This window comes from Cedecea neteri NBRC 105707 = ATCC 33855 (assembly GCF_001571265.1).
In the GTDB taxonomy this organism is placed as follows: Bacteria; Pseudomonadota; Gammaproteobacteria; order Enterobacterales; family Enterobacteriaceae; genus Cedecea; species Cedecea neteri.
In genome coordinates this window covers 1-42,707 of record NZ_BCTL01000015.1, presented here as the reverse complement: position 1 = coordinate 42,707, position 42,707 = coordinate 1, and the positions used below count along the sequence as shown (strand labels likewise).

The following is a 42,707-nucleotide window of genomic DNA, read 5'->3' as shown; positions in this document are numbered from 1 at the left end:
CCTTAGCCGATCCAACACAGACCTTAGCCGATCCAACACAGACCATAACCGATCCAAACCGTATTCGCTGCTACAGCAACCCCCCCAGATTCACGTACTTAGTCTCCAGATACTCTTCCAGCCCGCAGTCAGAGCCCTCGCGGCCGAGACCCGACTCCTTCACGCCGCCGAAAGGCGCCACTTCCGTAGAAATTATGCCTTCGTTAACACCAACCATGCCGCTTTCCAACTGCTGGGTGACGCGGAAGGCGCGAGCCAGATCGCGGGTGTAGAGATAGGCCGCCAGGCCAAACGGCGTGGCGTTAGCGCGCTCAATCGCCTCCAGCTCACCGCTGAAGCGGAAGCAGGCCGCCAGCGGGCCGAAGGTTTCCTCGCGGGCCAGCAGCATGGCTTCGGTGGCGTCGGCCAGCACGGTAGGCTGGTAGAACGATGCGCCGAGAGCGTGACGCTCGCCGCCGCACAGCAGGCGTGCGCCATGCTCAAGGGCATCCTTCACGTGAGCTTCCACTTTCTCAACCGCTTTCTGGTGAATCAGCGGCCCCTGCTGGGCGCCCGGCGTCAGGCCTGGGGCAACTTTCAGCGCCCGTGCGGCGGCGGCAAGTTTCTCAACAAACTGCTCATACACGCCTGCCTGGATGTAGAAACGGTTAACGCACACGCAGGTTTGCCCGCTATTTCGGAACTTAGCCGCCATCGCGCCTTCCACGGCAGCATCAATGTCCGCATCGTCAAAGACGATAAACGGGGCGTTGCCGCCCAGCTCCAGCGACAGTTTTTTCACGGTATCCGCCGCCTGACGCATCAGCAGCTTGCCGGTTGGCGTGGAGCCGGTGAAGGAGATTTTACGTACCGTCGGGCTTGCCATCAGGGTGCTGCCGATCGCCACCGTGTTGCCGGTCACGGCATTGATTACGCCCGCCGGGACGCCAGCCTGTTCAGCCAGTACGATAAGCGCGAAGGCAGAGAGCGGCGTTTCGTTTGCCGGTTTAATCACGGCGGTACAGCCTGCCGCCAGCGCAGGGCCGAGTTTGCGGGTCAGCATCGCTAACGGGAAGTTCCACGGGGTGATCGCCGCCACGACGCCAACCGGCTCTTTAAAGGTGAGGATTTGGTTTCCGGTCTTCGGCGACGGAATGGTTTTGCCGTTGGCACGTTTGGCTTCTTCGGCAAACCATTCGATAAAGCTTGCGGCATAGGCCACTTCGCCTTTGGCTTCCGCCAGCACTTTGCCCTGTTCGGTCACCATCAGCTCCGCCAGCTCGGCCTGATGCTCCATGATCAGCGCGAACCAGCGCTGGAGGATTTGCGAGCGGGCTTTGGCCGTTAATGCGCGCCAGGCGGGCAGGGCGGCATGGGCGGCGGCAATCGCCGCCTCGGTTTCTTTTGCTCCGGCGTTTGCCACTTGGGCAACAACGTCATCGGTGGCCGGGTTCAAAACGGCGTAGCGCTCGGCGGTATCTCGCCATTCACCGTTGCAATACCAACCGGTGCGAACCAGGGCGTCAAAGTTGCTCATGCGATATTCCTTGTCGTTACGTTATCAATAAACAAGCCGCGTGCGGCACGGCCTTCTCGCGCGATGCGTTTGCCTGCGGTGTAGTCGTTGATGACGTCGCACGGCGTGTAGTTGCGCTCCAGCTCGTAGCGCTCGTCTTCAGCGAGCGAGGTGCCGAGAGCGGCAATGGCGCTGTCAATTTGCTGCACGGAATCTGCGCCAACCAGCATGCAGTCCACGCCTGGATGGTTCAGTACCCACGCCTGAGCAATTTGCGCCGGAGGCAGGCCGCGTAGCTGAGCGACATGGCTGACCGACTGGGCGACGTTGCGGGAGGTGGCATCCGCATACATTTCCTGGGTGAAGAAGTCGGTCTGATTGCGCACGGAGGTAAAGTCGCAGCTCAGCAGGCCGCGGGCGAGCGGGCTGAACACCGACACGCCAAGCCCCTGGTCGCGGCAGAAGGGGATCATTTCCCGCTCTTCTTCGCGGTAGGCGCAGTTCAGCTGCAGCTGCATGTTGATAGGTTTCGCGTAGCCGTTGCGCTCACAGCACCAAAGGATTTTCGCCAGTTGCCAGGTGTACATGGTGGAAACGCCGACGTAGCGCGCTTTACCGCTGCGCACGATGTCGTTCATCGCCGCCCAGGTCTCTTCGACAGGTGTATTCACGTCGAAGTAGTGCAGCATGTAGATATCGACGTAGTCGGTGCCGAGGCGCTTCAGGCTGCCGTCGATGCTTTCCATAATGTGCTTGCGCGAATGGCCCTGGTTGTTAAAGCCTGTGCCGATCGGGTAACCCACTTTGGTGGTGAGAACCAGGTCGTCGCGGCGGGCAATGCGTTTTAACACGTTGCCGACCACTTCTTCCCCGGCGCCGCTGGAGTAAAAGTCGGCGAGGTCGATAAAGTTAATGCCGGACTCCAGCGCGTGGCGGATCAGCGGCTCGCTTTGTGATTCGTCAAAAATCCACGGCTTCCACTGTTTGCTGCCCATGTTCATGGTGCCGAGGCACAGGCGAGAGACTTTCAGGCCGCTGTGGCCCAGGTTGACGTATTCCATTTCGCCTCCTCAGGCTTTTGGGGTGTAGAAAGGATTGCCGAGCTGCGGCAGGGCGTCAGCAATCTGGCTGCGCTGCGGCAATTTGCCCATCGCTGCGCGAATGGCCTGACGGCAGGCGCGGTAGTTGTTGTGGTAAACCTCGTCGATGTCGTTACAGCCGGGGTTCACCCAGTTAGCGGTGACGATGCACCATTCGTCTTCCGCTTCCGCCGGCAGCGTGCCGTCCAGCAGCGCTTCGGTTACCGCTTTGGCGATGGCGGCCTGGGACGCGCCCCAGGTCGCATTGCCGTGCAGCTCGCCGCTGATTTCCGCTTTGTTGACGTATAGCGTCATCGGTTTGGCCGGAACGTTAGGTTTGATCACCACCATAAACGGGCAGTGGCCCTGGCTTGGTGAAGCGAGGCTGCTGGAAAACGCCTGGCCGACGACGCCGCTGCGCGGGCCAATCATGATGTTGATGTGCGAGGCGTTAACGCCGTTACCTTCAAACCCTTCTCCGATATACATTTCCACGAGACTTCTCCTGTTAAGCGTGAGCGTTATTTAGCCGGTTCAGCGGCGGCATTGCCGTGGCGCTGGGCCGGGTCGTGAGCGGCATCAACCAGGGTTAGCCCTTTGGTTTCAGGCGCCCAGGCGAGAGAGACAATGGCACCGATGACGAGCACCAGCGCCAGCATGCCGGTGGTGGCCTGCATGCCGTAATTCAGAATGGCCAACGGCAGTAAGCCGGTGCCGATGGCAGAGCCCAGGCGGCTCATGGAGGTGGCAAAGCCGACGCCCATCGACCGCACTTCCGTCGGGAAGCTTTCGGCCGGGAAGACGCCCACCAGATTACTGACCGCCGACATCACCAGCGTGAAGGCGGCAAAGAACAGAATTAACCAGCCGGACTGGCTGACCGGAATAATGCTGAGCATCACCAGGCAGGCGGCGAGGAAGACAAAGGAACCGATCAGGAAGCCACGGCGTGAGCAGACCACGGTGAGCAGGATCCCGAGCAGCGCGCCGACGATCAGCAGGGCGTTCAGCAGCAGGTCGGTGGTGAAGTTATTGTTCAGCCCCATCACCTGCAGAATCGACGGCAGGAAGGTGTAGATGGCGAAGTAAGGGATCACCAGGCAGACAAAAAACAGACTGTTGAAGGCGGTGCGGCGGCGGTATTTCGGCCCGAACAGTGACATAAAGCGCTGCTTTGAGGCGACCGGGGCTTCGTCTACCAGCAGCACGTTAGGGCCGAAGTATTTATGGACGATAGCCATCGCCTGTTCTCGCCGTCCTTTGCCCATCAGCCAGCGCGGAGATTCCGGCGTGCCGATGCGCATCAGCAGAATAATCAGCGCGGGCAGGGCAGAAGAAGAAAGCAGCCAGCGCCAGGCATCCGGGCCAAGTGCCGTTAGGAAGTGCCCGGCGAAGCCCGCGGCCACGTAGCCAAAGGTCCAGATCACGCTGAATGAGCCGAGCAGCACGCCGCGATGTTTACGCGGAGAGAACTCCGCCAGCATGGTGTGGCCGACGGAGAAATCGCCGCCGAGGCCGATGCCGACCATTACCCGCAAGAAGAACAACTGTTCTGGCGTGGTCGCGAAGAACTGCAGCGCCGAGGCGAGCGTGATAACGACGAAGCTGAAGCAGAAGATCTTCTGGCGGCCAACGTAATCGGAAATCCAGCCGAGCACCAGGCTGCCGAGAAACAGGCCGATCAGCGCCGAGCTACCGAGCATTCCTTCCCAAAAGGGGGTCAGCCCCATTTGCGGTTTGATTTGGGCCAGCGCGAAGCCGATGACGCCGAGCACGTAGCCGTCGGTAAAGTGTGCCCCGAAGGTCAGGCCGGCGATTTTGATATGGAAACGGTTTAACGGCACGTCATCCATCCGGGTGTACTGTTGTGTCAGGTGGGACATAACGCCTCCTCCTGTGAGGGGATTTTTGTAGGGTATTTGTATTTTTTATGTTTCAGGTGCGTTAACAATGTGGCAGCAAAGTGCGCTGACAGGCGAGTGCGTTTTAGTCATACCCCCAGGCAAAAAACGCATGTGATCCTCCTCCTGTTTTGCAGAAATAGGTGCGCGAGGGGATGGCGTTCCAGGGCAGGTTAATAACATATTATTAACATGACAGGCGCTTGCCCGTGGATAACGACAATAATGAGAAAACTCCCGTCACTCAGTATGTTAAGGGTCTTTGAAGAGACCTGCCGGACGCTTAGCTTTAGTAAGGCAGCCCAGGCGCTGTGCATTACCCAGAGCGCGGCCAGCCGGCAAATCAAGCAGCTTGAAGCGTTTCTAGGCAAACTGCTGTTTGTGCGTACCCACAGCGGACTGGAGCTGACCCAGGACGCGATGCTGCTGTTGCCCGTGGTGCGCCAGTCGCTGGATATACTGGAAGAAGGGGTATGCCACGTTCAGCTGCGCAACCCTTTACAGCACCTGCGCCTGCAGGTGGCGCCGACCTTTGCCACCCGCTGGCTGGCACCACGACTGGTGGCGCTTCGCCAGCGCAACGGCCAGCTACAAATTGCCCTTATCAGCGAAACCCGGCAGAAATACAGCGATTTTGACTGCGCCATCCGCTTTGGCACCTTCCAGGAAAGCGAAGGGCGGGGGCAGTGGCTGTGCCATGAAAAACTGCTGCTGGTGGCCAGCCCGCTGCTGATGATTGACGGGGTTTTCCCGCCGCTGGCCTCGCAGCCGCAGCTGCATATTCTTAACGGCGATATCCGGCTGGATAACTGGTCGCGCTGGCTTGCGGCTACGGGAGAAAACGACAGTCTGCTTTCCGGCGGGCTGGAGTTCAGCACCGAGGATCAGGTGATCAACGCCTGTGTGACCGGCGCGGGCTATGCGGTGCTCGATCGGATGATGATCCGCAATGAGCTGCGTGGAGGGTTATTGTTACCGCTTGCGGAGCTGGAGCTTGAAAGTGGGAACGGCTACTGGCTGGAGATCCCACAGGGCAAGCGGGAACTGCCGAGGGTCGGCTATTTTTGTGACTGGGTTCAGGCTGAGATCGCCCGGTTTTGGGGTGAGGAGGAGTTGGTTATTCCTCAGGTAAACATTTTTCCTCCTTCCGAGGAGCCCATCGCCCTTTCTCACTAATTCATCAATCTAACAGCTAACATTTAATTATCATTTGCTGATGTTTTTCAACGTTGCGTAAGTGCACATCGCCACAACCCCCCGTAATGCCGTACTCATCCACAAGAAAGGGTGCGCTGGATCTCATTTCTATTTTTGCGAAAAAAAACAAATCTCAATATTGGTTGGTTGTTTTTCGGATTATTCTTGGTGATAATGCCTAAAAATCCTCCTTTTTATAAAACTACGCGCGGTGCTATGAACGCCTGGCGTTAAATACCAGTAATTAAATTGTTGTTATTTTGCTCTGTGTTCAATCTATTAATTCCCTAGCGGAATAATTTCATCTGGCACCTATTATGAGTTGGTTAACATGTCCGCAATTGAATTAAAAAGTGCTCCACTGGAAGATATTCGTGCTTTTCCTTTAGTGACTGAAAAAAAACAGGAAATTGATCTGCTCGAACTACTGGGGACGCTTTACGCAGCAAAAAAAACGGTTGCTTTCATCACGGTTGCTGCCGCGTTTTTTGGGGTGATGTTTAGTTTCCTGTTGCCTCAAAAATGGTCGAGCCAGGCCGTTGTTACCCTACCGGAATCGTCTCAACTGATTGAACTTCGCCGTGCTACGGTCCAACTGACCGTTCTGGACGTGCCTACCAATATTGATGCTGAGCATACTTATCAAAATTTCCTGAAGGATTTTGATTCCCAGGCATTGCGTGAAGAGTATTTGACTAACTCTGACTATGTTAAACAGCTCGTTGATGCAAAAAATGCGGGTAATAAAGCCATATTGCATCGTGCCATTCAGGAGACGGCTGCAAAATTTAAAGCGGTGAATAATGCGGATCCTAAGATCAGCAATGCGACATCCTATTCTTCATGGACTTTAAGCTTCACCGGGCCGAATGCAGAAGAATCCCGGGAGGTACTAAGCGGCTACATTGATTTTATTACTCAGCGTGTCAATCAAGATACGGTGCAAAACTTACGCTATGCCGTTGAATTGAAAAGTGCAGTGGAGAAAGACAAGCTGCAGCTGGATAAGGTAAAACTTGAGAATCAGCATAAAGTGAATATCCAGCGGCTGGGTTATTCGCTGGAAGTTGCCAACGCGGCTGGCATTAAAAAGCCGGTATACAGTAACGGGCAGGCGGTTAAGGACGATCCTGACTACTCGGTTGCGTTAGGCGCTGATGGCCTGGCCGAAAAATTGAAAATCGAGTCGTCGCTTAAAGATGTGGCGGAATTAAATGCCAGCGTTCAAAACCGTGAGTACTATTTGACTAAGCTGGCGCAGGTCAAAGTTAACGACGTAAACTTCCAGCCGTTCCGCTATCAGATGAACCCTTCTTTACCGATTAAAAAAGAAGGGCCGGGAAAATCCATCGTGGTTATTCTGGCTACTCTGATTGGCCTGATGGGAGCATGCGGTTTTGTCCTGCTGCGCAACCTCGTCGCCAGCAGAAAGGCCAGGCTGGACGTTGTTTAAACCCGATATGTCGTCGCCCTGAGCCTCCTGATGGAGGCTTTTTTATTCTCTGGATACGGGTTATAACCGGAGGGAAACAGCAAACAGGGGATAAGAATGAAAACGATTGGGCTGCTGGGCGGTATGAGCTGGGAATCTACGATTCCCTACTACCGGTTAATCAACGAAGGGATCAAACAGCGTCTGGGTGGGCTTCACTCGGCCAAAATTGTGCTGCACAGCGTCGATTTTCACGAGATTGAGGTCTGCCAGTCTGCCGGCGAGTGGGATAAAGCCGGTGAGATGCTGGCCGAGGCGGCTTTAGGGCTGCAAAAGGCCGGGGCCGAGGGCATTGTGCTGTGTACGAACACCATGCATAAAGTCGCAGAGCACATCGAGTCCCGATGCCCGCTGCCGTTTCTGCATATTGCCGACGCGACCGGGCGAGTGATTGCGGCTCATGGGGTAAGTCAGGTGGCACTATTGGGAACGCGCTACACCATGGAGCAGGACTTTTATCGTGGCCGCCTGCAGACGCAGTTCGGTATCCGCTCGATTATTCCTGACTCGTCACAGCGCCAGCGTATCAACCAGATAATCTTCGATGAGCTGTGCCTCGGGGTGATTAACCCTGAGTCGAAGCACTATTACCAGCAGGTGATTCAGGCGTTGCAGGCACAGGGAGCGGAAGGGGTTATTTTCGGCTGTACCGAAATTGGCTTGCTGCTCAGCCAGCAGGATTGCTCGCTGCCGGTGTTTGACACCGCTGCGATCCATGCCGACGATGCAGTTCGCTTTATGTGCGGTGAAGAGTAGGGTTTTTTCTTTTTATATCAATTGAATAAGTGAAATTGCTGTTTTGCCCCCACGACGGGCCGGGTCATGCCCGGCCGCTAATGTGTTATAAATTTGTTATGTAGCGCACATTATTCCAAAAAGCTACTCCTCTGAAATCCTCACACTACAGGCGATTGCGCCCAGCAATGGCTTTTCATCATGTCTGCAACCGGAGTTATACAATGCCTGTTTCATTACTGGCGCTGGCGATGAGCGCGTTTGCCATCGGCACGACTGAGTTCGTTATTATGGGGCTGTTGCCCGAGGTGGCGGGGGATCTTCAGGTCTCCATTCCCGTTGCCGGCTGGCTTATCAGCGGCTATGCGCTTGGGGTCGCCATCGGAGCACCCATCATGGCTTTGCTCACCGCTCGTTTGCCGCGCAAACTGTCGTTAATTTTGCTGATGGTGATTTTCATCGTCGGCAACCTGCTCTGTGCCCTGGCGCTTAGCTACAATTTCCTGATGTTGGCGCGCGTTATTACGGCACTGTGCCACGGGGCGTTCTTCGGGATTGGTGCCGTTGTGGCGGCAAGTCTTGTCCCGGCCGGACGCAAGGCCTCGGCGGTGGCGTTAATGTTCACCGGCTTAACGCTGGCGAACGTGCTGGGCGTGCCGATTGGCACCTGGTTCGGGCAGCTTTACGGCTGGCGAGCCACTTTCTGGGGCGTCGCCGTTATTGGGGTGATTGCGTTCCTGGCGCTGGTGGTTAGCCTGCCGTCGCAGAAGGATGAAGAGGCCACCGACTTAAAAAGCGAAATCAAAGCGCTGGCACACGGCAAGCTTTGGTTGTCCCTCAGTATGACGGTGTTCTTCTCGGCGGCGATGTTCGCGCTGTTCAGCTATGTGGCGCCGATGCTGCTGCAGGTCACCGGCATTACGCCGAGGGGCGTGAGCTGGACGCTGTTCCTGATTGGCGCGGGGCTGACGGTGGGGAACATTCTGGGCGGGCGCCTGGCGGACTGGCGGGTATCTTTCAGCCTGATCCTTAGCTTTAGCCTGATTGCCATCTTCTCGCTGCTTTTCCGCTGGACCAGCCACGGCGCATGGCTCGCAGAAATCACGCTGTTCCTGTGGGCGATGGCAGCGTTTGCCACCGTACCTGCGCTGCAAATCAACGTGGTGCTGCACGGCAAAGAGGCGCCTAATCTGGTGTCCACGCTGAATATTGCGGCCTTTAACGTGGGCAATGCACTCGGTGCCTGGGTCGGCGGTACGGTCATTGAACGTGGTTACGGCCTGACTGCGGTGCCGGTGGCCGCCGCCGGATTAGCGGTTGTCGGGCTAATTATTTGCCTGATTAACTTCAGCAATGGTTCCGGCCACCAGCAGCCGGTAACAGAGCAATAAGCTAGCGGTTGAGCAGCGCGTTGAGCGGGTCGCTATACAGATGCATGTTGTGCTGTAAGTGGTCGCTGAACGCGCTGACCAGCGCTGATGCCGGGCGGTGCAGGGGCCGAATCAGGCTGACGGTAAAAGGCACCGCCACGCTGAACGGACGTACCACCACGCCGCGTTCGTGGTAATCCAGCGCGGTTAACGGGTTGACGATAGACACGCCAGCCCCCGCCTGAACCATCGCGCAGACGGACGCGGCGCTGTGCGTTTCCACCACCATTCTTCGCTTTACGTCATGTTCCTGAAACAGCGAGTCCAGTAGCTGGCGGTAGCTGTCGGTCCGCGACAGGCTGATGTAATTCTCCCCGGCAAAATCCTGCGGCGTGAGCTCTGCTTTTGCGGCGAGTTTGTGCCCGGCGGGCAGCACGCAAACTTCATTCAGAGTGAGTAAGGTCTGGCGTTCCGTTCCGGCAGGCGTGGTGATGTTTTCCGTCAGCCCGAGATCGTGGCGCTGGGCTGACAGCCACTCTTCCAGCAGCGGGGATTCCTGCGGCACGATGTTCAGGCTGAGATCCGGGTAGCGTGCCAGAAACGGCTGCATCAGACGTGGCAAAAAGGACTGAGAAAACACCGGCAGACAGGCGATGGACAGCTCGCCCTGACGGAATTCGCGCAGGCTTTCGGCGGCATTAAGAATACGATCCAGCCCGTACCAGGAGCGCTGAACCTCTTCAAACAGCCGCAGCCCCTGCACGGTGGGGTAAAGACGGCCCCGGCTGCGCTCGAACAGCTGCAGGCCGATGAGCTTTTCAAAGCGCGCCAGCTCCCGGCTGACCGTGGGCTGGGAGGTGTGCAGCAGGCCAGCGGCTTCGGTGAGGTTGCCGGCGGTCATCACGGCGTGGAAGATTTCGATGTGGCGCAGATTGATGGCTGGCATGGTGTTGTTCCGCTGAGGGGGCATGCTTTAAACCATATCACATTTGAATAGACTCGCTAGAAAACGATATTTTTTATCACTCACGCTCTATGGCGTAATAGAGGCAAATGACAGTTATCCGGAGTTCACCATGCCTCGCTCGCTGCACGACACCACCACCGCGCTGAATGCGCAAAATCTGCTGACCCTGCCCGCCGAATTCGGCTGCCCGGTATGGGTTTATGACGCTGAAATCATCCGGCAGCAGATTGCCCAACTGCGCCAGTTCGATGTGATTCGCTTCGCCCAAAAGGCATGTTCGAATATTCATATCCTGAAACTAATGCGTGAGCAGGGTGTGAAGGTGGATTCGGTGTCGCAGGGTGAAATCGAGCGTGCGCTGGCGGCGGGCTATAAGCCGCTGGAAAATCCGGACGATATCGTATTTACCGCCGACGTGATTGATAACGCCACGCTGGCGCTGGTGGCTGAGCAGAAAATCCCGGTCAATATCGGATCTGTGGATATGCTGCATCAGCTCGGTGAAGTTTCTCCGGGACACCGCGTCTGGCTGCGTATCAACCCGGGCTTTGGTCACGGGCATAGCCAGAAAACCAACACCGGCGGTGAGAACAGTAAACACGGTATCTGGCTAAGCGATATGCCGAAAGCGCTGGAAGCAATGCAGCGCTACGGCATCCACCTGGTCGGTATTCATATGCACATTGGTTCCGGCGTGGATTATGGCCATCTTGAGCAGGTTTGCGGTGCAATGGTGCAGCAGGTTATCGACTTCGGCCAGGATCTTGAGGCGATTTCGGCCGGGGGCGGGCTGTCCATTCCTTACCGCGAGGGGGAGGAAACGATCAATACCGACCACTACTACGGCCTGTGGAATACCGCGCGCGAAAAAATTGCCGCTCATCTGGGGCACCCGGTGAAGCTGGAGATCGAGCCGGGGCGTTTTCTGGTGGCTGAAGCCGGGGTGCTGGTTTCACAGGTGCGCGCGGTGAAAGATATGGGATCCCGCCACTTTGTGCTGATCGATGCCGGTTTTAACGATCTTATGCGTCCGTCTATGTACGGCAGTTATCACCATATTTCTGCGCTGGCGGGCGACGGGCGAGATCTGTCTGCGCTGCAACCAAAAGAAACCGTTGTGGCGGGGCCGCTGTGCGAGTCCGGGGATGTGTTTACCCAGCAGGAAGGCGGCAAGGTAGAAACCCGCCTGCTGCCGCCGGTTAAACCAGGTGATTACCTGGTGCTGCACGATACCGGCGCATACGGGGCTTCTATGTCGTCCAACTACAATAGCCGCCCGCTGTTGCCGGAAGTGCTGTTTGATAACGGCAGCGCGCGCCTGATTCGCCGCCGCCAGACGATTCAGGAACTGCTGGCGCTTGAGCTACTTTGAGACTTTCCGTCCGGCCTCGAAAAAGGGGCCGGGTGCAACGGAATCTCTCAGTACCAGCGTCCCCACAAATGGCGGGATCGGTGCTAACGGCTCGCCGCTCGCCAGCTTGATGGCCTGATCGATAGCGGTGATGATCATGTTGTCGATGGGCAGATAGACGGATGACAGCGCCGGCTCGAGCCACTGTGCGCTTGGTGCGTCATCAAAACCAAACAGCGAGATATCCTGCGGAATGCGAATCCCGGCCTGGTGCAGCGCTTTGGAGGCGCCTAGCGCCATATCGTCGTTGCAGGAGAAAAGAGCGCTGAAGGTCACGCCGCTGGCCAGCAATTCCTGGCACAAATGGTGCCCTTCTGTCATGGTCGAATCCCCGTACTTTACCCGGTTTTCATCCCACACAATCCCATGTTTTTGCAGCGCTTTGCGGTAGCCCATCAGGCGCGCCTTGCCGGTTGGCGTGGAGATAGGCACGGTAATGCAGGCTATCTCTCTGTGCCCCTGCTGAATCAGATATTCGGTGGCCTGAAAGGCGGCATCCTGCTGTTCGAAGAAGACGCAGCGTTCACGGGCCTGGGTGACGTCCCGGTTAATGACCACCAGCGGCACCTGAATGGCATCCATCAGCGACATCAGCGCCCGCTCGCTCATAAAACGCGTGTAGAGAACGATAGCGTCACAGTGCCGGTCCGCCAGCATTTGTACGGCGTCCAGCTCTTTTTCCGGTGTGTCATGCCCGTCGGTGACGATCAGCTGTTTACCGTAGAATTCCGTGCGGCGTGAAGCCTGCTGTAGCAGGCGACCAAAATAAAAGCCATCAAAGGTGGAGACGACCAGCCCGATGCTGTTGCTGCTGCGGTTTGCCAGCGATCGTGCCAGAAAATTAGGCTTATAGCCCAGCTCTTCCATGGCCTTAAACACCTGTTCGCGGGTGCTTGCTTTAACCTGTCCGGTGCCGTTTAACACGCGAGATACCGTCGCTTTGGAAACCCCTGCGCGTAACGAGACATCTAACATTGTTACCATTGTTTCCTTCCCGATCTGGACGCTGTCGCGATTTTCCAGCAGTTTATCACAGGAGTTTCGCTCACAAGCGGCCTTGCCGTTTCGCCGTGCAAATTGTCGTACCAGATCACGCTTTCAGAATTTGGTGTGGTTTTTTAGGAGTATATCGTTGTGAAAATTGTCCCGTTGTACCAGGCCCCTCAGTACGCAGAACAGGTGACGGAGTGGCTTTGGCAGGCGTTTGGCAGTAAGGAAAGCCGAGGCTTTTTTGCGTCTGTTGTTGCCACCAGCCAGCGGGAAGGCGAAATGCCCTTGACATTTATTGCGCTGGACGGAGAAAAGATGGTGGGAACCGTCGGGCTGTGGCGCTGCGATCTGATTAGCCGGCAGGATCTCTGGCCCTGGCTAGCGGCGCTGTATATTGATGAAAGCCAGCGAGGGAAGGGGCTGGGCGAGCTTTTACAGCGGCACGTCGCAGAATATGCCCGTGGGCTGGGTTTTGGGTCGTTATATCTCTATTCGGCCTGTAAGGCCTATTATGAGCGGTTTGGCTGGCGTTACATTGGCGATGGGCTGGATTACCCCGACCAGCCCGTACATCTTTATCAACTTACGCTTTAACTGTTGTCGCCAGGAGAAACGACCGAGTGGCGTCGCACCAGCGTTGGGCTGAACATGTGGGTAATCTCCGGCAGCGGCAGGTTTTCGGCCAGCGCCAGCGCGAGTTCTGCTGCCTGAGTCGCCATGGTCACAATCGGGTAGCGAACCGTGGTCAGCTTCGGCCGCACGTAGCGTGAAATTAACACGTCATCAAAGCCAATCAGAGAAATCTCACCGGGAACATCAATCCCGTTGTCGTTCAGCACGCCCATCGCCCCGGCGGCCATTGAATCGTTGTAGCAGGCCACTGCGGTGAAGTTTTTACCGCGCCCCAGCAGCTCCGTCAGGGCCTGCTCGCCGCCGCTTTCATCGGGTTCGCCAAAGGTCACCAGGCGTTCGTTAATCGGAATATTGTGTTCGCGGAGCGCGTCGTAGTAGCCCTGAAGGCGGTCTTCTGCGTCCGATATCTGGTGGTTGGAGCAAATATAACCAATGCGGGTGTGCCCCTGCTGAATCAAATGGCGCGTAGCAAGCCAGGCACCGTAGCGGTCATCCAGCGCGACGCAGCGTTGCTCAAACCCTGGAACAATGCGGTTGATGAGCACCATGCCGGGGATTTGTTTCATCAGCGAAATGAGCTCCTCATCAGGGAGTTTTTTGGCGTGAACGACCAACGCCGCGCTGCGGTGGCGAATAAGCTGTTCGATGGCCTGACGCTCTTTTTGTTCGCTGTGGTAGCCGTTGCCGATCAGCAGGAAGTTGCCGGTACGGTAGGCCACTTGTTCAACGGCTTTGACCATCGCGCCAAAGAAAGGGTCGGAAACGTCCCCCACGATCAGGCCAATGGTTTCAGTGGCTTGTTGGGCGAGCGCTCGCGCATTCGCGTTGGGATGATAATTCAGCGCTTCCATAGCGCTATTCACCGCCTGCTTCGAGGCATCGCTGGCTTTTGGGGAGTGGTTGATGACGCGTGAAACCGTGGCGACAGACACACCAGCCAGCCGAGCCACATCCTTAATTGTCGCCATGAAAAGCCTTCCTGTTCGGGGTAATCGTTTACACTGCGTTTAGTTTTACGGAAATCCCTGATGACTGCAAGGCAACAACTGCTGGATATATCGCAAACTGGAACAAAATCAACGCGAAAGCGTGTAACGGTTACACCTGTCTCAGCAGGTTGCCTCTTTTTAGTGCATGTTGCGGATTTTTAAACGTTTCTGCTCAAATCTTTGCTTACATTTTGCAGTCGGCTGTTGCGATTTCAGCGTAGCTTAACGGAGGGCTCCGCTGCTACATTTGTGGTCCCAGAGGTATTGATAGGTGAAGTCAGCGATTATTTGCTGATCCTATGAATTACACCAACCTGCGCGGATGCGCAGGTTTTTTTTTGCCTGAATCCCACCGCCTGTAACAAGAATCGAGAATTTAAACACCTGGTTGCACTTGGGCTCATTCCCTTGCTTTTTGCCGCTGGTTTCACCGCGGGTGGCGCGAGACAATTCAGATCCCAGAGGTATTGATTGGTGAGAATTCCTGGTACTCTGCTGAGTACAATTCTTTTGCACCAACCTGCGCAGATGCGCAGGTTTTTTTTTGCCATTTTTTGAGCCCCCTCCCGCACTTAACGCAACTGGTGTACTCTGCGACTCTACACTTAATGCTTACCGACAGACGACAAAGAGAGTCGCTATGTTTTTTGCTTTTTTCCGCGCGCTATTTCGCATTCTGTTCCGGGTAACCCTTTCCGGCGATCCGCAGGTTCTTCATTTACAGCGGGTGCTGATTGTGCCGAACCACGTCTCGTTTCTGGACGGGATCCTGGTTGCACTCTTTCTGCCGGTGCGCCCGGTGTTTGCGGTCTATTCATCGATCAGCCAGCAGTGGTATATGCGCTGGCTTAAGCCGCTAATTGATTTTGTCCCGCTCGATCCCACCAAGCCGATGTCGATTAAGCACCTTGTTCGCCTGGTGGAGCAGGGGCGTCCGGTGGTGATTTTCCCGGAAGGGCGCATCAGTGTGACGGGCTCATTGATGAAAATCTACGATGGCGCCGGGTTTGTGGCGGCCAAAGCCCAGGCAACGGTTGTGCCTTTGCGCATCGACGGCGCGGAGCTGACCTTCTTTAGTCGCCTGAAAGGCCTGGTAAAACGCCGGGCTTTCCCGCGTATTAGCCTGCATCTTTTACCGCCAACCTCCATTGCTATGCCGGAAGCGCCACGGGCTCGCGATCGCCGCAAAATGGCCGGAGAGATGCTGCATCAGATAATGATGGAAGCGAGAATGGCGGTGCGCCCGCGCGAGACGCTTTTCGAGGCGCTGCTGGCGGCGAAGGATCGCTATGGTTCGCGTAAAAACTGTATTGAAGACATTAACTTCAAGCCAGATACCTACCGCTCTCTGCTGACAAAAACGCTTTTTGTCGGCCGAATTCTCGATAAATACAGCGAACAGGGTGAAACCATTGGTTTGATGCTGCCGAATGCGGCGATCAGCGCGGCGGTAATTTTTGGCGCTTCTTCACGCGGCCGCATTCCGGCGATGATGAACTACACGGCCGGGGTAAAAGGGCTGACCAGCTCGATTACCGCGGCGAAAATCAAGACGGTCTTCACCTCTCGCCAGTTCCTGGATAAGGGCAAGCTGTGGCATCTGCCGGAACAGTTGACGCAGGTGCGTTGGGTGTATCTGGAAGATTTGAAATCTACGGTTACCACGAAGGACAAAGTTTGGATCTTTGCCCATCTGCTTGCTCCGCGTCTGGCACAGGTGAAACAGCAGCCGGAAGATGCGGCGATGGTGCTGTTTACCTCCGGCTCGGAGGGCAATCCAAAGGGCGTGGTGCACAGCCATAAAAGCCTGTTGGCCAACGTAGAGCAGATTCGCACCATCGCGGATTTCACCGCCGATGACAGGTTTATGTCCGCGCTGCCGCTCTTCCACTCTTTTGGCCTCACGGTGGGTCTGTTCACGCCGTTGCTGACCGGGGCGGAAGTTTTCCTTTACCCAAGCCCGCTGCATTATCGCGTGGTGCCGGAGCTTATTTACGATCGCAATTGCACGGTGGTATTTGGTACTTCGACGTTCCTCGGCAACTATGCCCGCTTTGCTAATCCGTATGATTTCTTCCGCCTGCGCTATGTGGTCGCCGGGGCAGAAAAACTACAGGAAAGCACGAAGCAGCTGTGGCAGGACAAGTTCGGCCTGCGCATTCTGGAAGGCTACGGCGTGACCGAGTGCGCGCCGGTGGTGTCTATCAACGTGCCGATGGCGGCGAAGCCGGGCACCGTGGGCCGTATTCTTCCGGCAATGGATGCTCGCCTGCTGGCGGTGCCCGGCATTGAGCAAGGCGGAAGGCTGCAGCTTAAAGGGCCAAATATCATGAATGGCTATCTGCGGGTGGAAAATCCGGGCGTGCTGGAGAAACCTGAGGCTGAAAATGGCCTGGGTGAGATGGAGCCCGGCTGGTACGACACCGGTGATATCGTGACCTTTGACGAGCAGGGCTATTGCGTGATCCAGGGGCGTGCGAAGCGCTTTGCCAAGATCGCCGGGGAGATGGTGTCGCTTGAGATGGTTGAGCAGATGGCGATCGGTATTTCGCCTGACAAGCTGCATGCCACGGTGGTTAAGCACGATGCGGCCAAAGGCGAAGCTTTGGTGATGTTTACCACCGACAGCGAGCTTAACCGCGAAAAACTTCTGCACTATGCGCGTGAGCATGGTGTGCCCGAGCTGGCGGTGCCGCGCGATATTCGCTTCCTCAAACAGCTGCCGGTGTTAGGCAGTGGAAAACCAGATTTTGTCACGCTAAAAGCGCAGGTTGATGAAGCGGAGAAGGCCAATGGCTGAACAGGCTGGCAATAACGGTTCTTTGTGGTCCCGGGGCATGATGGCGGTGACCGCAGCGCAGTTTTTATCGGCTTTTGGTGATAACGCGCTGCTGTTCGCCACGCTCGCGGTGCTCAAGCAGCAGTTTTATCCGGACTGGAGCCAGCCGGTGCTGCAGATGGTGTTTGTTGGCGCTTATATCCTTTTCGCGCCGTTTGTGGGGCAGGTGGCCGATAGCTTCGCCAAAGGACGAGTGATGATGCTGGCGAACAGCATGAAGCTAATTGGTGCAGCGGTGATCGCGGTCGGGCTGAATCCCTTTGTCGGTTACACGCTTGTTGGCATTGGCGCTGCGGCTTATTCGCCGGCGAAATACGGCATTCTCGGCGAGTTAACTACCGGGGACAGGCTGGTGAAAGCCAACGGCCTGATGGAGTCCTCTACCATTGCCGCTATCTTGCTTGGGTCAGTGGCCGGTGGGGTGCTGGCGGACTGGAACCTGACGGCGGCGCTGGTGGTCTGTGCGCTGGTTTATGGCGGGGCGGTGATAGCCAACGTCTTTATCCCTAAACTTGCCGCCGCGCGGCCCGGGCAGTCATGGCGCTTTAAGCCGATGACGCACAGCTTCTTTTCCGCCTGCCGCAGCCTTTGGCGCAGCGGAGAAACGCGCTTTTCGCTGGTAGGCACCAGCCTGTTCTGGGGAGCTGGCGTGACGCTGCGCTTCCTGCTGGTGCTGTGGGTGCCGGTGGCCTTGGGGATCACGGATAACGCCACGCCAACCTATCTGAATGCGATGGTTGCGGTTGGGATTGTGGTGGGTGCCGGGGCTGCCGCGAAGATGGTGACGCTGGAAACCGTCGCCCGCTGTATGCCTGCCGGGATTTTAATCGGCGTTGGCGTGCTGATTTTTGCTCTCCAGCATTCTATGCTGCCTTCTTACGCTTTGCTGGTGTTGATTGGCCTGTTGGGCGGTTTCTTTGTGGTGCCGCTTAACGCGCTGCTTCAGGAGCGCGGCAAGCACACGGTCGGCGCAGGTAATGCGATTGCCGTGCAAAACTTGGGTGAAAACACGGCCATGCTTTTGATGCTGGGTCTGTTCTCGCTGGCGGTGAAAACCGGAGCGTCCATTGTGGGAATTGGCATTGGATTTGGGGCAGTGTTTGCGCTGGCGATTGGCGCGCTTTGGCTGTGGCAAATCAAGCAGAAATAGCAAAAAGGCCCTCTTTTGGAGGGCCTGACTTTCTTACGGAGCCGGATAAGTATAAATCCGATGCACCGCTTCAATCTCCTCAATCACCTCTTCGCTCAGCGTCAAATGTAGGCTTTCAAGGTTGGTTTTCAGCTGTTCCAGCGTAGTGGCACCGAGCAACGTGCTGGCGACAAACGGCTGACGGCGAACGAAGGCCAGTGCCATCTGCGCCGGATCGAGATTATGGCGTTTAGCTATCTCAACATAGGCCGCAACAGCTTTTTGCGACTGTTCACCGCTATAGCGGGTAAAGCGGCTAAAGAGCGTGTTGCGAGCGCCTTCGGGTTTGGCTCCATTAAGATACTTGCCCGACAGCACGCCGAAGGCGAGGCAGGAATAAGCGAGCAGCTCAACGCCTTCGTGCTGGCTAATCTCAGACAGGCCAACTTCAAAGCTGCGGTTTAACAGGCTGTAGGGGTTTTGAATAGTCACAATGCGCGGCAGATCGTGTTTTTCAGCAAGTTGCAGATAGCGCATTACGCCCCACGGCGTTTCGTTCGAGACGCCGATATAGCGAATTTTTCCGGCACGTTGGCATTCGGTCAACGCTTCGAGCGTTTCCAGAAGGGTTACCGGCAGTGAAGTTGTGTCGCTCCAGGTGTAGCCAAGTTTGCCAAACATATTGGTCTGGCGCTGCGGCCAGTGCACCTGATAGAGATCGAGATACTCGGTTTGCAGGCGTTGCAGGCTGGCATCCAGTGCTTCGCGGATGTTTTTCCTGTCGAGGATCTGGTTCGGGCGGATGCCCGCGTCGTTGTTGCGGGTTGGGCCAGTAACTTTGGAAGCAATGACCAGCTTTTCGCGGTTGCCGCGAGCTTTAAGCCAGCTACCGACATAGCTTTCCGTTAAGCCCTGAGTTTCCGGGCGCGGCGGCACCGGGTACATTTCCGCGACATCAATCAAATTAACGCCCTGACTGACGGCATAATCGAGCTGCTGGTGGGCATCGGCCTCGCTGTTTTGTTCACCAAAGGTCATGGTTCCCAGCCCCAGCGTGCTGACTTCAAGTGAACTGTGGGGGATACGGTGATAGTGCATAGCCGGCTTCCTGTTGTTCTTTTGACTCGTCAGGCATCGTTACCCGACAAAAGGTCTATAAACATGGCAGAGGCCGGAGCAAAGCGAAAGAGGGGAAAGTAAGAAAAATCCTCAGGCCAGCCGATGGGCTGACCCTGCGAGATTAGCGCTCAATAATCTGGGAGACGTCGTTGCGGTTGATCTGCATTTCATTCCCTTGCTGGTCACGATAGCTCACCAAACCGGTATCTTCATCGACCTTCGGTTTGCCTTCGGTCAAAATCATTCGTCCATCTTTCGTGGCCATTACATAGTCACTGCTGCAGCCTGAAACGGCAAAGGCAAAACCAATGGCGGAGATTGCTACTGCCCATTTAGTCATCGTTATGTTCCTCGTCAGGAAGGGATCTCGTTAATAAGTCTAGTAATAACCTGATGAACAGGGGAAGGAAAGCAGCAAATTCTTAATAGGGCGAGGGAAATGTAACATTCTCCGGCACTTGCTGACAGAAACCTGGATTCGCTTCTCTCTGCTTATTTTAAAGCGTAAAGTGCCGTGCGAGCAGGGCTGCGGTGAAGTTCTTCTTTAAATAGAAGCCGCGCGGTAGCGTGAGGATCGGCGAGCCATCGGCGCCAATGGCGTCCGTTAGCGCCCGGCTGTTGGCGGCTTTTGGCCTCAGCTGGAGCACTTCGCCGTGACGGGCGGTAATGCGCTCGACCTGGCCCAGCACAATCAGATCCATCAACTCTTCCCAGTCCAGACGCAGCTGCTGCTCTTCCTCTTCTGAAGGACTCCATAGCAGCGGAGAGCCGACGTGCCGCTCGGCAAGAGGGATCTGCCTTTCACCTTCTACCGGGATCCACAGCACGCGCTTGAGCTTATGCCGCACATGACTGGATTCCCAGACGACCCCGCTATTGCCGGTTAACGGCGCTACACAGACGAAAGTGGTTTCCAGCGGGCGGCCAAGGCTATCCACCGGGATCGTTTTCAGTTCGATCCCAAGTGCGGCAAAGTCTTGTTCGGGTTTGCTGCCCGCGCTGGCACCCAGCCACAGCTCCAGCAGCACACCAATCCAGCCTTTATCTCGCTTCAGGTCTTTTGGCGTCTGTAAGCCAGCCCTGGCTGCTAGTTCTCCCAGGGTATAACCTGCGACGCATTGTGCCTGCTGGAGAAGCTCGGCTTCACTGCGTGGGGGCGTGATGAGCGGACGTATTGGTTGCATAACTCTTTGATGTTTTTTGGTTAAAAAATGAACGCACTTTGTTCACAGCGAAAGCTTAGTTTAGTCGTCTGAGGATAAGATTAACAATATTCTGATTTATAATGAGTTTTTAAAGACAGCCGTTTCGTTGCTGCGGTATTAAAAAGGCTTTTCCAAATCTGGTCACTGACAATGAACAGGATCTTACACCATGTTATCCACAGAAAAGTGGGATAACTGGGAAAAAGCGCGACTACTGGTTCCATTTACAGCCTTGACGGGGCGCTATAAACCAATTTATCACCGATTTGTGACTAACTTGTTGGCACAATCTGTGGATAAAAACGACATTGTTCGATCTTTCATCAGCAGGCGATCTTCATATGTGACGATCATCACATTATGAAGCTCATGTGTCATTTTTATAGTATTATGATTATGAAATATAAAGGCTTTAATGTGTGCCCGGATTACTCCTGATTTTACTTGTCCCGAGTTGTCCCGATGTAATTCGGTAGTTCTTCACAGTTATATCCACAGAAAAAGTGAATAAAACCGCCGATTTTGACCGACCCCTGTTCATAACCCGGCTATCTTTTGTGAGTTATTCAAATGTTATTCCATGCAAACGCCGCCGAGAGAGTGGTTTACCGCCTGACACTTGTATGAAACAATCGATGCAATCTAAGTTTGTTTTGAGGTAGTCCGGTGATCGATGATGATGGCTACCGCCCCAACGTTGGGATCGTAATATGTAATCGGCAGGGACAGGTGATGTGGGCGCGGCGCTTTGGCCAACATTCCTGGCAATTTCCTCAGGGGGGCATCAATCCTGGCGAGTCCGCTGAACAGGCAATGTACCGGGAGCTTTTCGAAGAAGTCGGCCTACAGAGAAAAGATGTTCGCATTCTTGCCTCGACCCGAAACTGGTTGCGTTACAAATTACCTAAACGTTTGGTGCGTTGGGACACAAAGCCGGTTTGTATCGGCCAAAAACAAAAATGGTTTCTTTTGCAGTTGCTGAGCAGCGACGGTGAGATCAACATGCAAACCAGCAGCACGCCGGAATTTGATGGCTGGCGCTGGGTCAGTTATTGGTATCCGGTCCGTCAGGTTGTTTCTTTCAAACGCGATGTCTACCGCCGCGTGATGAAAGAATTTGCCAGCGTGGTGATGCCACTGCAGGAAGTTACGCCACCACGCAATAACTCGCCGGCATGGCGACGTAAAAGAGGTTAAGTCACGCGAAAAATGCTCACCCGTCTGCGAGAAATAGTCGAAAAGGTCGCTAGTGCCCCGCGCCTCAATGAGGCGCTGGACATTTTGGTGACTGACATCTGCCTTGCGATGGATACCGAGGTTTGCTCGGTTTATCTCGCCGATCATGAGCGCCGCTGTTTTTATCTTATGGCGACGCGTGGGTTAAAGAAACCGCGCGGTCGCACCGTCACGCTTGCCTTTGATGAAGGCATTGTTGGCCTGGTTGGGCGGCTTGCGGAGCCGATTAACCTTGCCGACGCGCAAAAACACCCCAGTTTTAAATATGTGCCCGCCGTAAAAGAGGAGCGTTTTCGCGCTTTCCTCGGCGTGCCTATTATCCAGCGCCGTCAACTTCTGGGGGTGCTGGTTGTCCAGCAGCGAGAACACCGGCAGTACGATGAGAGCGAAGAGTCTTTCCTCGTCACGCTGGCGACGCAGATGGCTGGGATATTATCGCAGTCTCAGTTAGCGGCTCTGTTTGGGCAATATCGTCAGACGCGCATTCGCGCGCTGCCTGCATCGCCTGGGGTGGCCATTGCTGAAGGTTGGATGGACACCACCGTCCCGCTGATGGAGCAGGTATTTGAGGCGTCGACTCTGGACACGGCACTCGAACGCGAGCGTTTGACCGCCGCGCTCGAAGAGGCTTCCGGGGAGTTCCGCCGCTACAGCAAGCGTTTTGCCGCCGGGGCTCAGAAAGAGACTGCGGCAATCTTCGATTTATACTCTCACCTGCTGACCGACGCGCGCCTTCGCCGTGAGCTTTTTGCAGAAGTGGATAAAGGCTTGGTAGCAGAATGGGCGGTGAAAACGGTGGTGGAGAAGTTCGCTGAGCAGTTTGCCAGCCTCTCAGACAGCTACCTGAAAGAGCGAGCGGGTGACCTCAGGGCGTTGGGGCAGCGGCTGCTTTTCCACCTCGACGACACGATTCAAAGTCCGAATACCTGGCCTGAGCGCTTTGTGCTGGTGGCCGATGAGCTTTCAGCAACCACGCTTGCCGAGCTGCCTCAGAACCGTCTGGCGGGCGTTGTCGTTCGCGATGGTGCTGCAAACTCTCATGCCGCCATTATGGTACGTGCGCTGGGCATTCCGACCGTTATGGGCGCGGATATTCAGCCTTCGGTGTTGCATCGTCGTATGCTGATCGTGGACGGCTATCGCGGTGAATTGCTGGTGGATCCTGAGCAGGTTCTGCTGCAGGAATACCAGCGGCTGGTGACCGAAGAGAACGAGCTCAGCCGCCTGGCGGAAGATGATGTAGAGCAGCCGGCGGCGCTAAAAAGCGGTGAGCGGGTGCAGGTGATGCTGAATGCCGGACTCAGCCCTGAGCATGAAGAGCAGCTTGGCAGCCGTATCGACGGCATCGGGCTGTATCGCACCGAAATCCCGTTTATGTTGCAAAGCGGTTTCCCGTCAGAAGAAGAGCAGGTAGCGCAGTACCAGGGCATGTTGCAGATGTTTAACGACAAGCCCGTGACTCTACGAACGCTGGACGTTGGGGCGGATAAACAGCTTCCATATATGCCAATCAGCGAAGAGAACCCGTGCCTTGGCTGGCGAGGTATCCGTATTACGCTGGATCAGCCTGAGATCTTTCTGATCCAGGTTCGCGCCATGCTGCGGGCGAATGCGGCCACGGGGAATTTGAGTATCCTGCTGCCGATGATCACCAGCATTGACGAGATCGATGATGCGCGCAGACTTATCGATCGCGCAGGCCGGGAAGTTGAAGAAGAGTTAGGCTATCAACTACCCAAGCTGAGGCTTGGGGTGATGGTTGAGGTACCTTCGATGGTGTTTATGCTGGGGCACCTGGCCGGGCGTATTGATTTTATTTCCGTTGGCACAAACGACCTGACTCAGTATCTGCTGGCGGTGGATCGTAACAATACGCGCGTAGCTAGCCTCTATGATAGCCTGCATCCGGCAATGCTGCGCACGCTGAACCTGATTGCGCGTGAGGCGGAGCGTTATGATATTGATCTTTGCCTGTGTGGTGAAATGGCCGGTGACCCGATGTGCGTCGCGATTCTGGTAGGGCTGGGGTACCGTCATCTCTCAATGAACGGCCGTTCCGTCGCACGTATTAAATACCTGTTACGCCATATTCAGCTTGAGGAGGCCGAAGTGCTCGCCCAGCGTACCCTTGAGGCTCAAATGGCGACGGAAGTGCGCCACCAGGTTGCGGCCTTTATGGAGCGGCGTGGCATGGGTGGCCTGATTCGCGGCGGGCGTTGATCCTTTCACAATGTCCCGTTATCACCGGGACATTATCCTCACCTGACAGCAAGGGATAAAACGTGGTTTTTCCCTTGCTGTGGTTTATCAGCCGAAAACCCTGAGGGGTTTTCCCCGTTTTTTTCTTTGATGCCTGTGGCGTTTTAATTTCCCACGGCAGTTGTGCCTTGTCTTAGGTGTCCCGTTATCACCGGGACATTACACATCTTTTACAACTTCCGTAATCAATCACTCTGGCCGTTTGTGCTATGATCCGCTGCTTTCGGAGCGCATCGAGAGCGGTGCGTACTTGCCACTCACCTTTTATTTTGGGTGAGGTAACAATAGCTTGTGGTGACAGATGAATAGTGGCTATCTGCGTTTCCCTGAATTTGATCCGGTGCTTTTCTCCATCGGGCCGGTTTCCCTGCACTGGTACGGGCTTATGTACCTGGTCGGGTTCGTGTTTGCCATGTGGCTTGCCGGGCGCCGCGCCAGTCGCCCAGGCAGCGGTTGGACAAAAAATGAAGTAGAGAATCTGCTGTATGCAGGGTTCCTCGGCGTGTTCCTCGGTGGGCGCCTGGGCTATGTCTTCTTCTACAATCTTCCGGTTTTTCTCGCCGACCCTCTTTACCTGTTCAAAGTCTGGGACGGCGGTATGTCCTTCCACGGCGGTTTGATCGGTGTAATTTGCGTAATGATTTGGTTTGCGCGTCGCACCAAACGTACTTTCTTCCAGGTTTCTGATTTTATTGCTCCGCTGATCCCATTTGGTTTAGGGGCCGGCCGCCTCGGCAACTTCATTAATGGCGAGCTGTGGGGCCGCGTTGACCCGAACTTCCGCTTCGCCATGTTGTTCCCGGGCTCGCGCAGTGAAGACGTTGGTCTGCTGGCAACGCATCCGGAATGGCAGTCGCTGTTCAATACTTACGGCGTGCTGCCGCGCCATCCGTCGCAGCTTTATGAGCTGGCGCTGGAAGGGGTTGTACTGTTCATCATCCTGAACCTGTTTATTCGTAAGCCTCGCCCTATGGGGTCGGTCTCCGGCCTGTTCCTGATTGGCTACGGTGCGTTCCGCATCATCGTGGAATTCTTCCGCCAGCCGGATGCGCAGTTCACCGGTACCTGGGTGCAGTACATCAGCATGGGGCAGATCCTGTCGATTCCGATGATTGTTGCCGGTATCATTATGATGGTTTGGGCTTACCGCCGTCCGCAGCAGCAACTTTCGTGAGGTGACATGAAACAGTATCTTGATTTGATGAAAAAAGTGCTCGAAGAGGGCACACCAAAAGCGGACCGTACCGGTACCGGCACGTTGTCGATTTTTGGGCATCAAATGCGCTTTAACCTGCAGGAAGGTTTCCCGCTGGTTACCACCAAAAAATGTCATCTGCGTTCGATTATTCATGAGCTGCTGTGGTTCCTTAATGGCGATACCAATATCGCGTACCTGAAAGAAAACAAGGTGACGATTTGGGACGAATGGGCGGATGAAAACGGCGATCTCGGCCCGGTTTACGGTAAGCAGTGGCGCTCCTGGGCTGCCCCTGATGGGCGTTATATTGACCAGCTAACCACCGTTCTGAACCAACTGAAAAACGATCCCGATTCCCGGCGGATTATTGTCTCTGCGTGGAACGTGGGTGAGCTGGATAAAATGGCGCTGGCCCCTTGTCACGCGTTCTTCCAATTCTATGTGGCAGACGGCAAGCTCTCTTGCCAGCTCTACCAGCGCTCCTGCGACATTTTCCTTGGTTTGCCGTTCAACATCGCCAGCTATGCGCTGCTGGTGCATATGATGGCGCAACAGTGCGATCTGGAAGTGGGTGACTTTGTCTGGACCGGCGGCGATACGCACCTGTATAGCAACCATCTTGAACAGACTCGCCTGCAGCTAACCCGTGAGCCGCGCGCGCTGCCTAAGCTTGTTATCAAACGCAAGCCGGAGTCGCTGTTTGACTACCGTTTCGAAGACTTCGAGATTGAAGGCTACGATCCGCATCCGGCGATCAAAGCGCCTGTCGCTATTTAACTTGCCGACAGAGTGACAGAACCGGTGCCTGAGTGCGCCGGTTTTTTTTGCCCTGATTTTGCTTCTTCAGCCTTGATTCCAGAGTGTATGTAACCCTCCGTAACGCCGTAATTTTCTTCCGGCATGTGCCGCATCGCCCGATTTGCGAGCTGGCTGATTGAATCTCTGTTGCCCACACTCTCGCTCATGAAAATCAACCAACGTGGTTTTAGCGTGATTGAGCTGATGGTGGTGATGACCATTATTGCGACACTCAGCGCCGGGGGGCTTCACGGCTGGCAGCAATGGCAGCAGAAGGTGCAGTTGTGGCAAACCGCTCAGCAGCTGAGGCACTTTCTCTCGCGACTGAGAAATGATGCTAACTGGCATAACCAAACCCATCTTTTGGTGCTACATCAACTAGGGAAAAACTGGTGCCTGACAAGCCGTGCCGCTGAAGAAAACTGTGCAGCAAACCCAGGGCTGACGTTTACCCCTGAGTTTGGCGACATCGTCGTGGAGGAGATGACCGCCGGGTTGGGTTTTTACGGTATCCGCAACACGACCTGGCCGGGTCACGTTATTTTGAAAAGTAAGGCCGGGCGCTGGAAGGTGACGCTATCTGTTTGGGGGCGAATCCGTCTGTGTGAAATGTCCGGAGACAAGCTATGTTGAGCGTTCAGAGAGGGTTTTCGCTACTCGAAACGCTTATTGCAATGGCGCTGAGCAGCGTGCTGTTGCTTGGCACTTCGAGGCTTTTCCCTGCTTTGCAGGGGGAGGTTTTACGTCAGTATAGCTACGTTGCCCAGCAGGAAGCGCTTTGGCAAATGGTTTTCACCGTTGGAAAGCATTTACAGCGAGCGGGCTATTGCCGCGGGCAGTGCAAGGGTGAGGCGGTAAAGCTCATGAACAACGGAAGCTGTGTGGTATTTCAGTGGGATGCCAACGGTAATGGTCGGTGGGACTCGACCCCTGGTAGTCAAAATGAACAGACAGGCTATCGCTTGCGTAATGGCAGCCTGGAGACTCAAAAAGGCGTAGATCGATGTGAAGGTAGCGGCTGGGAAAGAATGTCCGATCCGACACAATTAACGGTGCAGCATTTTTCCGTGATTCGCCAGAATCGCAAATCACGCAGGCCTTTATACCATATCCGGCTTACCGCAAATGTGAAGCAAGGTGGCCGTTATGCTGAAGTGAGCTATACGGTGAGTGGAGAGAATTTATGAGCGGCAATCTAGAAAAAGGGAGCACCTCTCTACTGATGGTATTGATGCTGCTCGCTGTGGGCTCTCTGATGCTGAGTGGACTCTCCCGGCAGCTTAGCGCTCAGAGCCTTGAGGTGGCCGCCGAAATTCAGTTTATTAAAAATCAGACTGTTGCAAGATCCGCATTGGCATGGGGAGAAAAACAAAGCTGGCAGGCGCTGAAAGCCTGGCAGTGCCAGATTGAGCCACGTAATCACTGGCAGGCATGCCTGCATCTCACCGATAAAGGTGAAGCTTTACTTGCCGCTTCTGGCTCGATTTCAGAGAGCGCGTTACCGTTCACACTGTGGCGCTGGGGTTTACTTCAGGGAAACAGGTTGGTGGTTTCTGAACAGGGCTGGCTGGATTTTTGCCCTTTACTGGACGATGACTTATGCAAGCTGCCTCTATAGTGCCCCGGCAGGATGGGTTCAGCCTCCCGGAGGTGTTGTGTGCTCTGGCGCTGTTTGCCATTGTGATGACGGCGCTGCTGAGCTATCACCGCGTATTGCAGCAGGGTTTCACCAGCCAATGGCAGCTAAGGCACCTCTGGCGCGTGGTGCGTGAACAGACCGAGCCTGAAGTTCCGCCGCTTTCTGATGCATGGAATGTACATCAACAGCAGACATCGTCTTTGGGATGTGTCAGCATCGACGTTACTGTAACAAGTCCAGAGGGCCGGATAGCGCAGCTTTCAAGGCTCGAGTGCCCACGGTCAGAACAACGTCAGGAGTAGCGATTTCATGTTGCGTGTCTACCATTCCAACCGGCTTGATGTGCTGGAAGCTATCATGGAGTTCATCGTGGAGCGGCAGCCGCTGCCGGACCCTTTTGAGCCGGAAGTGGTGCTGGTGCAAAGCACCGGGATGGCGCAGTGGCTGCAAATGACGCTGGCACAAAAGTTTGGCATTGCGGCGAATATTGAGTTTCCGCTGCCGGCCAGCTTTATCTGGGACATGTTCGTGAGGGTGTTGCCCGACATTCCAAAGGAAAGTGCGTTTAATAAGCAAAGCATGAGCTGGAAGCTGATGACGCTTATCCCGAACATGCTCGACAAACCGGAATTTACCCTACTCAGCCACTATCTGCGGGAAGATGACAGCAGTCGTAAACTGTTTCAGCTTTCTTCCCGGATTGCCGACCTTTATGACCAGTATCTTGTTTATCGTCCCGGCTGGCTAAGCCGTTGGGAGCAGGGAGAGCTGGTCGAAGGTGCAGGAGAGTCTCAGCTCTGGCAGGCTCCGCTTTGGGCGGAACTGGTGCGCTACACCGCTGAGCTGGGGCAGCCTGAATGGCATCGTGCCAATCTGTACCAGCGTTTTATTAGTGCTCTTGAGAAAAGTGAGGTTTGCCCGCCTGGGCTTCCACCTCGTGTCTTTATTTGTGGGATATCCGCTCTGCCGCCGGTGTACCTTCAGGCCCTGCAGGCGTTGGGTAAGCATATCGACGTTCATGTGCTGTTTACCAATCCCTGCCGCTACTATTGGGGCGATATTAAAGATCCGGCATTTCTTGCTCGTCTTGTCAGCCGTCGACGCCGTTTACATCAGGCCGACCGGGAACTGGCCTTGTTTAAGGACAATGACAACGCCTCCTCGCTGTTTAATGAGCTTGGTGAACAGAATGTGGGGAATTCCTTGCTGGCCTCTTGGGGCAAGCTGGGGCGCGACTACGCCTTTTTACTTTCCGAACTGGAGCGTTTTGAAGAGATCGATGTTTTTGTCGATGTAGAACCCGATAACCTTCTGCACGGCCTGCAGCATGACCTGCTGGAGCTGAAAGATTCGCAGGTGTTGGGGCTCACCGCTAAAGAGTATGAACGCAGCGACGGCAAACGGCAGTTGGATCTTCAGGATCGTTCTTTGACGTTCCATGAATGTCACAGCCCGCAGCGCGAAGTTGAAGTTTTGCATGACCAACTGCTGGCGATGCTGGAGGCGGATCCTGAACTTACGCCACGCGATATCATCGTGATGGTGGCAGATATTGATAGCTACAGCCCGTTTATTCAGGCGGTATTTGGTAGCGCGAAGGATGAGCGTTGGTTGCCGTTTGCCATTTCTGACCGTCGGGCGCGCCAGGCTCATCCTGCGCTGCAGGCGTTCATTTTATTGCTTGGCTTACCGGAAAGCCGTTTTGCGGCAGAAGATGTACTGGCGCTGCTGGAAGTGCCTGCGCTGGCTACGCGCTTCTCTATCGATGAAGAAGGGCTGCGCTACCTGCGTAAATGGGTGAATGAGTCCGGAATTCGCTGGGGCATTGATGATGACAACGTACGTGAGCTGGCGCTGCCGGCTACCGGACAGCACACCTGGCGTTTCGGCCTCACCCGTATGCTGCTTGGCTATGCAATGGAAAGCCAGGCTGGAGTTTGGGATTCGGTCCTGCCCTACGATGAGTCCAGCGGCCTGATTGCCGAGCTGGTAGGGCAGCTTGCAGAGTTGCTGATGCAGCTCAACCGCTGGCGTCTGCTGTTAACTCAGGATCGCCCTTTAGATGAATGGTTGCCGCTATGCAGAGAAATGCTGAACAGCTTCTTCTTGCCGGATAGTGAAACAGAAGCGGCGCTGGCGCTCATTGAGCAGCAGTGGCAGGAGATGATTGAAAAAGGCACTGATGCTGCCTACCAGCAACCCGTGCCATTAACCTTACTGAGAGATGAACTGGCTCAGCGTCTTGACCAGGAGCGTATTAGCCAGCGCTTCCTCGCCGGGCCGGTAAACTTCTGTACCCTGATGCCAATGCGTGCCATTCCCTTTAAGGTCGTTTGTTTACTGGGCATGAACGACGGTGTTTATCCACGAACGCTTGCGCCATTGGGCTTTGACCTGATGAGCCAACATCCGCAACGTGGCGACCGCAGCCGCCGGGACGATGACCGTTACTTGTTCCTGGAAGCACTTATTTCGGCTCAGCAGCGGCTTTACATCAGTTATATCGGCCGGTCGATTCAGGACAACAGCCGGCGCTACCCGTCGGTGCTGGTGGAAGAACTGCTCGACTACGTTGCCCGCAGCCACTATCTCCCCGGAGATGCTGAATGCAATGCAGATGACAGCAGCGAGCATGTGAGAAAGCATCTGGTTACGCTTCATGCCCGAACGCCTTTCGACAGCAGTAACTACCTGGCCGAAGGTGAGCAGCAGAGCTTTGCTCAGGAGTGGCTGCCCGCGGCCAGCGGCACCGGTGAGGCGCATGCTCACTTTATTAAACCTCTGATTGCTGAGCCCTGTGACGAAATAACCCTTGAGCAGCTACAGCGCTTTTGGCGGCACCCGGTGCGGGCTTTTTTCCAAATGCGTCTTGGGATTAACTTTCGCCTTGAAGATACTGAATTGCCGGATGAAGAGCCCTTTACCCTGGACGTACTCGATCGTTTTCAGCTAAACCAGCACCTGCTTAATACCCTGGTCCAGCAAGACGATCCGCATCAGCTGTTCGTGCGTTACCGCGCTGCTGGCGTTCTGCCGTACGGCGCTTTCGGTGAAATCTTGTGGGATAACCAGCGCAATGAAATGCAAACGCTGGCTGAAAAGGTGCTGGCAGAACGGCAAAAAGGGGAAAGCCGTGAAGTTGATCTTCACCTCGACGGAACCAGAGTAACGGGCTGGCTGTCGGACGTACAGACAGATGGGCTATTACGCTGGCGCCCTTCGGTGCTGAACGTAGCTCACGGTATGCAGCTGTGGATTGAGCACCTGGTCTACTGTGCCAGTGGCTATGTTGGCGAAAGCCGGATGTACGGCCGCAAAGATTCGCAGTGGTGCTTCCATGCGATGAAAAGTGGCGAGGCAAAGGCCTGGCTGCTGCAACTGATTGAGGGTTATAAAGAAGGCCTCCGCCGGCCATTACTGCTGCTCCATAACAGCGGCGGCGCGTGGATAAAAACCTGTTATGACCCACAAAATAATGCCATTTTATGGGATGAGGAGACGCAGCAGAAAGCCCGCACGAAGCTGCTTGCTGCCTGGGAAGGAAACCATATGGTAGAAGGGGAAGGGGCTGATATCTGGCTGCAACGTTTATACCGTACCCTTGACGCCGAATACTACGAAGCGATTATCGCAGAGGCCGAGCGCTTCCTGCTTCCTCTGTTCCGATTCAACCAATCCTGAACAAGGATTGTATAAAAATTGCACAGCCCTGTGAGTTCAATTATGATGCGTTTTCTTGCTCAGGGCTGGCGAAGTATAACAACGGCGTTCTACGGATTGCTTAGAAAAGTTGTTAATGATGAGTAAGTTAGTGAAGACGAGGTTTGTGAATGCCTAAATGCAGCACCTGGTTTACCGCGCTTTTCTTGTTCGTTGCTCTTTGGGCACCCTGCAGTCAGGCAGATAACGGATGGCAACCGATTCAGGACACCATCCGTAAAAGTGAAAAAGATCCTCGTCAGTATCAGGCTATTCGTTTAGATAACGGTATGACCGTGCTGCTGGTTTCCGATCCGCAGGCGGTGAAGTCGCTGTCTGCACTGGTGGTGCCCGTCGGCTCGCTGGAAGATCCTGACGCCCACCTTGGGCTGGCTCATTTTCTCGAACACATGACGCTGATGGGTTCCAAAAAATACCCGGACCCGGATAGCTTGTCTGAATTCCTGAAAAAGCATGGCGGTAGCCACAACGCCAGTACTGCCACCTACCGAACCGCATTTTATCTTGAAGTGGAAAACGATGCGCTCGCGGGAGCCGTGGACCGCCTGGCAGACGCCATTGCTGAACCTAACCTCGCAGCACAATATGCCGAGCGTGAACGTAACGCGGTAAACGCCGAACTGACGATGGCCCGCGCGCGTGATGGGATGCGCATGGCGCAAGTCAGTGCCGAAACGATCAACCCCTTACACCCGGCGGCGCGTTTCTCCGGCGGCAATCTTGAAACTCTGCGCGATAAACCCGGCAGCAAGCTGCTCGATGCGCTGGTGGCGTTCAGAAATAAGTACTACTCCGCAAACCTGATGAAAGCGGTTATCTACAGCAACAAGCCTTTGCCTGAACTGGCGAAGATTGCCGCTGAAACTTACGGCCGTGTCCCTAACAAAAATATCGAAAAGCCGGTTATCGACGTGCCGGTGGTGACTGATGCGCAAAAGGGTATCTTTATCCATTATGTACCGGTCATGCCGCGCAAGGTGGTTCGTGTAGAGTTCCGCATCGATAACAATAGCGATAAGTTCCGCAGCAAAACCGATGAGCTGATTGGTTATCTGATCGGCAACCGTAGCCACGATACGCTGTCGGATTGGCTGCAAAAGCAGGGGCTTGCGGAGAGCGTGCGCGCGGATTCTGACCCGATGGTGGCCGGCAATAGCGGTGTTTTCGCTATCTCCGTCTCTCTGACCGATAAAGGCCTTGCTAACCGTGACCAGGTGGTTGCGGCGATATTCAGCTATCTCGATCAGTTGCGCGCCAAAGGTATCGATAAACGTTACTTTGATGAGCTTGCTCACGTACTGGATCTCGACTTCCGTTACCCGTCCATTACCCGTGATATGGACTACATCGAATGGCTGGCGGATACCATGCTGCGCGTCCCGGTCAGCCATACGCTGGATTCCGCGAATATCGCAGACCAGTACGATCCTGATGCGATAAAAGCGCGTCTGGATATGATGACGCCGCAAAATGCTCGCGTGTGGTATATCAGTCCGCAGGAGCCGCACAATAAAACGGCCTATTTTGTTGATGCACCTTACGAAGTCGACAAAATCCCTGCCCAGACCTTTACCGACTGGCAGCAGAAAGCGGATGCCATCAAGCTTGAGCTGCCTCAGTTGAACCCCTACATTCCCGATGATTTCACGCTTTATAAGCCGCAGAAGCAGTACGACCATCCTGAGCTGCTGATCCACGAGCCGGATCTGCGTGTGGTGTATATGCCGAGTCGCTATTTTGGCAATGAGCCAAAAGCGGATGTGACGCTCGTGCTGCGTAATCCGCAGGTGATGAACAGCGCAAAGAATCAGGTGCTGTTTGCCATCAACGATTATCTTGCAGGCATTGCGCTTGACGAGCTGAGCAATCAGGCGTCGGTCGGGGGTATCAGTTTCTCTTCGAACGCCAATAGCGGATTGATGATCAATGCCAACGGCTATACTCAGCGCTTGCCGCAGCTGTTTGAGGCGCTGCTGAAGGGCTACTTTAGCTACACGCCAACACAGGAACAGCTGGATCAGGCTAAGTCCTGGTATGCGCAGATGATGGACTCGGCTGAAAAAGGTAAAGCCTTTGAACAGGCTATTTCGCCGGTGCAGATGGTTTCGCAGGTGCCTTATTTTGAGCGCAGTACCCGCCGCGCACTGCTGCCTGAGTTGACGCTGAAGGACGTGCTTGATTACCGTGCAAGGCTGAAAACCAACTCTCGCCCTGAATTTATGGTCATCGGCAACATGTCTCCAGAGCAGACCAAACGGCTGGCTGAAAATGTCAAAGCGCAGCTGGCGCCGAAGGGCGGCGAATGGTGCCGCAATGATGATGTGCTGATTAATAAGCAGCATCTGGCGATGTTTGAAAAGGCCGGCAGCAGTACGGACTCAGCGCTGGCGGCGGTTTATGTACCCAAAGGCTATAACGAGGCTACCAGCACGGCCTACGGTTCAATGCTGGGGCAAATTATTCAGCCATGGTTCTATAATCAATTGCGCACACAAGAGCAGCTTGGCTATGCGGTGTTTGCTTTTCCAATGTCCATTGGTCGCCAGTGGGGCGTGGGTTTCCTGCTGCAAAGCAGTGATAAGCAGCCAGCTTACCTGTATGAGAGGTTTAAAGCGTTTTACCCGGTTATCGAGAAAAAGCTGCGAGGCATGAGTGACGCCGAATTTGCCCAAATCCAGCAGGGGATGATTGCCCAGATGCAGCAGGCACCTCAAACACTAGCGGAAGAAGCGGCGCAGCTTAGCAAAGATTTCGATCGCCGAAACATGGCGTTTGATTCCCGTGATAAAGTGATAGTCGAAATTAAGAAATTAACGCCGCAGAAGCTGGCTGATTTCTTCCATCAGGCGGTGATAGCTCCCCAGGGGATGGCGGTGCTGTCACAGATTTCCGGCAGCCATAATGGCAAAGCAGAGTATGCGGCTCCAAAAGGGTGGAAAACCTGGGAGGGGGCACGCAGTCTGCAGCAGACGTTACCACTAGTAAGCGAGAAATAATGACCGATGTAACCGCGCAGCCCCTTGATCCTTTAAGTTTGCCGCTGTTCGGCGAACGGTTGATAGAAGCTTCTGCGGGGACCGGTAAGACTTTTACCATTGCCGCACTTTATTTGCGGCTGCTGCTGGGCTTAGGGGGAGAGAATGCTTTCCCCCGTCCGCTCGGCGTAGAAGAATTGCTGGTGGTAACTTTCACCGAAGCGGCCACGGAAGAACTGCGTGGCCGTATTCGGGCGAATATCCACGAATTGCGTATTGCCTGCATCCGTAACCGAAGTAAAAACCCACTAATTCAGAGCCTGCTTGCCCAAATTGCGGACAAGCAGCTCGCTGCCCGTACCCTGCTGTTAGCCGAGCAGCAAATGGATGAGGCCGCTATCTTCACCATCCACGGCTTTTGCCAGCGAATGCTTAGCCTGAATGCTTTTGAGTCCGGCATGCTGTTTGAACAGCAGCTTCTCGAAGATGAGTCCGTGCTGCGCCGTCACGCCTGCGCAGACTTCTGGCGGCGTCACTGCTATCCGCTGCCAAAACCGGTGGCGCAAGCGATGAGTGAGGAGTGGTCTGGCCCGGAAGCGCTTTTAAAGGACATCAATAGCTGGCTTCAGGGTGAACAGCCCCGGTTGAAACAGCCCCCGGCGGATGATGAAACGCTGCTGGCCCGCCATGAAAAGATTATTTCTGCCATTGAGGGAGTAAAAGCCCAATGGCGGGAAGCTGCGGGTGAGCTGGCAAGCCTTATCGGTGATTCCGGCGTGGACAAACGCAGCTATAGCAGTAAAAATTTGCCGAACTGGCTGGAGATTATTGGCCAGTGGGCGCAGCTGGAAACCACGACCTATCAACTCCCTGAGGCATTGGCGAGGTTTTCACAAAGCACGCTTGAAGAGAAAACCAAGAAAGGTGAAGTTCCCCGGCATAGTCTGTTCGCCGCCATAGAGGCATTGCTTGCAGAGCCGCTGACGTTGCGCGACCTGGTGATAGCCAGAGCGATGGCCGAAATCCGCTACATCGTGCAGCAGGAAAAGCGCCGCCGCGGCGAGCTGGGCTTTGACGATATGCTGAGCCGGCTCGATGAGTCTTTGCATCAGCCCGGTGGCGATGCTTTAGCTACGGCAATCCGTGGGCGTTTTCCGGTGGCGATGATCGATGAATTCCAGGATACCGACCCGCAGCAGTACCGTATCTTCCGCCGGCTGTATATCAAGCAGCAGGGCACTGCGCTGCTGCTGATTGGTGACCCCAAGCAGGCGATTTATGCTTTCCGCGGTGCCGATATTTTTACCTACATGAAGGCGCGTCAGGAAGTTAGCGCTCACTACACGCTGGATACTAACTGGCGCTCGTCTCCCTCGATGATTCAAGGCGTAAACACGCTGTTTCAGCAGGTTGAGAATCCGTTCTTATTCCGCCAGATTCCGTTCCTGCCAGTCAAATCTGCGCCCCGTAACGGTGGGTTACGGTTTACCGTCCGTGGTGAAAGCCAGGCGGCGGTAAAAATGTGGCTCCAGCCGGGCGATGGCGTCGGTGTAAGTGATTACCAACAAGCGATGGCAGCGCAGTGCGCCCGACAAATTCGCGACTGGCTAACCGCCGGGCAGCGCGGGGATGCGCTGCTTTGGCAGGGGGATGACAGCCGGCCGCTCAGGGCGTCAGACATGACGATTCTGGTCCGTAGCCGGGGTGAAGCGGCCATCGTGCGCGATGCGCTTGGTGCACTGAATATTCCATCGGTGTACCTCTCTAACCGCGATTCGGTGTTTGCTACCGTTGAGGCGCGTGAGCTGCTGTGGGTGTTACAGGCAGTGCTGACGCCTGAAATTGAGACCGCCATGCGCAGCGCAATTGCGACGGGCATGTTAGGGCTGGATGCCCAAATTATCGAGTCCCTGAACAAGGATGAGCTGGCCTGGGATAACCTGGTTGAAGAGTTTTTCGGCTACCGCGAACAGTGGCTCAAGCGGGGCGTGATGCCAATGTTGAGGGCCTTAATCGGTGCGAGAAATATCGCTGAAAATCTTCTGGCTACGCCGGGCGGAGAGCGCAGGCTGACGGATATTCTGCATATCAGCGAGCTGCTGCAGGAAGCCTCCGCAGAAATGGAGAGCGAGCATGCGCTGGTGCGCTGGCTCGCGCAGCGCATTGCCGAGCCGGACAGCAACGCCTCCAGCCAGCAGCTGCGGCTGGAAAGCGATAAGCATCTGGTGCAGGTGGTGACTATTCACAAATCCAAAGGGTTGGAGTACCCGCTGGTCTGGCTGCCGTTCGTGGCCAACTATCGCCCACAGAGCAGCGGCCTGTATCACGACCGGACCACCTTTACCTCACTTCTGGATTTAAGCAATGATGCAGAAAGCCTGGGGTTGGCCGAAGAAGAACGTCTGGCGGAAGACTTGCGTCTGCTCTATGTGGCATTGACCCGCTCCGTCTGGCACTGCAGCCTGGGCGTCGCGCCGTTGTTCCGTGGTTCCAGGGCAAAAAAAGGCAGCAGCGACCTGCACCTCAGTGCGCTGGGCTATTTACTGCAGAAAGGAGAAGCGCTCGATGCAGAGGGACTGCGCCAGGCGCTTGATGGTCTGATAAGCGAGGCCATCGACGTTGAAACACTCTCTTCCGGGGACGATACACCGTGGCAGCCGCGGCCCGATGCTTTGCCTGAGCTTGCCGCTCGCCAGCTCAAGCGTCGAATCTCGGATAACTGGCGCGTGACCAGTTATTCTGGTCTGCAGCAGCACGGCAGCAGTCGGGTACTGGATTTAGTGCCACGTCTTGACGTCGACGCGGTAGGGGAAGCCCCGGAGAAAAGTGAGCCGTTACTTACGCCGCATACTTTCCCACGTGGCGCTTCGCCGGGCACTTTCTTGCACAGCCTTTTCGAAGAGGTTGATTTTACTCAGCCGGTAGATATTGAGAAAACGGAACAACACCTGCTTGCCAACGGGTTTAGCGTCGAATGGGGGCCGGTGGTGAGCCGCTGGCTGGAGGAGGTGCTGGCTGCGCCGCTCAATGACACCGGCGTTGCCCTGAAACTGCTTTCTGCGAAGGAAAGACAGGTGGAGCTGGAATTTTATTTACCCATCGACAATGAGCTACAGGCCCCGGCGTTAGACGCACTGATTCGCCATTACGACCCGCTGTCTGCTGGTTGCCCGCCTTTGGACTTCCGTCAGGTGAAGGGAATGCTGAAGGGGTTTATCGACCTGGTGTTCCGCTGGCAGGGGCGCTACTACCTGCTGGACTATAAATCTAACTGGCTGGGCGAAGACAGCAGCGCCTACACCCAGCAAGCGATGGCGGCGGCGATGCAATCCCACCGTTACGACTTGCAGTACCAGCTTTACACGCTGGCGCTGCATCGCTACCTGCGCCACCGTATGGCCGGGTATGACTACCAGCAGCACTTTGGCGGGGTCATTTATCTGTTCCTGCGCGGCGTGGAGCAAGGTAAACCGGAGCAGGGTATTTTTTCTACGCGGCCGGACGTCAGGCTGGTTGAAGCAATGGATGCGCTGTTCGCCGGGACAGCAGAGGAGATCAAACTGTGAGTATGTCTCAGTTACTCAGCCAGGCGGTGGCGCTGAAAGCCCTCAGGCCGCTGGACTCGCAGTTTGCCATGATGGTGGCTAACGATAATCAGCCTGCCGTCATGCTGGCAGCGGCGCTGCTCAGCCGTGAATCAGGCGAAGGGCATGTCTGTCTGCCGCTTGAACGCATCAAGCCCGAATATGCCTTTGCTGGCAAACATCCTGACCTTGTGGCCCAACTTTTTGCCGAGGCGGAACCCGCTTCAGGCTGGCCCAGCGCGTTACTGGCTTCCCATTCGGTCAGTTCGGACGACGAACCCACGCCGCTGAAACTCATCGATAACCGCCTTTATCTCAACCGTATGTGGAGCAATGAGCAGCGGGTGGCGGCTTTCTTTGGCGAATATAACCAGCCTGTTGCGGTGGATGAGGTCCGGCTTCGCGAGAGCCTCGACGCGCTGTTTGGTATCAGCCAGCAGACGGACTGGCAGAAAGTGGCCGCGGCGGTGGCGCTGACTCGCCGTATCTCGGTTATTTCCGGCGGGCCGGGGACGGGTAAAACCACAACGGTGGCAAAACTGCTGGCCGCGTTGGTTCAGCTTGCTGATGGCCTGCCCGTGCGTATTCAGCTTGCGGCGCCCACGGGCAAAGCGGCAGCACGTTTAACGGAATCATTGGGAAGTGCGCTGCGCCAGCTGCCGCTGAGCGATGAGCAGAAAAAGCGCTTGCCTGAAGAAGCTTCCACGCTGCACCGCCTTTTAGGGGCGCAGCCGAACAGCCAGCGTCTGCGCCACCATGCCGGTAATCCTCTGCATCTGGATGTGCTGGTGGTGGACGAAGCCTCGATGGTGGACCTGCCGATGATGTCCCGGCTGATTGATGCTTTACCGGAGCGGGCAAGGGTCATCTTCCTCGGAGACAGAGATCAGCTGGCATCAGTGGAGGCGGGGGCGGTGCTGGGCGACATTTGTCATTACGTGAATGACGGTTATTCGGCGCAGCGTGCAGAACAGCTACAGCGCCTGACGGGATGCGAGGTTCCTGCTGGGGAGAGTACCCGGGCAAGCGCGCTGCGTGACGGGCTTTGCCTCCTGCGTAAGAGCTACCGGTTCGACAGCCAGTCCGGTATCGGTCAACTGGCATTTGCCGTTAATGCCAGCGACAGCCGGCAGGTGAAAGCCGCATTTGGGCAAGGATTTACCGACATTTCGCTGCAGCCGCTGCTTGAACCTGAAGATTACACGGCGATGATTGCTGACGTCGTCAGCGGCTACGGAGAGTATTTGCAACTGGTGCGTCTGAAAGCCGGGCCAGCAGAGATCATTGGTGCTTTTGGCCGTTATCAACTGCTGTGTGCATTACGTGAGGGGCCTTTCGGTGTCAGCGGCCTGAATGAGCGTATTGAACAGGCACTTGTACAGGCGCGTTTGATTCAGCGACCTTCCCAGGCGCTGTCGCGCTGGTACGATGGGCGTCCGGTAATGATTGCCCGTAATGACAGCTCTCTTGGCTTGTTTAACGGTGACATCGGCATTGCTTTGCTGCGTGAAGAGGGGCTTCGTGTCTGGTTCCCGATGCCGGATGGTTCGGTAAAATCCGTTCAGCCCAGCCGCCTGCCAGCGCACGATACGGCCTTTGCCATGACGGTGCATAAATCTCAGGGGTCTGAATTTGATCACGCCGCGCTGGTGTTGCCGAATCAGTTTGTGCCGGTGGTAACGCGTGAACTGGTGTACACCGCCATTACACGCGCCCGCAGGCAACTGTCGCTTTATGCAGATGAACGCGTTTTGAATAAAGCGATAGCCACGCGTACGGAACGCCGCAGCGGGCTAATGGCGATTTTCTCCGGGGAATAAAAGAGAAGGGAAGGCTAATGCCTTCCCTTTTTTCAGGTCAGGTCAGCCATCAGCACTTTTGATTTGCGCTGATAGTTGTACATCTCTTTTTTGCTTGCAGGCAGTAGCTCAACGTCCACCGGCAGGAAGCCACGTTCCTGGAACCAATGGATGCTGCGGGTGGTCAGCACAAATAGCTTGCTCAGCCCCATTTGCCGCGCCTGGTTGGCGACGCGGTTAAGCAGCTCTTCACCTCGCGACGAACTGCGATAGTCAGGGTGGACCGCGACACAGGCCATTTCGCCAATGCTTTCTTCCGGGAATGGATAGAGTGCGGCGCAGGCAATTGTCAGGTTATCCCGCTGAATAATCGTGAACTTGTCGATCTCCATTTCAAGCTGCTCACGGGAGCGGCGAACCAGAATACCTTGCTGCTCCAGCGGGCGAATCAGCTCGAGAATACCGCCGATGTCATTGATGGTGGCGCGGCGGATCTGCTCGGCGCTTTCCATCACAATCTGCGTGCCGATCCCGTCGCGTGAGAACAGCTCCTGCAGCAGCGCACCGTCTTCCTGGTAGCTGAGCAGGTGGCTGCGGCGCACGCCGCTGCGGCAGGCCTTCACCGCCCCGCGCAGGAAGCGTACGGTGCCGGAGTGATAGTCGCCGGCGCTTTCCAGGGCTTCAATGCGCTGCTGGGCCTCGTTCGGGAACAGTTCGGAAATCACGTTACCCAGATCGTCGGTCACGCCCTGAGCGGAGCAGAACCCGATCATCTTCTCGGCCTTCAACTTAACCGCAAGCTGGGTGGCCACTTCTTCAGAGGTGAGGTTAAAGCTTTCCCCCGTCACGGAAACCGCGACCGGCCCCATCAGCACAATCGCGCCGCTGTCCAGCTGGCGGTGAATGGCTTCCTCATCAATACGGCGGACGCGCCCGCTGTGGCAGTAGTCCACGCCGTCGTCCACGCCCAAAGGCTGCGCAATGATGAAGTTCCCGCTGACCACGTTGATATGTGCTCCCTGGAGCGGCGTATTACCCAGGCTCATGGAAAGCCGTGCGGTGATATCTAGCTGAAGGAGCCCTGCGGCCTGCTTCACTAGTTCGAGGGTTTTGGCGTCGGTGACTCGGGTGTGTTTGTGGTAAACCGGCTCGTGGTGATGCTCGGCCAGATTTTCGTCAATCTGCGGGCGTGCTCCGTACACCACCACCAGGCGAATGCCCAGGCTGTGAAGCAGGCCGATATCGTTGACGATGCTGGAAAAGTTTTCATGTTCAATGGCTTCGCCGCCGAGCATGATGACAAACGTTTTTCCCCGGTGGGCATTAATATAGGGAACAGAATGGCGAAATCCCTGGACCAGTTCAGTTCTGCGTTCCTTTACCACGGCACACCCTCATTGCATGATTATTCGTAATTTGTGTATTTTTATTCTTTTATGGTGTTTGGTGCAAGTGCCAATTTTCATCCAGGATAAAATTCCTTCCCCCTGGCTTTTGATGACCTTTTCTGAACGTTTACCCTTTTATAGATGACAGTAACCGCGTGTTTCGCTAAAGTTTTTGGCTCAAAAAAATAAATTCATCCATTTAGTGATTATCGCTCAGGGGAGCCATGTCAGATTCCAGTTCGTTAATGAGTCGCCGCCGTTTACTTCAGGGTGCTGGGGCCATGTGGTTGTTGAGCGTCAGCAAGGTCGGTTTTGCTGCCTCAAGCCAGGTGATAGCCGTGCGCGTCTGGCCGGCCTCGTCTTATACCCGCGTGACGCTGGAATCTAACCATCAGCTGAAGTACCGCCAGTTTGCGCTCAGCAACCCGGAGCGAGTTGTTGTGGATATCGAAGGGGCGCATTTAAATTCAGTTTTAAAAGGTATCGGTAGCCAGGTTCGCGGCGACGATCCCTTTATTAAATCCGCCCGCGTGGGGCAGTTCGATCCAAAAACCGTGCGCATGGTTTTTGAATTGAAGCAAAACGTGACCCCACATTTGTTTGCGCTGGCCCCGGTTGCCGAATTTAAAGAGCGCCTGGTGATGGATCTTTACCCCGCCAATATGAATAGCGAACAAGATCCGCTGTTGGCGTTACTGGAAGATTACAACAACGGCCAGCTGGATAAGAAAATGCCGGCGGAGAAAGGGCCGCAGCCGGGGAAAGCCGGGCGAGACAGGCCGATTGTCATTATGCTTGACCCGGGGCACGGCGGCGAAGATCCCGGCGCGATTGGCCCGAACAAGACCCGCGAAAAAGATATTGTGCTCAGCATTGCGCGCAGGCTAAAGGCATTGCTCGATAAAGAGGGCAATATGAAGGCCTACATGACGCGTAATGAAGATGTGTTTATCCCGCTGAAAGTGCGCGTTGCCAAGGCGCAGAAGCAGCGTGCAGACCTGTTTGTGTCTATTCATGCGGATGCGTTTACCACCGCGGCAGCTCGCGGCTCGTCAGTCTTTGCGTTGTCCACCAAAGGGGCAACGAGTACGGCGGCGAAATACCTGGCGCAAACGCAGAACGCCGCGGACTTAATTGGCGGCGTGGGCAAGAGTGGAGATCGTTATCTCGACCACACGATGTTCGACATGGTGCAGTCGCTGACCATCAACGACAGCCTGAAGTTCGGGAAAGAGGTGCTTAACCGGCTGGGGAAAGTGAATAAACTGCATAAAAACAGCGTCGATCAGGCCGGGTTTGCGGTGCTAAAAGCGCCGGATATTCCCTCTATTCTGGTGGAGACTGCGTTCCTGAGTAACCCTGAAGAAGAGCGAAAGCTGCGCACGGCTAAGTTCCAGCAGGAGGTCGCGGAGTCAATTCTGGCGGGGATCAAGGCGTACTTCTCGGACAGCTCGCGGCTGGCAAGACGAGGCTAAAATATCTGATAAGGGCGGGGGAAAACCTGCCTTATTTTTTATCAACGGCAGAAACAAAAAAACACCCGTAAGGGTGTTCTCAATG

32 protein-coding genes are annotated in these 42,707 nt (G+C 55.4%); 21 read left to right on the top strand and 11 right to left on the bottom strand.

Features of this window, described 5'->3' with window-relative positions; genetic code table 11:
- Positions 1 to 70 precede the first annotated feature (70 nt).
- Genes CNE01S_RS07820 through CNE01S_RS07805 form a run of 4 tightly spaced genes read right to left on the bottom strand, consistent with a single transcriptional unit; the run spans position 71 to position 4,457 of the window.
- Complete coding sequence (locus CNE01S_RS07820) at positions 71 to 1,516, bottom strand: NAD-dependent succinate-semialdehyde dehydrogenase (protein ID WP_061274897.1); 1,446 nt, start codon at positions 1,514 to 1,516, stop codon at positions 71 to 73.
- Positions 1,513 to 2,556 (bottom strand): aldo/keto reductase, encoded by a 1,044-nt coding sequence (locus tag CNE01S_RS07815; RefSeq protein WP_061274895.1) that lies wholly within the window; start codon positions 2,554 to 2,556, stop codon positions 1,513 to 1,515. Before CNE01S_RS07815 ends, CNE01S_RS07820 begins: the two co-directional genes overlap by 4 nt.
- A 9-nt stretch (positions 2,557 to 2,565) precedes the next feature.
- Positions 2,566 to 3,069 carry a formaldehyde-activating enzyme gene (gene fae, locus CNE01S_RS07810; RefSeq protein ID WP_096753953.1) on the bottom strand — a complete coding sequence of 168 codons (504 nt, stop codon included), beginning with the start codon at positions 3,067 to 3,069 and terminating at the stop codon, positions 2,566 to 2,568.
- 26 nt (positions 3,070 to 3,095) lie between these two features.
- A complete protein-coding gene (locus CNE01S_RS07805; RefSeq protein ID WP_061274893.1) occupies positions 3,096 to 4,457 on the bottom strand; it encodes an MFS transporter in 1,362 nt (453 codons plus the stop codon).
- A gap of 243 nt (positions 4,458 to 4,700) precedes the next feature.
- Between CNE01S_RS07805 and CNE01S_RS07800 the strand changes: the two genes are divergently transcribed.
- The 4 genes from CNE01S_RS07800 (at position 4,701) to CNE01S_RS07785 (ending at position 9,290) form a co-directional block, all read left to right on the top strand.
- Entirely contained in the window at positions 4,701 to 5,651 is a 951-nt protein-coding gene (locus CNE01S_RS07800) for a LysR family transcriptional regulator (RefSeq protein WP_281258540.1), read from the top strand.
- 352 nt (positions 5,652 to 6,003) lie between these two features.
- The gene (wzz(fepE), locus tag CNE01S_RS07795) at positions 6,004 to 7,125 is read left to right on the top strand and encodes an LPS O-antigen length regulator Wzz(fepE) (protein WP_061274890.1); all 1,122 of its coding nucleotides are present in this window, start codon (positions 6,004 to 6,006) and stop codon (positions 7,123 to 7,125) included.
- A 96-nt stretch (positions 7,126 to 7,221) separates the two neighbouring features.
- Positions 7,222 to 7,920, top strand: coding sequence for an aspartate/glutamate racemase (locus CNE01S_RS07790; protein WP_061274888.1), 699 nt, complete (start codon positions 7,222 to 7,224; stop codon positions 7,918 to 7,920).
- A 203-nt stretch (positions 7,921 to 8,123) separates the two neighbouring features.
- Positions 8,124 to 9,290: an MFS transporter gene (locus tag CNE01S_RS07785; RefSeq protein WP_061274886.1), complete on the top strand. Its 1,167-nt coding sequence runs from the start codon at positions 8,124 to 8,126 to the stop codon at positions 9,288 to 9,290.
- A 1-nt stretch (position 9,291) separates the two neighbouring features.
- On the opposite strand, the gene CNE01S_RS07780 is transcribed toward CNE01S_RS07785, so the two are convergent.
- Entirely contained in the window at positions 9,292 to 10,215 is a 924-nt protein-coding gene (locus CNE01S_RS07780) for a LysR family transcriptional regulator (RefSeq protein WP_061274882.1), read from the bottom strand.
- A gap of 130 nt (positions 10,216 to 10,345) precedes the next feature.
- On the opposite strand from CNE01S_RS07780, the gene lysA reads away from it, so the two are divergent.
- Positions 10,346 to 11,608 carry a diaminopimelate decarboxylase gene (gene lysA, locus CNE01S_RS07775; protein WP_061274880.1) on the top strand — a complete coding sequence of 421 codons (1,263 nt, stop codon included), beginning with the start codon at positions 10,346 to 10,348 and terminating at the stop codon, positions 11,606 to 11,608.
- Here lysA and CNE01S_RS07770 read toward each other — a convergent pair.
- The gene (locus tag CNE01S_RS07770; RefSeq protein ID WP_072279115.1) at positions 11,600 to 12,631 is read right to left on the bottom strand and encodes a LacI family DNA-binding transcriptional regulator; all 1,032 of its coding nucleotides are present in this window, start codon (positions 12,629 to 12,631) and stop codon (positions 11,600 to 11,602) included. The two genes, lysA and CNE01S_RS07770, sit on opposite strands and share 9 nt — an antisense overlap.
- Before the next feature lie 150 nt (positions 12,632 to 12,781).
- On the opposite strand from CNE01S_RS07770, the gene CNE01S_RS07765 reads away from it, so the two are divergent.
- Positions 12,782 to 13,231, top strand: a complete 450-nt coding sequence (locus CNE01S_RS07765) for a GNAT family N-acetyltransferase (protein WP_061274876.1) — start codon at positions 12,782 to 12,784, stop codon at positions 13,229 to 13,231.
- On the opposite strand, the gene galR is transcribed toward CNE01S_RS07765, so the two are convergent.
- Positions 13,228 to 14,238, bottom strand: coding sequence for an HTH-type transcriptional regulator GalR (gene galR, locus CNE01S_RS07760; protein ID WP_061274874.1), 1,011 nt, complete (start codon positions 14,236 to 14,238; stop codon positions 13,228 to 13,230). The genes CNE01S_RS07765 and galR overlap by 4 nt on opposite strands.
- Positions 14,239 to 14,899: 661 nt before the next feature.
- Here galR and aas point away from each other — a divergent pair.
- Entirely contained in the window at positions 14,900 to 17,059 is a 2,160-nt protein-coding gene (gene aas / locus CNE01S_RS07755) for a bifunctional acyl-ACP--phospholipid O-acyltransferase/long-chain-fatty-acid--ACP ligase (protein ID WP_061274872.1), read from the top strand.
- Positions 17,052 to 18,248 carry a lysophospholipid transporter LplT gene (gene lplT, locus CNE01S_RS07750; RefSeq protein WP_061274870.1) on the top strand — a complete coding sequence of 399 codons (1,197 nt, stop codon included), beginning with the start codon at positions 17,052 to 17,054 and terminating at the stop codon, positions 18,246 to 18,248. The genes aas and lplT overlap by 8 nt, the downstream gene beginning before the upstream one ends.
- 33 nt (positions 18,249 to 18,281) lie before the next feature.
- Here the strand turns inward: lplT and CNE01S_RS07745 are convergent, their stop codons facing one another.
- The 3 genes from CNE01S_RS07745 to mutH form a co-directional block, all read right to left on the bottom strand.
- Positions 18,282 to 19,325, bottom strand: coding sequence for an NADP(H)-dependent aldo-keto reductase (locus tag CNE01S_RS07745; RefSeq protein WP_061274868.1), 1,044 nt, complete (start codon positions 19,323 to 19,325; stop codon positions 18,282 to 18,284).
- Between the two features lie 142 nt (positions 19,326 to 19,467).
- Complete coding sequence (locus CNE01S_RS07740; RefSeq protein WP_061274866.1) at positions 19,468 to 19,686, bottom strand: YgdI/YgdR family lipoprotein; 219 nt, start codon at positions 19,684 to 19,686, stop codon at positions 19,468 to 19,470.
- Between the two features lie 157 nt (positions 19,687 to 19,843).
- Positions 19,844 to 20,530 (bottom strand): DNA mismatch repair endonuclease MutH, encoded by a 687-nt coding sequence (mutH, locus tag CNE01S_RS07735; RefSeq protein WP_061274864.1) that lies wholly within the window; start codon positions 20,528 to 20,530, stop codon positions 19,844 to 19,846.
- A 687-nt stretch (positions 20,531 to 21,217) separates the two neighbouring features.
- On the opposite strand from mutH, the gene rppH reads away from it, so the two are divergent.
- From rppH to recD, 12 genes are all read left to right on the top strand, one after another.
- Entirely contained in the window at positions 21,218 to 21,748 is a 531-nt protein-coding gene (gene rppH / locus CNE01S_RS07730) for an RNA pyrophosphohydrolase (RefSeq protein WP_008458467.1), read from the top strand.
- Between the two features lie 12 nt (positions 21,749 to 21,760).
- On the top strand, positions 21,761 to 24,007 hold the full coding sequence (gene ptsP, locus CNE01S_RS07725) for a phosphoenolpyruvate--protein phosphotransferase (RefSeq protein WP_061274862.1): 2,247 nt from the start codon (positions 21,761 to 21,763) through the stop codon (positions 24,005 to 24,007).
- Positions 24,008 to 24,347: 340 nt separating this feature from the next.
- On the top strand, positions 24,348 to 25,220 hold the full coding sequence (gene lgt, locus CNE01S_RS07720) for a prolipoprotein diacylglyceryl transferase (protein ID WP_008458462.1): 873 nt from the start codon (positions 24,348 to 24,350) through the stop codon (positions 25,218 to 25,220).
- A gap of 6 nt (positions 25,221 to 25,226) precedes the next feature.
- Positions 25,227 to 26,021, top strand: coding sequence for a thymidylate synthase (gene thyA / locus CNE01S_RS07715; protein ID WP_061274860.1), 795 nt, complete (start codon positions 25,227 to 25,229; stop codon positions 26,019 to 26,021).
- Positions 26,022 to 26,207: 186 nt separating this feature from the next.
- Positions 26,208 to 26,675, top strand: coding sequence for a prepilin peptidase-dependent protein (locus CNE01S_RS07710; RefSeq protein ID WP_061274858.1), 468 nt, complete (start codon positions 26,208 to 26,210; stop codon positions 26,673 to 26,675).
- Positions 26,669 to 27,229 (top strand): prepilin peptidase-dependent protein, encoded by a 561-nt coding sequence (locus CNE01S_RS07705; RefSeq protein ID WP_061274856.1) that lies wholly within the window; start codon positions 26,669 to 26,671, stop codon positions 27,227 to 27,229. The genes CNE01S_RS07710 and CNE01S_RS07705 overlap by 7 nt, the downstream gene beginning before the upstream one ends.
- Complete coding sequence (locus CNE01S_RS07700) at positions 27,226 to 27,660, top strand: DUF2509 family protein (RefSeq protein WP_061274854.1); 435 nt, start codon at positions 27,226 to 27,228, stop codon at positions 27,658 to 27,660. The genes CNE01S_RS07705 and CNE01S_RS07700 overlap by 4 nt, the downstream gene beginning before the upstream one ends.
- Positions 27,642 to 27,983 (top strand): prepilin-type N-terminal cleavage/methylation domain-containing protein, encoded by a 342-nt coding sequence (locus CNE01S_RS07695; protein WP_061274851.1) that lies wholly within the window; start codon positions 27,642 to 27,644, stop codon positions 27,981 to 27,983. Before CNE01S_RS07700 ends, CNE01S_RS07695 begins: the two co-directional genes overlap by 19 nt.
- A gap of 7 nt (positions 27,984 to 27,990) precedes the next feature.
- A complete protein-coding gene (recC, locus tag CNE01S_RS07690) occupies positions 27,991 to 31,362 on the top strand; it encodes an exodeoxyribonuclease V subunit gamma (RefSeq protein WP_061274850.1) in 3,372 nt (1,123 codons plus the stop codon).
- A gap of 149 nt (positions 31,363 to 31,511) precedes the next feature.
- Complete coding sequence (ptrA, locus tag CNE01S_RS07685; protein ID WP_061274848.1) at positions 31,512 to 34,397, top strand: pitrilysin; 2,886 nt, start codon at positions 31,512 to 31,514, stop codon at positions 34,395 to 34,397.
- On the top strand, positions 34,397 to 37,942 hold the full coding sequence (recB, locus tag CNE01S_RS07680) for an exodeoxyribonuclease V subunit beta (RefSeq protein ID WP_061274846.1): 3,546 nt from the start codon (positions 34,397 to 34,399) through the stop codon (positions 37,940 to 37,942). The genes ptrA and recB overlap by 1 nt, the downstream gene beginning before the upstream one ends.
- A complete protein-coding gene (gene recD / locus CNE01S_RS07675) occupies positions 37,939 to 39,780 on the top strand; it encodes an exodeoxyribonuclease V subunit alpha (RefSeq protein ID WP_061274844.1) in 1,842 nt (613 codons plus the stop codon). Before recB ends, recD begins: the two co-directional genes overlap by 4 nt.
- A 32-nt stretch (positions 39,781 to 39,812) precedes the next feature.
- Here the strand turns inward: recD and argA are convergent, their stop codons facing one another.
- Positions 39,813 to 41,144: an amino-acid N-acetyltransferase gene (gene argA / locus CNE01S_RS07670; protein WP_061274842.1), complete on the bottom strand. Its 1,332-nt coding sequence runs from the start codon at positions 41,142 to 41,144 to the stop codon at positions 39,813 to 39,815.
- A gap of 227 nt (positions 41,145 to 41,371) precedes the next feature.
- Here argA and amiC point away from each other — a divergent pair, with 227 nt between their 5' ends.
- Positions 41,372 to 42,622, top strand: coding sequence for an N-acetylmuramoyl-L-alanine amidase AmiC (amiC, locus tag CNE01S_RS07665; protein WP_061274840.1), 1,251 nt, complete (start codon positions 41,372 to 41,374; stop codon positions 42,620 to 42,622).
- The last annotated feature ends 85 nt before the right edge of the window (positions 42,623 to 42,707 follow it).

What these genes read in the sequence shown, in the direction of transcription:
- CNE01S_RS07820 (WP_061274897.1), bottom strand. Translation starts at nt 1,516, where the DNA reads ATGAGCAACTTTGACGCCCTGGTTCGCACCGGTTGGTATTGCAACGGT.
- CNE01S_RS07815 (WP_061274895.1), bottom strand. Translation starts at nt 2,556, where the DNA reads ATGGAATACGTCAACCTGGGCCACAGCGGCCTGAAAGTCTCTCGCCTG.
- CNE01S_RS07805 (WP_061274893.1), bottom strand. Translation starts at nt 4,457, where the DNA reads ATGTCCCACCTGACACAACAGTACACCCGGATGGATGACGTGCCGTTA.
- CNE01S_RS07800 (WP_281258540.1), top strand. Translation starts at nt 4,701, where the DNA reads ATGAGAAAACTCCCGTCACTCAGTATGTTAAGGGTCTTTGAAGAGACC.
- CNE01S_RS07790 (WP_061274888.1), top strand. Translation starts at nt 7,222, where the DNA reads ATGAAAACGATTGGGCTGCTGGGCGGTATGAGCTGGGAATCTACGATT.
- CNE01S_RS07785 (WP_061274886.1), top strand. Translation starts at nt 8,124, where the DNA reads ATGCCTGTTTCATTACTGGCGCTGGCGATGAGCGCGTTTGCCATCGGC.
- CNE01S_RS07780 (WP_061274882.1), bottom strand. Translation starts at nt 10,215, where the DNA reads ATGCCAGCCATCAATCTGCGCCACATCGAAATCTTCCACGCCGTGATG.
- lysA (WP_061274880.1), top strand. Translation starts at nt 10,346, where the DNA reads ATGCCTCGCTCGCTGCACGACACCACCACCGCGCTGAATGCGCAAAAT.
- CNE01S_RS07770 (WP_072279115.1), bottom strand. Translation starts at nt 12,631, where the DNA reads ATGGTAACAATGTTAGATGTCTCGTTACGCGCAGGGGTTTCCAAAGCG.
- galR (WP_061274874.1), bottom strand. Translation starts at nt 14,238, where the DNA reads ATGGCGACAATTAAGGATGTGGCTCGGCTGGCTGGTGTGTCTGTCGCC.
- aas (WP_061274872.1), top strand. Translation starts at nt 14,900, where the DNA reads ATGTTTTTTGCTTTTTTCCGCGCGCTATTTCGCATTCTGTTCCGGGTA.
- lplT (WP_061274870.1), top strand. Translation starts at nt 17,052, where the DNA reads ATGGCTGAACAGGCTGGCAATAACGGTTCTTTGTGGTCCCGGGGCATG.
- CNE01S_RS07745 (WP_061274868.1), bottom strand. Translation starts at nt 19,325, where the DNA reads ATGCACTATCACCGTATCCCCCACAGTTCACTTGAAGTCAGCACGCTG.
- CNE01S_RS07740 (WP_061274866.1), bottom strand. Translation starts at nt 19,686, where the DNA reads ATGACTAAATGGGCAGTAGCAATCTCCGCCATTGGTTTTGCCTTTGCC.
- mutH (WP_061274864.1), bottom strand. Translation starts at nt 20,530, where the DNA reads ATGCAACCAATACGTCCGCTCATCACGCCCCCACGCAGTGAAGCCGAG.
- ptsP (WP_061274862.1), top strand. Translation starts at nt 21,761, where the DNA reads ATGCTCACCCGTCTGCGAGAAATAGTCGAAAAGGTCGCTAGTGCCCCG.
- lgt (WP_008458462.1), top strand. Translation starts at nt 24,348, where the DNA reads ATGAATAGTGGCTATCTGCGTTTCCCTGAATTTGATCCGGTGCTTTTC.
- thyA (WP_061274860.1), top strand. Translation starts at nt 25,227, where the DNA reads ATGAAACAGTATCTTGATTTGATGAAAAAAGTGCTCGAAGAGGGCACA.
- CNE01S_RS07710 (WP_061274858.1), top strand. Translation starts at nt 26,208, where the DNA reads ATGAAAATCAACCAACGTGGTTTTAGCGTGATTGAGCTGATGGTGGTG.
- CNE01S_RS07705 (WP_061274856.1), top strand. Translation starts at nt 26,669, where the DNA reads ATGTTGAGCGTTCAGAGAGGGTTTTCGCTACTCGAAACGCTTATTGCA.
- CNE01S_RS07700 (WP_061274854.1), top strand. Translation starts at nt 27,226, where the DNA reads ATGAGCGGCAATCTAGAAAAAGGGAGCACCTCTCTACTGATGGTATTG.
- CNE01S_RS07695 (WP_061274851.1), top strand. Translation starts at nt 27,642, where the DNA reads ATGCAAGCTGCCTCTATAGTGCCCCGGCAGGATGGGTTCAGCCTCCCG.
- recC (WP_061274850.1), top strand. Translation starts at nt 27,991, where the DNA reads ATGTTGCGTGTCTACCATTCCAACCGGCTTGATGTGCTGGAAGCTATC.
- ptrA (WP_061274848.1), top strand. Translation starts at nt 31,512, where the DNA reads ATGCCTAAATGCAGCACCTGGTTTACCGCGCTTTTCTTGTTCGTTGCT.
- recB (WP_061274846.1), top strand. Translation starts at nt 34,397, where the DNA reads ATGACCGATGTAACCGCGCAGCCCCTTGATCCTTTAAGTTTGCCGCTG.
- amiC (WP_061274840.1), top strand. Translation starts at nt 41,372, where the DNA reads ATGTCAGATTCCAGTTCGTTAATGAGTCGCCGCCGTTTACTTCAGGGT.